The organism is Thalassotalea crassostreae, from assembly GCF_001831495.1.
In the GTDB taxonomy this organism is placed as follows: Bacteria; Pseudomonadota; Gammaproteobacteria; order Enterobacterales; family Alteromonadaceae; genus Thalassotalea_A; species Thalassotalea_A crassostreae.
In genome coordinates this window covers 2,191,518-2,249,188 of record NZ_CP017689.1, presented here as the reverse complement: position 1 = coordinate 2,249,188, position 57,671 = coordinate 2,191,518, and the positions used below count along the sequence as shown (strand labels likewise).

44 protein-coding genes and 8 tRNA genes (2 of these 52 cut by a window edge) are annotated in these 57,671 nt (G+C 38.6%); 34 read left to right on the top strand and 18 right to left on the bottom strand.

Features of this window, described 5'->3' with window-relative positions:
• On the top strand, positions 1-1,713 hold the 3' portion of the coding sequence (locus LT090_RS09750) for a molybdopterin-dependent oxidoreductase (RefSeq protein ID WP_082897083.1). Its footprint begins 657 nt before the window's first position; 1,713 of the gene's 2,370 nt are visible here — the last part of the coding sequence; its start codon lies off the left edge, out of view; it ends in the stop codon at positions 1,711-1,713.
• Between the two features lie 107 nt (positions 1,714-1,820).
• Here LT090_RS09750 and LT090_RS09745 read toward each other — a convergent pair whose 3' ends face one another.
• Complete coding sequence (locus tag LT090_RS09745) at positions 1,821-2,978, bottom strand: MBL fold metallo-hydrolase (protein WP_068545449.1); 1,158 nt, start codon at positions 2,976-2,978, stop codon at positions 1,821-1,823.
• Between the two features lie 269 nt (positions 2,979-3,247).
• Between LT090_RS09745 and LT090_RS09740 the strand changes: the two genes are divergently transcribed.
• From LT090_RS09740 to LT090_RS09725, 4 genes are all read left to right on the top strand, one after another.
• A complete protein-coding gene (locus LT090_RS09740) occupies positions 3,248-4,405 on the top strand; it encodes an alpha-hydroxy acid oxidase (RefSeq protein WP_068545450.1) in 1,158 nt (385 codons plus the stop codon).
• Between the two features lie 302 nt (positions 4,406-4,707).
• Positions 4,708-5,214 (top strand): RidA family protein, encoded by a 507-nt coding sequence (locus tag LT090_RS09735; protein ID WP_068545451.1) that lies wholly within the window; start codon positions 4,708-4,710, stop codon positions 5,212-5,214.
• 18 nt (positions 5,215-5,232) lie between these two features.
• Positions 5,233-8,718 carry an indolepyruvate ferredoxin oxidoreductase family protein gene (locus LT090_RS09730; RefSeq protein ID WP_068545452.1) on the top strand — a complete coding sequence of 1,162 codons (3,486 nt, stop codon included), beginning with the start codon at positions 5,233-5,235 and terminating at the stop codon, positions 8,716-8,718.
• Between the two features lie 84 nt (positions 8,719-8,802).
• Positions 8,803-9,975, top strand: a complete 1,173-nt coding sequence (locus tag LT090_RS09725; protein ID WP_068545453.1) for a CaiB/BaiF CoA transferase family protein — start codon at positions 8,803-8,805, stop codon at positions 9,973-9,975.
• Positions 9,976-10,156: 181 nt separating this feature from the next.
• Here LT090_RS09725 and LT090_RS09720 read toward each other — a convergent pair whose 3' ends face one another.
• Positions 10,157-10,873: a TetR/AcrR family transcriptional regulator gene (locus LT090_RS09720; protein ID WP_068545454.1), complete on the bottom strand. Its 717-nt coding sequence runs from the start codon at positions 10,871-10,873 to the stop codon at positions 10,157-10,159.
• Positions 10,874-11,464: 591 nt separating this feature from the next.
• On the opposite strand from LT090_RS09720, the gene LT090_RS09715 reads away from it, so the two are divergent.
• The 3 genes from LT090_RS09715 (at position 11,465) to LT090_RS09705 (ending at position 16,317) form a co-directional block, all read left to right on the top strand.
• Positions 11,465-13,789: a TonB-dependent receptor gene (locus LT090_RS09715; RefSeq protein ID WP_068545455.1), complete on the top strand. Its 2,325-nt coding sequence runs from the start codon at positions 11,465-11,467 to the stop codon at positions 13,787-13,789.
• Between the two features lie 114 nt (positions 13,790-13,903).
• A complete protein-coding gene (locus LT090_RS09710) occupies positions 13,904-15,778 on the top strand; it encodes a CocE/NonD family hydrolase (RefSeq protein WP_068545456.1) in 1,875 nt (624 codons plus the stop codon).
• A 56-nt stretch (positions 15,779-15,834) separates the two neighbouring features.
• Positions 15,835-16,317: a GNAT family N-acetyltransferase gene (locus LT090_RS09705; protein ID WP_068545457.1), complete on the top strand. Its 483-nt coding sequence runs from the start codon at positions 15,835-15,837 to the stop codon at positions 16,315-16,317.
• Positions 16,318-16,339: 22 nt separating this feature from the next.
• On the opposite strand, the gene LT090_RS09700 is transcribed toward LT090_RS09705, so the two are convergent.
• The 3 genes from LT090_RS09700 to LT090_RS09690 all read right to left on the bottom strand — a co-directional run bounded on the left by LT090_RS09700 (position 16,340) and on the right by LT090_RS09690 (position 18,183).
• Complete coding sequence (locus tag LT090_RS09700) at positions 16,340-16,849, bottom strand: RNA-binding S4 domain-containing protein (protein ID WP_068545458.1); 510 nt, start codon at positions 16,847-16,849, stop codon at positions 16,340-16,342.
• A gap of 91 nt (positions 16,850-16,940) precedes the next feature.
• Complete coding sequence (locus LT090_RS09695; protein ID WP_068545459.1) at positions 16,941-17,438, bottom strand: PepSY-associated TM helix domain-containing protein; 498 nt, start codon at positions 17,436-17,438, stop codon at positions 16,941-16,943.
• 388 nt (positions 17,439-17,826) lie between these two features.
• Positions 17,827-18,183: a DUF3718 domain-containing protein gene (locus tag LT090_RS09690; protein WP_068545460.1), complete on the bottom strand. Its 357-nt coding sequence runs from the start codon at positions 18,181-18,183 to the stop codon at positions 17,827-17,829.
• A 466-nt stretch (positions 18,184-18,649) separates the two neighbouring features.
• Here LT090_RS09690 and LT090_RS09685 point away from each other — a divergent pair.
• The 4 genes from LT090_RS09685 to LT090_RS09670 all read left to right on the top strand — a co-directional run bounded on the left by LT090_RS09685 (position 18,650) and on the right by LT090_RS09670 (position 19,358).
• A tRNA-Val gene (locus LT090_RS09685) sits at positions 18,650-18,725 on the top strand.
• Between the two features lie 132 nt (positions 18,726-18,857).
• Positions 18,858-18,933, top strand: a tRNA-Val gene (locus tag LT090_RS09680).
• Positions 18,934-19,069: 136 nt separating this feature from the next.
• A tRNA-Val gene (locus LT090_RS09675) sits at positions 19,070-19,145 on the top strand.
• 137 nt (positions 19,146-19,282) lie between these two features.
• Positions 19,283-19,358: transfer RNA gene (locus LT090_RS09670), tRNA-Val, on the top strand.
• A gap of 918 nt (positions 19,359-20,276) precedes the next feature.
• Here the strand turns inward: LT090_RS09670 and LT090_RS09665 are convergent.
• The gene (locus LT090_RS09665; RefSeq protein WP_068545462.1) at positions 20,277-20,591 is read right to left on the bottom strand and encodes a 2Fe-2S iron-sulfur cluster-binding protein; all 315 of its coding nucleotides are present in this window, start codon (positions 20,589-20,591) and stop codon (positions 20,277-20,279) included.
• 196 nt (positions 20,592-20,787) lie between these two features.
• Here LT090_RS09665 and LT090_RS09660 point away from each other — a divergent pair, with 196 nt between their 5' ends.
• Together LT090_RS09660 and gltX are read left to right on the top strand one after the other, a co-directional pair.
• A complete protein-coding gene (locus tag LT090_RS09660) occupies positions 20,788-21,543 on the top strand; it encodes a TSUP family transporter (protein WP_068545463.1) in 756 nt (251 codons plus the stop codon).
• Between the two features lie 128 nt (positions 21,544-21,671).
• Entirely contained in the window at positions 21,672-23,084 is a 1,413-nt protein-coding gene (gene gltX / locus LT090_RS09655) for a glutamate--tRNA ligase (RefSeq protein WP_068545464.1), read from the top strand.
• 89 nt (positions 23,085-23,173) lie between these two features.
• Here gltX and LT090_RS09650 read toward each other — a convergent pair whose 3' ends face one another.
• Both LT090_RS09650 and LT090_RS09645 read right to left on the bottom strand, forming a co-directional pair.
• On the bottom strand, positions 23,174-24,163 hold the full coding sequence (locus LT090_RS09650; protein WP_082897085.1) for a metallophosphoesterase family protein: 990 nt from the start codon (positions 24,161-24,163) through the stop codon (positions 23,174-23,176).
• A gap of 210 nt (positions 24,164-24,373) precedes the next feature.
• Entirely contained in the window at positions 24,374-25,831 is a 1,458-nt protein-coding gene (locus LT090_RS09645; protein ID WP_082897086.1) for a metal-dependent hydrolase family protein, read from the bottom strand.
• Positions 25,832-26,290: 459 nt separating this feature from the next.
• Here LT090_RS09645 and LT090_RS09640 point away from each other — a divergent pair, with 459 nt between their 5' ends.
• Positions 26,291-27,619, top strand: a complete 1,329-nt coding sequence (locus LT090_RS09640) for a DEAD/DEAH box helicase (RefSeq protein WP_198360658.1) — start codon at positions 26,291-26,293, stop codon at positions 27,617-27,619.
• Between the two features lie 114 nt (positions 27,620-27,733).
• Here the strand turns inward: LT090_RS09640 and hpf are convergent, their stop codons facing one another.
• From hpf to LT090_RS09615, 5 genes are all read right to left on the bottom strand, one after another.
• On the bottom strand, positions 27,734-28,066 hold the full coding sequence (gene hpf / locus LT090_RS09635) for a ribosome hibernation-promoting factor, HPF/YfiA family (protein WP_068545465.1): 333 nt from the start codon (positions 28,064-28,066) through the stop codon (positions 27,734-27,736).
• A 153-nt stretch (positions 28,067-28,219) separates the two neighbouring features.
• Positions 28,220-28,636 (bottom strand): DUF1801 domain-containing protein, encoded by a 417-nt coding sequence (locus tag LT090_RS09630; protein ID WP_068545466.1) that lies wholly within the window; start codon positions 28,634-28,636, stop codon positions 28,220-28,222.
• 19 nt (positions 28,637-28,655) lie between these two features.
• Positions 28,656-28,853, bottom strand: a complete 198-nt coding sequence (locus LT090_RS09625) for a DUF4250 domain-containing protein (RefSeq protein WP_068545467.1) — start codon at positions 28,851-28,853, stop codon at positions 28,656-28,658.
• Positions 28,854-28,985: 132 nt separating this feature from the next.
• A complete protein-coding gene (locus LT090_RS09620) occupies positions 28,986-30,572 on the bottom strand; it encodes an ABC-F family ATPase (protein ID WP_068545468.1) in 1,587 nt (528 codons plus the stop codon).
• Positions 30,573-30,690: 118 nt separating this feature from the next.
• Positions 30,691-32,973 (bottom strand): YgiQ family radical SAM protein, encoded by a 2,283-nt coding sequence (locus tag LT090_RS09615; RefSeq protein WP_068545469.1) that lies wholly within the window; start codon positions 32,971-32,973, stop codon positions 30,691-30,693.
• Between the two features lie 197 nt (positions 32,974-33,170).
• Between LT090_RS09615 and LT090_RS09610 the strand changes: the two genes are divergently transcribed.
• Both LT090_RS09610 and LT090_RS09605 read left to right on the top strand, forming a co-directional pair.
• Entirely contained in the window at positions 33,171-35,651 is a 2,481-nt protein-coding gene (locus LT090_RS09610) for a S9 family peptidase (RefSeq protein ID WP_068545470.1), read from the top strand.
• Positions 35,652-35,896: 245 nt separating this feature from the next.
• On the top strand, positions 35,897-36,667 hold the full coding sequence (locus tag LT090_RS09605; RefSeq protein WP_068545471.1) for a hypothetical protein: 771 nt from the start codon (positions 35,897-35,899) through the stop codon (positions 36,665-36,667).
• A gap of 103 nt (positions 36,668-36,770) precedes the next feature.
• On the opposite strand, the gene rrtA is transcribed toward LT090_RS09605, so the two are convergent.
• Complete coding sequence (rrtA, locus tag LT090_RS09600) at positions 36,771-37,370, bottom strand: rhombosortase (protein ID WP_068545472.1); 600 nt, start codon at positions 37,368-37,370, stop codon at positions 36,771-36,773.
• Between the two features lie 29 nt (positions 37,371-37,399).
• Between rrtA and LT090_RS09595 the strand changes: the two genes are divergently transcribed.
• From LT090_RS09595 to LT090_RS09570, 6 genes are all read left to right on the top strand, one after another.
• Positions 37,400-37,999 (top strand): tRNA-uridine aminocarboxypropyltransferase, encoded by a 600-nt coding sequence (locus tag LT090_RS09595; protein WP_068545473.1) that lies wholly within the window; start codon positions 37,400-37,402, stop codon positions 37,997-37,999.
• 58 nt (positions 38,000-38,057) lie between these two features.
• Positions 38,058-39,776: a gamma-glutamyltransferase gene (ggt, locus tag LT090_RS09590; protein ID WP_068545474.1), complete on the top strand. Its 1,719-nt coding sequence runs from the start codon at positions 38,058-38,060 to the stop codon at positions 39,774-39,776.
• Positions 39,777-39,884: 108 nt separating this feature from the next.
• Entirely contained in the window at positions 39,885-40,730 is an 846-nt protein-coding gene (locus LT090_RS09585) for an AAA family ATPase (protein WP_068545475.1), read from the top strand.
• 3 nt (positions 40,731-40,733) lie between these two features.
• On the top strand, positions 40,734-41,906 hold the full coding sequence (locus LT090_RS09580) for a vWA domain-containing protein (RefSeq protein ID WP_068545476.1): 1,173 nt from the start codon (positions 40,734-40,736) through the stop codon (positions 41,904-41,906).
• A 95-nt stretch (positions 41,907-42,001) separates the two neighbouring features.
• Positions 42,002-43,288: an RDD family protein gene (locus LT090_RS09575; protein ID WP_068545477.1), complete on the top strand. Its 1,287-nt coding sequence runs from the start codon at positions 42,002-42,004 to the stop codon at positions 43,286-43,288.
• Positions 43,289-43,376: 88 nt separating this feature from the next.
• Complete coding sequence (locus LT090_RS09570; protein WP_157726598.1) at positions 43,377-43,544, top strand: hypothetical protein; 168 nt, start codon at positions 43,377-43,379, stop codon at positions 43,542-43,544.
• A 91-nt stretch (positions 43,545-43,635) separates the two neighbouring features.
• Here LT090_RS09570 and LT090_RS09565 read toward each other — a convergent pair whose 3' ends face one another.
• Entirely contained in the window at positions 43,636-45,894 is a 2,259-nt protein-coding gene (locus tag LT090_RS09565) for a carbohydrate binding family 9 domain-containing protein (protein ID WP_068545479.1), read from the bottom strand.
• Between the two features lie 251 nt (positions 45,895-46,145).
• Between LT090_RS09565 and LT090_RS09560 the strand changes: the two genes are divergently transcribed.
• The 3 genes from LT090_RS09560 to LT090_RS09550 are packed head-to-tail and all read left to right on the top strand — an operon-like array spanning position 46,146 to position 47,841.
• On the top strand, positions 46,146-46,880 hold the full coding sequence (locus tag LT090_RS09560) for a DUF599 domain-containing protein (protein ID WP_068545480.1): 735 nt from the start codon (positions 46,146-46,148) through the stop codon (positions 46,878-46,880).
• 1 nt (position 46,881) lies between these two features.
• Positions 46,882-47,268: a GFA family protein gene (locus LT090_RS09555; RefSeq protein ID WP_226996460.1), complete on the top strand. Its 387-nt coding sequence runs from the start codon at positions 46,882-46,884 to the stop codon at positions 47,266-47,268.
• A 42-nt stretch (positions 47,269-47,310) separates the two neighbouring features.
• Positions 47,311-47,841: a DUF2919 family protein gene (locus tag LT090_RS09550; protein WP_068545482.1), complete on the top strand. Its 531-nt coding sequence runs from the start codon at positions 47,311-47,313 to the stop codon at positions 47,839-47,841.
• A 60-nt stretch (positions 47,842-47,901) separates the two neighbouring features.
• On the opposite strand, the gene LT090_RS09545 is transcribed toward LT090_RS09550, so the two are convergent.
• Complete coding sequence (locus LT090_RS09545; protein WP_068545483.1) at positions 47,902-48,774, bottom strand: MBL fold metallo-hydrolase; 873 nt, start codon at positions 48,772-48,774, stop codon at positions 47,902-47,904.
• 105 nt (positions 48,775-48,879) lie between these two features.
• Positions 48,880-49,344: a ribonuclease HI gene (rnhA, locus tag LT090_RS09540; RefSeq protein ID WP_068545484.1), complete on the bottom strand. Its 465-nt coding sequence runs from the start codon at positions 49,342-49,344 to the stop codon at positions 48,880-48,882.
• Between the two features lie 211 nt (positions 49,345-49,555).
• Here rnhA and dnaQ point away from each other — a divergent pair, with 211 nt between their 5' ends.
• The 8 genes from dnaQ (at position 49,556) to LT090_RS09505 (ending at position 55,853) form a co-directional block, all read left to right on the top strand.
• Entirely contained in the window at positions 49,556-50,290 is a 735-nt protein-coding gene (gene dnaQ, locus LT090_RS09535; RefSeq protein WP_068545485.1) for a DNA polymerase III subunit epsilon, read from the top strand.
• Between the two features lie 204 nt (positions 50,291-50,494).
• Positions 50,495-50,571, top strand: a tRNA-Asp gene (locus LT090_RS09530).
• Between the two features lie 28 nt (positions 50,572-50,599).
• A tRNA-Asp gene (locus LT090_RS09525) sits at positions 50,600-50,676 on the top strand.
• Between the two features lie 26 nt (positions 50,677-50,702).
• A tRNA-Asp gene (locus LT090_RS09520) sits at positions 50,703-50,779 on the top strand.
• 45 nt (positions 50,780-50,824) lie between these two features.
• A tRNA-Asp gene (locus LT090_RS09515) sits at positions 50,825-50,901 on the top strand.
• Positions 50,902-52,137: 1,236 nt separating this feature from the next.
• Positions 52,138-52,284, top strand: a complete 147-nt coding sequence (locus LT090_RS17020; RefSeq protein WP_157726599.1) for a hypothetical protein — start codon at positions 52,138-52,140, stop codon at positions 52,282-52,284.
• Positions 52,271-54,907, top strand: coding sequence for a M16 family metallopeptidase (locus LT090_RS09510; RefSeq protein ID WP_068545486.1), 2,637 nt, complete (start codon positions 52,271-52,273; stop codon positions 54,905-54,907). The genes LT090_RS17020 and LT090_RS09510 overlap by 14 nt, the downstream gene beginning before the upstream one ends.
• Before the next feature lie 382 nt (positions 54,908-55,289).
• On the top strand, positions 55,290-55,853 hold the full coding sequence (locus LT090_RS09505) for a DUF4136 domain-containing protein (protein WP_068545487.1): 564 nt from the start codon (positions 55,290-55,292) through the stop codon (positions 55,851-55,853).
• 72 nt (positions 55,854-55,925) lie between these two features.
• On the opposite strand, the gene fadE is transcribed toward LT090_RS09505, so the two are convergent.
• Positions 55,926-57,671: the 3' portion of an acyl-CoA dehydrogenase FadE gene (gene fadE / locus LT090_RS09500; RefSeq protein ID WP_068545488.1), read on the bottom strand. 753 nt of this gene lie beyond the right edge of the window; 1,746 of the gene's 2,499 nt are visible here — the last part of the coding sequence; its start codon lies off the right edge, out of view — the gene reads right to left on this strand; the stop codon is at positions 55,926-55,928.

Here is a 57,671-nt window from a genome sequence, read left to right as displayed (position 1 = left end):
CTTAAAGATGCCGGGGTGAATGTTGTTAATATTAGCCCAATTCGTGACGATGTTATCAGTGAACTAGACGCTAAGTGGATGGGTATAATACCAAATACTGATGTTGCGTTAATGCTAGGTTTAGCGCACACGATAGCGATTAATGACCTTGTCGATAACGATTTTATTAATAAATATACGGTAGGTTTTGAAAAGTTCTTACCTTATCTACTCGGTGAGACTGATGGCATTGCAAAAGACGCGACATGGGCAGCAAATATTTGTGGAATTAGCGCGCAAGAAATAATTGAACTTGCCCTTGAATTAGGTCAAGCACCAAGTGTGTTAAGCATTAGTTGGTCGTTACAACGCCAAGAGTTTGGCGAACAAACCTATTGGATGTTTACTACGCTTGCAGCCATGTTAGGTCACATCGGTAAAGTCGGAGCCGGTGTGGGTTACGGTTACGGCTGTATCCATAATATGGGTTTTGGCGGACGCAAAGTACCAACTTATAAAATGGGTGCTTTTGGTATGGGAATTGGTGAGCGGGCGGCACTAGGTGATAAAAAGTTTATTCCTGTAGCACGTCATACTGATATGTTGAATAACCCTGGAGCGAAATATCAGTACAATGGCATGGACTTAACTTATCCCGATATTAAATTGATTTACTGGGCTGGTGGTAACCCTTTTCATCATCATCAAGATTTAGATGAACTCGCCAAAGCATGGTCGAAACCCGACACAATCATTGTTAATGAAGCTTTTTGGACGGCAACGGCACGACATGCTGATATTGTATTCCCCTGTACAACTATGATGGAACGCAACGACATTGGTGGCAGTAGTTATGATGCGTATATTTCGCCGATGCGACAAGCAGTTAAACCGTTTGCAGAGTCTCGCTCTGATTTTGATATTTTTGCTGGATTGGCCGAAAAATTAGGGTTTTTCGAAGAACTTACCGGTGGCAAGTCTGAAATGCAATGGGTTGAACAACTTTATAATACAACCCGTGATAACGCAGCAAAAATTGATGTTAACTTGCCTGAATTTAAGGAGTTTTGGCAAGGAGAGCAGTTTTATGTGGGCGACCAACTTGATGATATTGAGTTTACGTTAGAGCGCTTTCGTCGTGATCCCAACAAGTTTCCATTGCGCACACCGTCTGGAAAAATAGAAATATTTTCTGACACCATTGCCAGCTTTAATTATGACGATTGTGTCGGACATGCAAAGTGGTATGAGCATACCGAGTGGCTTGGTAGTGACATGGCAATTAAATACCCATTGCATTTAGTATCAAATCAACCTAAAACTCGACTGCATAGCCAGTTTGATCATGCTCGAACGAGTCGGGAGTATAAGATAAAGCACCGTGAGAGAGCTCGTATCAATTGTGTTGAAGCTAAGAAGAGAAACATAGAAGATGGCGACATTATTCGCTTGTTTAACGATCGCGGTGCTTGTTTAGCCGGGGTTGAAATATCAAATGAAATTCGAGATGGTGTTATCGAACTGCCAACAGGTGCTTGGTACGATCCGAAAACAGTTGATGGCAAGAAAATAGAAGCTCACGGCAACCCTAATGTACTTACTAAAGATAGGGGCACTTCTAGGTTAGCACAAGGCTGTAGTGCCCATAGTTGCTTAGTAGAAATCGAAAAATATCACGGTAAATTACCAGACGTGACGGTATTTGAGCAGCCTGAAGTTACAGATTTGTATTAGTAAATAGTGTTTGCTCGCGGGTAGAGCGTTGTTTCTCGCGAGCGACAGAGGTTTATTTCAAATTATGTTTTTAACTGCAATTTAGCAATTGTTTTTTAGGTAGAGCTTTAACTCTTTGTGTTTACAGATAAAAATTTATTTATTTCTTTGCACAGATCCACTGACTTTATTGTACTAAATAGGTCAACAGTTTCTGTCTCCTCTCGCTTAACTAATGTCAATTGCTCTAAAAACTGAATATGAGCGAGCAACTCACTAATAAACATTACATAGATATTGTCTTTGACCTTACGCTTATATATAGGCATCAACGTTTGACTCACAGTTCGTGGCTGAGTCAAGGCGGCAAGTAATTTATTCAGTAATTTACAATGGTTTTCGATAATTTCATCGACGCGCTTATGCAGTCCAATAAACGGTTTTGAGTGAGCGGGAAGTACTAAGGTATCGCTTGGTAGCTGTTTTAAACCATTAAGCGCGTTAAGCCAACGGCCTAACGGGTTTTGTTTTCGATGATCTTTAAACTTTGGGTTCTTCGGATACAAGGTAACCATTGACGGGATCTCAGGGATCACTTGATCGCCAGAAAATAATAAACCCAGCTCTTTACAGTATAAACTTGCGTGAGCGGGTGAATGGCCGCTACCAATAATGATTTCAAAACGGTGATCACCAAGCTCAATTACATCTTCGTGTCTAATAAATTGGCATCGTCGTGGCAAGCCATCAACCGCTTTATCAAAGCCATCGTCTCGTTCTTCTTTTACTTTATCGGTAAACTCAGGTGACATTCCAGCTCTTAATAAGTAATCAAGATAGTATTTAGGAGGACTACTGCCACTGATACTGAATAAATACGCCATCATATCGTATTCACGTTGACTGATAAGTATTGGGCAATCATGTTTCTTTTGTAACCAACTGGCAAGGCCGACATGATCTGGATGGGTATGGGTGATAACGATTTTATTGATCGGCTTATTATCAAGAATATTATGCTCAACGTCTTGCCAATACTGCTTTGAATAATTTGTACCCATGCCGGTATCGATTAAACACCAACCATCACCATCTTCAATTAAGTAGAGGTTTATATGATCGAGCTTAAAAGGCAAAGGCACACGAAACCAATATATACCATCGCCAATTAGCTGTTTCTGATACTTTTCAGGAATAGAAAAAGGGTAATTTAGCTTAGATTCATGGTCATTAATTTGGCAGGAATTACTATGCTCATCATCCTGTTTATAATCTTCAATGGCCAATGCTGTTCTCCGTATATGTCGGTCAATTAAATAATGATAATGGTTAATATTAGCACCAAAGCATTGTTGTTAAAGCTAAATATGCCTAGGTAAAACGATGATGCTTAAATTGACTTGTTATTTACATGGACTGTAGCTATTGACAATAATAGCGATGAATTAATCGGATTGCCAAAATTGTCAATTCCAATACCTAAACTGATAAGTGAACATCAAAACATCCGTGTAAAGTAAGGTTAAGACAAAATTTTAGTTATTAGGTAATAAAAATGAGCCAACAGTCAGGGCATACCCCTAAGGCCTTAAAGCATTGTTTAAATACAAGTGATGTACGAAAGGCCGCTCACAAGGCGTTGCCATTAGCAATACGAGAATATATTGATGGCGGCGGCGATGACGAAAAAACGCTGGCTGAAAATACTCGTACGTTTGATGATGTCTGCTTAATGCCTAATTTTGGTACTGGAATAGAGTCTGCTGATTTAACCACGACGATTCTTGGGCAAAAATCGGCATCGCCCATTTTATTGTCGCCATGGGGCGCACACAAAGTTATGCACTCTGACGGCGAAAAAGGAACAGCAAAAGCGGCGGCTAATACCGGGTGTATCTACAGCATGTCTAATTTTGCCACAACGTCTATGGAAGACGTTGCTCAAGTTTCCGATTCAGCAAAATTTTTTCAATTACAACCAGCGCGTGACAAAGGCATTATGAAACACATGCTTGAACGTGCTAAAACCTCTGGCTATAAGGCGTTAATCGTAACGATTGACAATCCTATACATGGTAATCGAGAGCGTGATGTACGAACCGGTTTTGGTATTCCTCCGACGTTCCCTTTACGTAGCATCCTTTCATTAATGGCTCACCCTAAATGGGTGAAGGGTTATATGAAAAGCAAACCGGACTTTGCCAATTTTCAGCATTACTTTGACCAAGGTAAAGATCAACAGTGGCTATTTCACAACTTGGTTTGCCCGGTTACGTGGGAAACGCTTACTTGGATTAGAGAGAACTGGCAAGGCCCTATGGCTATTAAAGGAATATTGTCTGCTGATAATGCCAAACAAGCTGTTGCGATAGGCGCCGAAGGCGTCATTGTTTCTAATCAAGGTGGGCGAAATTTTGATGCAATACCATCTACTTTTTCGGTTCTCCCTGATGTTGTTGATGCGATTTCAGGACAAGCTGAAATAATTCTTGATGGGGGACTACGTCGAGGAACCGATGTAGTAAAAGCTCTTGCTATGGGAGCAACAGCTGTATCAACAGCTCGACCTTTTGTTTATGGTTTATCTGCTGCCGGCAGTGCTGGTATTGAATTTGTAATCAATATGTTTAAGGCTGAAATAGAGCGTGCAATGATTGTTTGTGGCGCAACTAATATCAATGACATCAATGCAAGTATGTTGCGTCATAAATAGTACTCAAATTTCTAACATGCTGCTGTATATGAGAATAACCGCATTTCCTTTAATAGGGCTGCGGTTTTTATTTATCCAACTTTTGTATAAACATTTATAAAAATCAATAAAGAAACATTTGTGCTTAATAAGAGCAGTTTTATCTAAGGTAAAAAGCAGACGGCAAGGTCTTTGCCGTTTCTGACAATTTTTTTACAAGAGTGCGTGCTACTTTTAAATCATCCACTAAATCCAATAATTACAATTAAAATAAATTTAGCCCATAACAACGCCTGTGTTGTTAATGCAAGAGAGAGAATATTATGTCAAATAACCTAACACCCGAGCTAACACCCGAACAACGCATGCAAAAGCTTGGCTATGAAATTACTGGTGAGTTGCAGCTTCCTCCAGGGTTTGAAGTACTACTTTCGATGGTCAAAGTAATTGACAAGCGCGTTATCGTCTCTGGTCACGGGGCATTAAACCCCGATGGCACTATTGCTACGCATTTAATGGGACAGGTTGGTGATACTCTTACTTTGGAACAAGCTCAAGAAGCGGCTAAATTAACGGCTCTAGCAATGGTTGGTACGCTAAAACGCGAATTAGGAGAATTATCTAAAATTAAGTCTTGGGTAAAAGTGTTAGGCATGGTTAACACAGCTCCAGGTTTTACTGGTCAAACACCGGTAATTGATGGCTTTTCAAGAACTATTATTGAAATATTTGGTAAAGAAAGTGGCATGGCTTGTCGCAGTGCTGTTGGTATGGCAATGCTACCAATGAACTTAAGTGTTGAAGTTGAAGCTGAATTAGAACTTCACTAATTACTAGGTTGCATTAACATGTCAAATTCTGAAATTAAATTGCACGATAAATATGAGCGTAATAACGACAACGCTTATATGACGGGCTCACAAGCGCTTGTTCGAGCGCTATTGGAGCAACGATGGTTAGATGAAAAAAACGGCTTAAATACCGCTGGTTTTATTTCTGGTTATCGTGGCTCTCCAATGACCGCGATGGATGTACAACTATGGCGCGAAGAAAAACGTTTAACTGATAATCACATTAAATTTGTCCCTGGTATCAACGAAAATTTAGCGATGACTTCAGTTTGGGGTACCCAACAAATCGATTATTTTGGTGATAGTAAATACGATGGCGTATTTTCTATGTGGTACGGAAAAGGCCCTGGTCTTGATCAAACAATGGACGGTCTTCGTCAAGGTAACTGGCATGGTAGCGCCAAAAATGGCGGCGCCTTAATTTTAGCTGGTGACGATCCTAATATGTCATCAACCATCAATAACTATCATTCGGAAGTGTTGTTCGAAGATTTGTTAATGCCAGTGTTATTTCCAGCAGATATCCAAGAAGTATTAGATTTATCATTGATGGGAATTGCATTATCACGTTTTAGTGGCGCTTGGGTTGGCTACAAACTACTGCCTGAAACCATTGAAACATCGGCACGAGTTAATATTGCCGAAAACCGTTTTGAAATACAATATCCGGAATTTAATTTTCCTGAAGGTGGCTTAAACTCTCGTAAAATAGACTCTCCTTATGTGCAAGAACAACGTATCAAAGAGCATAAGTTAAATGCAGCAATAGCGTTTGCTCGCGCAAACAACCTGAATAAAATTACCTTTAATAGTACTAAAGCCAAGATTGGTATTGTCGCTATGGGTAAGATTTGGCGCGACACCATGCAGGCGCTTAAGGATTTAGGTTTAGGCGAAAACGATTTAGAAAGCTTAGGCATTAGAATATTAAAAGTATCGATGCCTTATCCAGTAGATTTACAGACTTATCGAGAATTCGCTCAAGGTCTTGAACATGTTATTGTTATTGAAGATAAACGTGAAATACTCGAGAAAGCGGTAATTCAAGCCTGTTATGATTTACCTGAATCGCAGCGGCCGAAAGTGCTAGGTCGTCATGATGAAAATGGCAATATCTTATTAAGAAACTCAGGTGCGCTTACCACTGATGATATTACTAAAGCGCTAGCAAAGCGTTTACTTGATATTACACCGAATGATAATGTCGCGACGAATTTAGAAATATTACAAAACTCTGGTTGTAAGCTTGGTAATTTGCCATCGTTAGATATGGCTCGTTTGCCTTACTTTTGTTCCGGTTGTCCGCACAATACCTCAACAGTGACACCAGATGGTAGTCGCAGTTTTGGTGGGGTAGGTTGTCATTATATGGCCAATTGGATGGATAGGGATGTTGATCTCTATACTCATATGGGCGGTGAAGGTGGCACATGGATTGGCTTATCTAATTTTGTAAACACCAAGCATATGTTCCAAAACTTAGGTGATGGAACGTACTACCATTCCGGCTCTGTTGCGGTTCGTGCTGCAATTGCTGCCAAGGTTAATATTACTTATAAAATCTTATACAACGATGCGGTTGCAATGACTGGTGGTCAACCGGTTGATGGACCTATATCCGTTAATAGTATTGCCGACCAAATGCGAGCAGAAGGCGTTGAACGTATTGCTGTAGTTACAGACGAACCTGAAAAATACAAAACCTATAGAGCATTCCCGAAGGGGACAACGATTAATCATCGTGACGATTTAGATTTGATTCAGCGTGAACTTAGAGAGATACCAGGAGTGACCATATTAATTTATGATCAAACCTGTGCCTCTGAAAAGCGTCGTCGCCGTAAGCGTGGTAAATTCCCTGATCCTGCTAAACGCATGTTCATTAATGATCGAGTGTGTGAAGGTTGTGGTGATTGTGGAGAAAAATCTAACTGTCTATCAGTAGAGCCAAAATCAACAGAATTTGGCCGTAAGCGTATGGTAAATCAGTCTACTTGTAATAAGGATTATCGTTGTAACGACGGTTTCTGCCCGAGCTTTGTAACTGTATTAGGTGGCAAGGTTCGCAAAGGTAAGGGCGCCGCAGAAGGCTTAAACGATTTACCACATGTACCCGATGTAACGCCTTATCAATTACAAGGTGATACCACTTATAACATCATTATTACTGGCGTTGGTGGAACTGGTGTTGTTACCGTTGGCCAAATCTTAGGGATGGCTGCTCATGTCGATAACAAAGGTGTCTCTGTTGTCGAGCAGCTCGGTTTCGCGCAAAAAGGCGGTCCGGTTAAATCGCATGTCAAAATAGGTAACGACGCAGAGGCCATCAAAGGTGTTCGTATCACCGCTGGTCAAGCTGACTTATTGCTCGGTTGTGACATGTTGGCTGGCGCCGATAATGAAACCTTGTCGATGGTTAAAGATGGTAAAACCTTTGCCGTAGTGAATAATCATCAAGCGATCACTGGAGAATTTACTCGTGATGGTGATTTGCAATACCCGCTCGAACAAGTGAAGACTCGATTAGAAGGATCGTTAGGAAATAACTTAGAATTTATCGAAGCCAATAAAGTCGCAACCGCGCTTATGGGCGATTCAATAGCGGCCAACTTCTTTGTTGTTGGTTACGCATGGCAAAACGGAAAAATACCGTTAACCGAGCACAGTATCTTAAAAGCAATAGAGCTTAATGGCGTTGCCGTTGATTTCAATAAGCAAGCGTTTATGTGGGGACGTATCTTTGCCAACGATCAGCAAGCTGTATTGCGTTTAATATCGGCTGATTATGTAAATCAAGAAGAGATCAAACCTCTTGCTGAACGTGTTCAGCTGCGTGTTCACGAGTTAACCGATTATCAAGATTCAAAATATGCTGAACGATATAGAGCGTTTGTAAATAAAGTATCGGACGCTGAAAAAGTATTAGATATCACCGATAATTCATTAACCCAAGCAGTTGCCTTATATGCCTATAAACTAATGGCTTATAAAGATGAGTATGAAGTGGCTCGATTGTATGCAAGCGGTGAATTTGTCGAAAAGCTAAATGCGCAGTTTGAAGGAAACTTCAAACTTGAATTCAACCTTGCTCCTCCAGGTATTGCTAAAAAAGATAAAGTAACAGGTAAGCCGAAGAAGATTCGATTAGGTGGCTGGATGTTAAAGGCATTCGGTATATTAGCGAAATTTAAAGGCTTGCGCGGCACTGCGTTTGATATATTTGGTAAAACAGAAGAACGTCAAATGGAACGTCAATTAATTGAAGATTATTTTGCAATGATTGATGACGTGTTAGCAAATTTAACCGCTAGCAATTATGCGTTTGCAGTGGAGATTGCCGAGCTCCCTGATTTAATCCGTGGTTATGGTCATGTGAAAGAGGCGAATGTTGAAAAATTTGAAGCGCAAAAGCAAAAACTTATCAATATTTTTAAACATGGCGATTTAGCATCGGAAGCAGAAATTAAGGTTGTAAATTTATAGCAACTCGATAAGCTTAGGTATCAATATTATGACATTAAAAGCCCCGTTCAACTCAGGGCTTTTGTATATATAGGATTGTCAAAGATGAAAAACAATAATCAAAAAACAGGGCCATTGTCAGGCTTAACTGTTATTGAGATTGAAGGTATCGGTCCGGGACCATTTGCTGGAATGATGTTGGCCGATATGGGCGCTGATGTCATCGTTGTTGAACGTGCTAGTGGTAAAGCCGATGCGTCAACAGACTTTGGCAGCACCGATATATTAAAACGCGGTAAGCGTTCAATTGCTGTTGATTTAAAATCTGATCAGGGTCGCAATATTGTTTTAGAGCTTGTTGAAAAAGCTGACGGCTTAATTGAAGGCATGCGCCCAGGCGTTATGGAACGTTTAGGTCTAGGTCCTGATGAATGTTTTACTCAAAATCCGAAATTAATCTATGGACGTATGACCGGTTGGGGTCAAACAGGGCCGATGGCTCAACGTGCAGGGCATGATTTAAATTATATAGGCTTGTCTGGTGCTCTTTGGTACTCAGGAAAGCCAGGTGATGCGCCATTTGCGCCGCCAACTCTTGCTGGAGATATTGGTGGTGGGGCGACTTATTTAGTGATTGGCATGCTTGCCGCATTGCTTAATGCTAAATCGACAGGACAAGGGCAGGTGATTGATGCCAATATTGTTGATGGCAGTGCCAATATGATGAACCTTATTTTAACCATGGTGGCAACGAAAACGGCGAGCTTTGAGCGCGGTAAAAGTTTACTTGATGGCCCGCATTGGTTCGATAGTTATAAAACCAGTGATGATAAGGCCATTACGTTAGGGCCATTAGAAGTTAAGTTCTATAAAATCATGCTCGAAGCGCTTAATTTACAAAACGATAAAGACTTCCAAGTCCAATACAATCCAAAGCTTTGGCCTACTCAGAAAGAAAAGCTACAAGCAATATTTATCACTAAGCCACAAGTACATTGGAATGAAGTGTTTAAAGGTTTAGATGCTTGTTATGCACCTGTGTTAAACCCTGCAGAAGCAGCGGAACACGAGCATAACCAAGCGCGTGGTTATTACTTCGAGAAAGATGGTATTTTACAAGCGGCAGCAGCGCCTAGGTTTAGTGAAACACCAACTAACGATAAGGGCGATATTGTTGCTCGTGGTGCTAACACAAATGAAATATTAAAAGAGCTAGGCATGGGCGAAGCAGCGATAGCGCGATTCAATGCTGACGGCAGTGTTGTTCAATCAAGCTAAACTTTGCAATTTTTGCAGGTTTTGAATTGAAAAATGCCAATATTGACATCCCCTTATAAGTATATTTAGGATACTTTAATACTTAACTGGTGGGAACCAGGCTTTCACTTCAAAATCTAATTTTTGATTTGTTATTAAATGATATCTTAACTGTTAAATAACTCTATGTAATTTTTAATTCTTACTTAGAGTTACTTAGTTTGTCTATTTTTTCTTCGAGTACGTTCAGTTTTGCAAGCAGCAAATTATTATCACTCTTTGCTACATTGTTCTCGTCAATGCCCGGTATTAGCAATGCTTTATAAACAAAATGAGAAATTTGATCGGCGATCTTTTCAACATCTAAGCGTTTACTTCTGCCGGTAACATAACGCCATGAATGGTATTCAATACCACCATAAACCATGTCTCGAATAAGCGCGATAGGCGAGTCTTTAACGAATATGTTTTGTTCGATACCTTCTTCAATGATTTCATCTACATGGCGAGCATAAGCACGGTTTAATTCAAATATTTTGGTATTTTCATAATCGTCAGTAGCTCTAACGTGTTGAACAATAAGATCACACAATTCAGGATCTGCTTGTAGAACTTTTAAATGGTGCCAAATCATAAAGTGCATTCGATTTTTGACACCGGTTATGCCATCCAAATTTTGTTCATAATCAGCTAGGGCGTGATCATACCATTGCTCTAAAACTACTAATAAAACATCTTTCTTTGTTTTAAAATAACGATAAATAGTGCCTTCAACGATACCTATTTCGCTAGCAACATCAGCCATTGACGTGGCTTCGTAGCCTTTTTCAACGAACATTTTCTGAGATATTTTTAGTATCTCAGCTGAACGTTCTTCTGGGGATTGTCTTATTCTTTTTCGTTTAGCTGAATTTGGCATTTAGCTCTCATTTTTTGGCAATTAATCGATTACTAGCTTATTTAAAATAGCTAAACCATGCAAGTAAAATAGGGCGATAGATAATGAGTTTGGTCACAGTGACTTGTTTAGCGTTTTTTCGAGCTAGCCAATTAGCTCATTATTCGAAGTGTTCTAACTCTAAATGTTCCTTACTTGTAAGATTTCTACTTAATAAATTTGTGTGAGTTGAGCTCATTAGTGTACTTATTATAATGGTTTTTTAATTGGCTTTTGCAGGATTGTGTCAAAATTCGTTTGAGATTCTATAACGAATTTATTCTTAAGTGGTTAATGTTTGTTATTGTTTTTAATGACTTTTATTCATTCTGGTAAAGATTTGCCTTGTTAGTTAATGAATTGGACTCATTAAAGTGTTGACATTTGCTCGGCGGTTGCATATTTTAAATACAACACTAGAAGTTTTCTTATCCAGTTAACTTCTAAATGCTTCTTTGTCTAAGGAGCATAAACCGGTTTCTCCATCCAAGAAACCAAACACTGTTATTTACAGTGCAATAACAATTATAAAAACTATAAAAACTAACATAAGTATTCCAAAGAGATAAAATTATGAAACCATCGTTAAATAAAGTTACAAAAGGTTTATTGCTTGCATATGGTATGGGAGTTGCGGCTATGCCTGCAGCATTCGCTGAAGAAGCACTTGACGAATCAAAACTTGAAGTAATTGAAGTCACTGCAACAAAGCGTTCTACAAGTGTTCAAGAAACACCAATGTCAATTACTGCAATTAGCGGTGATTTCCTAAAAGAAAACAATATCACTAATTTGCAAGATATGTCTGAAGGCGTTCCGAATTTTAGTGTCGGTGAAGGTATTTCTGGTACTAAAGTTACAATGCGCGGTATGGGTTCTGGTGAAAACAGAAGTTTTGAACAATCTGTAGGTATGTTTATTGATGGCGTTTATATGCCTCGTTCGCGTCAATATGTGTCGCCATTTTTAGATCCTCAACGTGTAGAAATTCTGCGTGGACCTCAAGCGGTTATGTTTGGTCTGAACTCAACAGCGGGTTCCGTAAGTGTCGTAACTGCAAAAACAAATCCGGGTGATGATTTTCACGCTGAAGTAACTGCAGATTACGAAGTAGAGTATGGAGAGATTGGTACTACCGCTGTAGTTGGCGGTTCACCAACTGATTCTTTAGGCTTACGATTTGCTTATAAGCATCAAGGGGAAGGTGACGGTTACTTTACAAACCGCAGAAATGGCGAAACACTTGGTGCTGTAGATAGTGACTTAATGCGTTTTAGTGCTGTTTTTCAAGCTACTGATAATTTAATTCTTACAGGTAAAGTTGAGGTTGCCGATTATGAGAAATCTGGTTCGCTTGGTGAAACATATGGTCCAAACGGCCTTGATGGCGATGATAATAAATTAAACTATGAGTTTTGGTCAGATCCCGCGCTGTTAGATAAAGTTTTTGATGAAGAAGCTGGGATGTACATTGATAATACTAATGTTGTATTAACAGCTGATTACTTTCTTGGTGACCATACGATCACTGCAACGCTTGGATATTCAGATTTTGAATTTCAATTTGGCACCGACTTGTTAAATTCTGAAGGTGTTTTCCTTCTTGATGGCCTAGATACGTCATTATTTGAAACTTACGAGCAAACAAGTGCTGAATTGCGTTGGGCATCACCAACAGGTGAAACGTTTGAATGGATTGTTGGTGCATATTATCAAATGTCTGAAAGTTGGCAAGAAAATCCAGGTTTAGTGCCGTTAACTGCAATCGGACAAGGTGCATTTGGCGTGCCTGGTTTAATTGATTCAAATGCATTCGTATCTGAAGACGATTTAATATCAGTATTTGTCTCTGGTACTTACAACATGAGTGATGACCTACGTATTATTGCAGGCCTTCGTTATATCGACCAAAGTAAAGATGTTGCTGGTTGTGAATACGGTGGATACTACTTAGCGGATATCCCAGAATACTTACCTTCAGAGCAATCAGCAGGTTCACTATGTACAGGAGCTGTTGAAACCTATTTGGACGGAGGCGCTGTGGTAGTTGCTACACCTGAATTCGGTGGTACACACGATGTGAGCGAAGTGATGCCAGAATTGGTTGTGCAATGGGATTTAAATACTGATGCAATGCTTTATGGTAAAGTCGCACAAAGTGTTAAGTCTGGAGGTTTTTCTACTGGTGGCGATGAATATGACGATGAATCTGTAACAGGTTTTGAAATTGGTTACCGTTCTGTTTTGGCTGACGGCGCTGCAGAACTTAATGCAACAGTTTTCTATAATGATTTTGAAGATCTACAAGTAGGCGCTTTTATTCCTAATGAAGATGGCACTGGTGTTGATGGTATTACGAATAACGCGGGTACTGCAGTCACTCAAGGCCTAGAAATTGATGGCCGTTGGTTAGCAACTGATTGGTTAATGTTAAACGCCTCTGTGGCCTTCCTTGACGCAACATATGATAAGTTTACTACCGCAGGGTGTGCGGCTGGTGATGATAATAAAGAAGGGTCAATTCCTGGAACATGTGATTTGTCTGGTGAAAATCTAGCAAATGCGCCTGAAATTACGGCTAATTTAGGTGCAACGGGCACATTTAACATTACTGAATCAATGAACTTAGTAACTTCCGCATCTGTTATTTATTCGGATGAATACTACACCGATGGTTTAAACAGCGATATTGGAACACAAGATGCTTATACTAAAATTAATGCACAAATTGGTTTAGAAAGTGTTAACAATACATGGGCTGTTCGAGTAATTGGCAGAAACTTAACCGATGAAGCTGTACTTACGACATCTCAAAGCTTAATGGGCTTTGGTGCCGGTCATGCTGGTTACCTAGCTGCACCTCGCACGGTTACTGTTCAAGGTACTTATAAATTTTAATCTTATAAAAATTTAAAACTCAATAGGCCGTAATATTTTGAATTACGGCCTTTTTTATGTGTTTAATTTTAGCAAAGTTAGTTATTTTCAAAACTTATTTGATTTGGAGGTGTGATGAGCGAGCATTTTAATCTTAAGAAGTGTCAATTTTGGGTATTACTAGTTTCTACATTTCTTAGTTTTTACACATATTCAAAAACACAAAACTTTGATGGTTGGGAACGTAAATCTGTTTATATTGAGGCTAGGGACGGAGTAAAACTTGCGGTTGATTATTATCGTCCGACATTAAATGGCAAACTTCATAAAAAACCTTTACCTGTTGCATGGCGCTTTACTCCCTATGGCAGATTTAAGCTCGATAATAATGGTAAATTGAATACAAATATTTTGCCAAATCACGGCGGAGACATTAATGGACCGCAAGCTGTTGAGCGGCTTTTAAAACAAGGTTATATAGTCGCGATTGCTGACATACGTGGCTTTGGTGCTTCGCATGGTTATGCTAGTACGTGGTTAGGCATGAAACAAGCGGAAGATTCATTCGATATAACTAATTGGTTGGTAGAACAGCCTTTTACAACTGAAGAAGTTGCGATGTTTGGTAAATCTTACTTGGGTAGTGTCCAATATATCGCCGCTATAAAACCGTCACCTTATTTAAAAGCGATTTTTCCAGCTATGGCCCAGTTTGACCAGTATGAGACAGCCTATTTAAATGGTATTTATCGGCAAGACTTAGGTTGGCTTTGGCAGAATTATATTCGTTCTAAATTGGATTTTCCGACCAAAATACCATCGCCTAATAGTGTTGCACCGGTTGATTTAGACTTGGATAGAAGTTTACTCGCCCAAGCTTCCTTTGGACATCAATGGAATCGTAATTTTTCTGATGAAATGAGGGCGGCTAAATATCGAGATAGTGTGGATGCTATCACTGGAAAGCGTATTCACATTGAAAACAGCCCTTTATTTAATCTAGACGCAATAAATAAGTCTGGTGTAGCTATATATCATTGGACTGGTTGGTTTGATGCATATGGAAAAGGGCAAACACAAATGTATGCTAATTTAGACTTACCACAAAAACTGCATATAGGCCCATATTTTCATGGAGAGCATTTCGGTATCGATATGATTGGAGAAATGATCAAGTGGTTCGATTATCATGTTAAGGGCATTAATAATGGGGTAATGAATGAAGATCCCATTCGATATTTTATTATAGGTGATTCAATAGACGATGGCTGGAAAACTACTAAAAATTGGCCTTTATCAAATGAGTCTAGAATAAAATATTATTTTTCTGAAGGAAAGTCAGGCACTGTTAAATCGATTAATGACTCAAAATTGAGTACAAGCAATGCCAATAAATATAGTCGCGATAATTATCAAGTAGATTACTCGATAAGCTTAGGTGGTTATGTTGAACGTAATAACGGTAGTCATAGAGATTGTTCTGGGAAGCAGGTTGTTGAAGATTTTTGTTATAAACATTCTGGTTATGCCGATTTGTCCGAACGTTATGATTCTAAAGCGTTAACGTATACGTCAAACCAAATAGAACAGGATATGTTAATAATCGGATATCCAGTAGTTGACTTTTGGTTATCAGTGTCAACCGATGATGGCGACCTTTATGTGACTTTAGAGCACGTTGAGAGCGATGGTACGTCACGTTTTATTAGCGACAATGCTTTGAAAATATCTCATAGAGCGTTAAGCCGTGCTCCTTTTGATAATTTTGGATTACCTTGGTTAGGAAATTATGAAAAAGATATAAGTAAAGTAAAGGGCAATCCAGTTAGAATTCAATTGGATTTAAAACCCATTGCTATCAGGTTAAAAGAAGGTAGTCGAATTAGAGTAACAATAGCCGGAGCCGACTCTAAAAGTGGTACTGCTCCGTGGGATCGAATAGAAAAAACACTCACCATTCACAAAGGCGGTAAGTTTAGATCATTTATCGAATTACCTGTTATTAAATAGTCTGCTACTGTTAAGCTATGATGATATTTAATTTAACATACAAAAGATTGTGAATAATGAGTTGTAAAATCTTAATCGCTGACTATAACAATAGTAATCATGGTAATGATATTTTGTTTTTACTTAATGCGTATGCCGAAGACCCTATGGGAGGCAATACGCCATTATCTGCGTACACCAAAGAAAACTTGATCCCTCAATTAAAATCTCAAACCAATGTTTTTAGTTTACTTTGTTATGTCGATAATAAGCCTGCAGCTATTTGTAATTGTGTATATGGTTTTTCTACTTTTAAAGCCAAACCTTTGTTAAACATCCACGATATGGGGGTGTTACCTAAATATAGAGGGCTAGGGTTAAGTCAGAAATTGATGGCCGAAGTTGAGAACATCGCGCTTGCTCAAGGGTGCTGTAAGATCACTCTGGAAGTTTTAGAAGGCAATGATATTGCTAAAAACAGTTATATTAAATTTGGTTTTAATGGTTATGAACTTGACCCAAAACATGGCTCGGCGATGTTTTGGGAAAAGACATTATAAAAAGTTTACTAAAAATTGCTGATTAAAACGAAATAGAGCGGCGACCAGAGCGAGGTTTTTCTTTGTCTGAATCCGCTTTAGTTTTCTTCGGTTTATTCTTCTTGTCGTTCTTTTTGTTGTTCTTTTTTGACTTGGCAGATGAGTTCGACTTTTTTTGAGTATTAGATTGATGTTTTTGCGCTGTGAAATGAGATGCAGTTTCAAATTGAGGCGCTAATTCTGTTTCATCAGCTATTTCTTCTGCAGCGTCAAAGTCAGACTTGTCATCACTTGTTTGCTGTTCAATTGCATCACCTTCGATATCGTCATAGCTTAATACCGGCATAATTGCTTCACCGTTAAATTGAACAATATCCTCAACATAAACCTTTTTACGTTTCTGGGTTTCAACTTCGCCATTTAAAAACACATAGCCTTCACTGATAACAACTTTGGCTTCACCGCCACCGCCGACAAGGTTGGCTATTTTCAATAGCTTATACAGCTCGATAGGCTCTTCGTTGATTTCAATGGCTAATACTTCAATTTCCATGCTACTTTCCTGTGCTGCTTAGAGAGCTAAACTAAAGGTTCGTTTTTTAACAAGTTATTGAAGTTTATCATGGATACGTCTTTAAATAAGTTTATTTACGTTTTCTAAAGTAAGGATAGATAAACAAATAAAGGCCAGTTAACCAGAGAAATAGTAAAATAATAGCAGCAGGGAGCATTAACCAAAGATTGGCTTTATCTTGAAAAAATGTTCCGTCGTGCAAAGTTTCAATAAAATCGGAACGTCGATAAGCGACTTGCAATATCTCTGCTGTTTTTGCATCCAATTGAATTTCCCATTGATTTTCACTTCGTACCTTGATGATCCCTTTACTTGGACGTACATCAAGTCGGTTAACGTCTTGCCAAGTAGAAATATTCGCTTGTTCAATGCTTGATGCTTGTTTGAGAATTTCATCAAAGCTAATAGTCGGGGTTTGCGCTATGCCTTTCATACTTTGTGGCTGAATGTATGTAATTTCTTTTTTTAATAATAATAGCGCGCCAGTAATTATGGTTAATAGCAATGGCAGGGCAATAACAATACTTGCCCATTTGTGTATCGTTCGATTAGTTTTAGAAAAGCTCATGGCGAAAACTTAATTAGCACTTTTAATAAGTTTACTTTATACAATTACTTGCGTTATTCATACTTAAAATTTAACAAATTAAAATCGCTATTTTGAAGAAAAGGATATATTTCGCCCTTGTGCACAGGAGATTTATCATCGGCGCATTCTATACTTTTGCGTCCATAAATACGGTTTAAAGCATGGATGCCGTGGATGATAAATAGGCTGAGGAGTTCAAAGTAGCTTAAGCTAATTTTGATAAGTCCATTAATTGAGATTACGAAAAGAAAATTGCTAGGTTCTAACTGACTTTAATAAATCACTAGCATATAAGAAAAAGCCCAACGCATGTTGGGCTAGTGTCAAAACTGATTAACTTAAGTAAAGGGGAGTTAACTTTAAGTTATTATTCAGCTGTCATTTCGAAAGATACTGAATATTTAGGTGCTGCTGCGATATCAGAAATACTTGTACCGCCAATGCTATTGCTCATATGCTGTGCAGTATTGTATGCACCATTGTTTTGCGCAAAAGCAATAATATCTTCACCATTACAAACAACACCTAAGGCAACGGTATCTGTATCAAGACGGTTTGCTTTAATCGTTTTTTTCAAACGTAGCGTACTGTCGCTTGCTGCTGCTTTACAAGTTTCAATAAGAACTTGTTCCATGTGTGAGTTCATAGGAGCTGCATTTGCTGTAGTTGTTAAACTTGCGCCAGCGATTAATAAAGTAGTAGTGATTGTAGTTAAAGTTTTCATAGTGATAGTCCTGTTTTAGTATGGTTTTGTTTAATTTAAATTCTTATTTAGCTTGATACCGCAAACTTAAAATTTATTGTGTTCATGTACTAGACGCTTTAACTATGACATTTAGTTGCAAGAAATCTGTTGCTGAATGTAACAGTTTATGTCAGCGAAAATAATTGAAATAGCGGCATGAAATTCGCTAACCCCATAGTTTTTAAGAGGTATTACATAAAAAACACGGATAATAGTATTTATAAGACGAATAATGTTTTACATTTGGCGGTAAATTTTTTGAATAAAAATGCAAAAAAGTTGAAAATTAGGGTTTTAAAACGCCAATTTGTATTAAAAAACATCGGTTGAACAATTAATCACAAAATAATTGAAAGTTAGTGTTGACAGTTTTTTAGTGAGCCCTATAATACGCATCACTTTCTTAAGCAAGAATTGATTTTTGCTTAAGAGAAAAACAAAGACTGGACGATTAGCTCAGTTGGGAGAGCATCGCCCTTACAAGGCGAGGGTCACTGGTTCGAGCCCAGTATCGTCCACCATTCTTTGATATGAATGGTGGTATTTGGATAAAAAATTGTATTATCGAGCATCGCCCGCTAATACAAGAGCGCAAGGGTCATAGACTCGAGTCAATATTATCCATCATTCTTTGTTATGATTTGAAATTGTTTGGACGATTAGCTCAGTTGGGAGAGCATCGCCCTTACAAGGCGAGGGTCACTGGTTCGAGCCCAGTATCGTCCACCATTCATTTATGTGAGTGGTTATGTTTGGATAAATAGTTGTAAAAGCGAGCATCGCCCGCTAATACAAGAGCGCGAGGGTCTTAGATTCAAGCCAATATTGTCCACCATTCAATTCCAAATCAAAAGCTTTACTTGTTGGACGATTAGCTCAGTTGGGAGAGCATCGCCCTTACAAGGCGAGGGTCACTGGTTCGAGCCCAGTATCGTCCACCATTCATTTATGTGAGTGGTTATGTTTGGATAAATAGTTGTAAAAGCGAGCATCGCCCGCTAATACAAGAGCGCGAGGGTCTTAGATTCAAGCCAATATTGTCCACCATCAAGTTAAGTTTTAAAAATTCATGATCCCCGGACGATTAGCTCAGTTGGGAGAGCATCGCCCTTACAAGGCGAGGGTCACTGGTTCGAGCCCAGTATCGTCCACCATTTCTCTTTATTAAATCCAAACTTAATTGATATAACTGAAATTGTTTCAGGTATTTTGCTATCTTATGTTTCTGTTGGGATAGCATCGCCCGCTAATACAAGAGCGCGAGGGCAGCTAGTTCGAGCCCAGTATCGTCCACCATTTCTCTTTATTAAATCCAAACTTAATTGATATAACTGAAATTGTTTCAGGTATTTTGCTATCTTATGTTTCTGTTGGGAGAGCATCGACCGCTAATACAAGAGCGCGAGGGCAGCTAGTTCGAGCCCAGTATCGTCCACCATTTCTCTTTATTAAATCCAAACTTAATTTTATTAAACTGAACTTGATTCAGAGTTTCGTGTGTCTATTGTTCACGCTTTTCTGGAGAGCATCGCCCGCTAATACAAGAGCGCGAGGGTAGCTTGTTCGAGGCCAGTATCGTCCACCATTTCTCTTTATTAAATCCAAACTTAATTTTATTAAACTGAACTTGATTCAGAGTTTCGTGTGTCTATTGTTCACGCTTTTCTGGAGAGCATCGCCCGCTAATACAAGAGCGCGAGGGCAGCTGGTTCGAGCCCAGTATCGTCCACCATTTCTCTTTATTAAATCCAAACTTAATTGATATAACTGAAATTGTTTCAGGTATTTTGCTATCTTATGTTTCTGTTGGGATAGCATCGCCCGCTAATGGAAGTGTGAGAAGAAAGTTAAAACAATTAACTGCGTCATCCTGTGCGAGCCTAAGCGACTAATACAGGGATGTATGTAGGTAGAAAAACGCAGGAGCAGTTTTCGAGACACGGGACCTCCATCAGTATTCTGTGGCTAAATAATATTTTATTATCTAATTTTTAATCGGCATTTTCGGTTGTCTGGAATTTAGCAATAAAAAAGGCACTAAAAAGTGCCTGCTCTATCTAGCTGCAATATGTTTAATTATCTTGAACTAAAATTATTAAACCATCTAAATCTGCTTTCATTCTAATTTGACAGGCTAGGCGAGAATTTTCTTTAGTATCATCGAGCGATTGCAAAATAAAATATTCATCGTCACCGACAGGTTGTACTTTGTTAATCCAATCTTCTTCTACTACGCAATGACATGTTGCGCAAACAGCGTCACCACCACAAGCTCCTGGCATACTAAAAATATCGTTGGCTAACGCACCTTCTAAAATAGATTGTCCATTTGGAATATCAATCTCGTGAGTTGTACCACAAGTTTCAATTAAAGTTACATGGCCCATTTAACACCCATAGGTATAAGAAAATTTATATTTCCTATTATAGTAATCTGTGTCTATTTTAATTGTTAAATTCAGCATTTTAATTACCTGAGTTCTTATGTGTTTACAGATTTCCATTGGTATTTTCAGTTATTACTTACATTAATCTTGGCTTTACCCTAATATTTAAAAAGATATTTAGACATTCGAGCGTTTTATGGATTTGAGCTCAATAGCTATTGATTTAGTAGCTTTATTATTTTTTGTTGCCGTTTTAGCTGGGTTTATTGATACAGTAGCCGGTGGCGGCGGATTAATGACTATTCCTGCATTAATATTAACTGGTATGCCACCAATAGCTGCACTTGCAACAAATAAATTGCAGGGCAGTATGGGGACAGCTACAGCGACATTTTTAATGTTTCGTCGTAGGAGGGTTAGCTTTATTGAAATGAAGCCTTTTATGTTTACAGCATTTGCAGGCTCTGTGATTGGCACTATTGCCGTGCAATTTATCAATACTGATGTTTTGCAATTTATTATTCCATTGATTTTAGTTGTTATTGCGGTGTACTTTTTAGTATCGCCATTTATAAAAGTGAAGGCGAATAAGCTGTTGTTGTCCGATAGTAAATATAAAAATATTGTGGTGCCAGTGGTTGGTATCTATGACGGAATGTTTGGTCCTGCAACGGGGTCATTTTTTTCAATGTCGGGTGTCGCTTGTAAAGGATACGATTTAATTGAAGCAACTGCGAGGGCCAAACCTCTTAACTTTTCTACTAATATTGCTTCGCTTATAGTGTTTATTATTTCTGGCCACGTAGTCTGGGTTTATGGCTTTGTTATGATGATTGGACAGGCCATCGGTGCCTGGGTTGGTGCTCATATGTTATTTAAAGTAAATCCAGTATACCTTCGCGCTTTGGTCGTATTGATGTGTCTCGCTATGTTAATTAAATATACTAACTAGTTGTTGTTTGATATATCGTTTTCGATATAAATTTCTGGTGAATTTGCTTTGTTATCCTGTTAAAATACGCGACAATTTTTTATCTATCCAATTCCTTGTGTTTACAAGGGTTTATTAGCGAGATTTTTATGACTTTAACAACCCGTTTTGCACCAAGTCCAACCGGCTATCTTCACGTTGGTGGCGCGCGTACTGCTTTATACAGCTGGTTATATGCCAAGAAAAATGGCGGCGACTTTGTGCTGCGCATTGAAGACACTGATTTAGAGCGTTCGACGCAAGAATCTGTTGATGCAATTATGGACGGTATGAATTGGTTAAACTTAGATTGGAATATCGGTCCGTTTTACCAAACACATCGCTTTGATCGTTATAAAGAAGTCATTGCTCAATTAATTGAAACAGGTCACGCATACCGCTGTTATTGTACTGCCGAAGAAGTAGAAGCAATGCGTGAAGAAGCAACAGCCAAAGGTGAGAATCCTCGCTATAACGGCATGTGGCGCGATCGTACTGATTACCCTGAAGATAGGCCTTATGTTATTCGTTTTAAAAATCCACTTGACGGTTCCGTTATCATAAACGACATCGTTAAAGGCGATATTGAAATTGGTAATTCAGAACTTGATGATTTAATTCTAGCGCGCTCAGATGGTTCACCAACATACAATTTATCAGTAGTTGTTGATGATTGGGATATGAACATTACTCACGTAATTCGTGGTGATGACCATGTAAATAACACGCCACGTCAAATTAATATCTTAAAAGCATTAGGTGCGCCAATTCCACAATACGCGCACATTCCAATGATTCTTGGTGATGATGGTAAGCGTTTATCTAAACGTCATGGCGCTGTGGGGGTTATGCAATACCGTGATGACGGTTACTTACCAGAAGCACTATTAAACTACTTAGTACGCTTAGGTTGGTCACATGGTGATCAGGAAATATTCTCTCGCGATGAGATGATCGAGTTATTTGACTTAACTGGTTGTAACCGCGCGCCAAGTGCATTTAATACAGACAAACTAATTTGGGTAAACCAACATTACATGAAGTCGTTAGACCCTGAGTACGTAGCAGAGCACCTTGCATGGCACATGGATGACCAAGGTATCAATACTGAAAATGGCCCAGCATTAAGTGAAATTGTTAAAGTTCAAGCTGACCGAGTGAAAACATTAAAAGAAATGGCGCAGATATCTCGTTATTTCTATGAAGAGTATTCAGAATTCGATGCCAAAGCTGCGAAAAAGCATTTACGTGGTGTAGCTCGTGCTCCTCTTGAATTAGTGCAAAGCAAACTTGCAGCGCTTACCGAGTGGAATGCTGAAAATATCCATGATGCAATTAATTCAACGGCAGAAGAGTTAGAAGTAGGCATGGGCAAAGTAGGGATGCCACTTCGCGTTGCCGCAACGGGCGCTGGTAATTCGCCTTCGCTTGATGCGACACTTGCATTGTTAGAGCAAGATCAAATTATTGTTCGTATTGATAAAGCATTAGCTTACATTACTGAGCGTGAAGCAAACGCTTAACCATTGCTTTACTCCTAAAAAGACAAATAAAAATGGCGCTGATATTTAGCGCCATTTTTGTCTCTATCGGTTTAGTTTCTATAACGAGATTAATTGCACCCTTCAGCATTTAAGCAAAGTTTGTCACCATCTGCAGGAATATTACCTTTCTTATCAATCATGCCGTCGAGTTTGATGTTTAAATAACTTGGCGTATCACCTTTTAAAGCGACCCAAGTGACATGATCCATGTTCTTGCCATCTTTTGCGTTCATTTCACCGCCCGTTGTACCAATTTGAATGTAATCCATACCTAAACGCTCTGTGTGTTTGTATGAATGCACGTGGCCGTTAAATACCGTGTAGTTGCTACCGCTAAGTGCTTGCTCAAGCTTTTTAAAATTTGCCTCTTGCTCGTTTTGCCAAATTGGTTTGTGCATAAACAAAAACGTCCAACGTACATCTTTGTTGTCATTTATTGCCTTGGTAAAGTATTCGGTCTGTTCATTACTCATCTCACCATAATAACGTTGGCTCATTTTTGCGTATTCGGTATTGCCAAAATCCTGCGGGTTTTTCTTATAAACTTCGACCGCTTCATTACGCTTTACTTTTAACTCGCTAAAAAAATTATCGGTAAAGTCTTCACTGTCTAATACTAAGAATAGGGCATCTTTATAAACAAAGTGGTAATAACGTGGGCCAACCATTTCTTCGTACCATTTGCGCATAATAGTATTTGAAATATCGTGATTACCAACAGTAGGGTAGAAATCGATGTCGCGGTTATTCAAATTATTAGTAAACGTTAACCATTCTTTATCCATTTGCGCGATATCTTCAGTGCCACCTTCAATTAAATCGCCGATACTCATGATGAAATCAGGCTTCATAGCGTAAATGCCTTCGGCACCAACATTAAATACACCTGGGCGTTCACCTCCGGTTAAATCGCCTATTATGGCAAAACGAACTAAATCGTTAGAGTCTGCTGGTGCAGAAAAACCATCGTTTTGTTCAGTCTCTGTTTTAGTTGCTGTAGTACAAGCTGATATAGCTGCAGTCATTAATAATATAGAGAGGAATTTGCTTAAATTCATATTTATTCCTTATGAAATATTATAGAAAAGGTTTATTAATTATAATGTTAGAGTATTTAATTGGGATAATAAAACAGTATTTACAAAATATTTCAAAAAGTATCACTTATCCATAGAAAAAATGGTACTAATCGTAACTGCTTTAACAGCTTAATCCGTTTATTCAATAAAAAAGGGCAACATAAAGTTGCCCTTTTACTATTTTTCTTTTTAAAGGTCGTTACGGTAAACAACACCTTCTTTCATTACCATATCGATAGTTTCGATAGGTGTTTCTGTAGGATTAGGTTGTGAATACCATTCTGTATAGCCGCCGTTTAGCACGCTGATATCTTCAAGCGGGTTTCCGTCGATAAGTAAAATATCTGCAGTAGCGCCAACTTCAATAACGCCTAATTTGCCAGGCGCTGGATTACGCGGACCTGACATACCAAGAATTTCACCGGCGATTGATGTTAATGTCTTTAATGTTTCAAAGTTACCATCATACTTATCACTTTGTCCTAGCATTTGTGAGCTTGCGTATATTTCGTAACGACGTGCACGTCCACCATCATCGGCTGTGCCTAGATAATCAGATTGGAAGGCAATTTTAACACCAGCGTCTAGCATTGTTGTACCTACACTAGAGTATGTTTTAAGAAGACCTTTAACTAATGGGATTTTGTCTGCTGGCAAATTCGGGTTCTCTAATAATGCTGGAGATAAAGCCCAAAACTGTGGTACCACATAAGCCCCTTCTTTCGCTACGCGCTGATATGTTTCAAATGATGCAAAGAAACCATGCTCAAAAGTTCTAACACCACAATCTAAAGCGCGGTTAATGGCACGATCGGTAAAGATATGTGCACCTACGTATGTGTTCCAATCTTTAGTCGCTTCAACAATGGCACAAGTTTCTTCCACTGAGAACTGAGTTGTGTCTAATGGATCGTATTTTGATGAACCGCCGCCACCAGCCATAATTTTAATTTGCGTCGCACCGTTACGCAAGTTCGTCCGAGTTGCTCGTAATGCTTCAGGAACCCCATCAACGACTGCGCCAAAACCTAAGTTTTCAAAGTTTGAATTGTCGTTCGCATTTTTTGGTGTGAAGGCAACATCAGAGCGGTCGCGGAAATCACCGTGACCAGAAGTTTGTGAAATAAACGCACCTGAAGGGTAAATTCGAGGACCAACAATCGTCCCATTTTTAACAGCACGAGCCATACCAAATACTGGGCCACCCATGTCACGTACAGAAGTAAATCCGTCCTCAAGAGCATGTTCTAATATAGAAATACTGCGGAACGCAATGTCGTAATGATCTGAATTTTGCTCTAAGTCAGTAAATAAGCTGTTGATTGCTAAATGAACATGAGCATCTATCATACCTGGCATTAATGTTCTTCCACCACCATCAACAACGACAGTACCTTCAGCAACTTCAGGTTTGGCCTCACTAATATTTTTAATTAACTTACCTTCAACGTAAACATTAAGGTTTTCATATAATTTGTTTTCAGTACCATTAAATACATTAACATTTGTGAAAAGTGTATTACCTGCAACTGGTGCTTTTGATACTGGAGCTGGGCCAGAGGCTCCTGCTGCGTTAGCTGTTCCCATACCAACAAAAGAGGCGAGTAAGGCAACTGTTAACTTACTTTTAAATGATTTTTTGTCCATAGGTTCTAATTCCCGTTTGAAATTTTTAGTTATGCAGGTTTAATACAAACCAACTTAATATAAATTTAACTGTTTGTTAAATCTAGGTTAATTGTAGTAACTATTTGTAATAATGCACGAGATATTTTGTGTTTTTTTGTGGGAATTCGTAAAATTTTGTAATCAAGGTTTGTTTGGTATGTTTTGAATTATAGAGCCTTTAATTTGGGAAATGAAAATATACATAAAGACTTCGCTAAAATACAATAAGACATAATAACGCCTAATTATAGCTAGACTTACTATAATAAACGTTGTTATTTAGCCTAAAAATAGTCGAAAAAGTAGTTACTCGTAAAATACAAAAAACGAATTAAGCGCAAACTAATGTGCTCTTCATTTAAACTTTGAAAAATTATAAAAACTCTTTAGTTAATTTAGGGGTATAATAAAGCTAAATTTGTATTTGGAGTTAGCTTTTTGACATTTTCAGCATTTAATTTAGATAGTCGCTTATTAAAAGCGGTAGAACATATGGGCTTTGACGAGCCTACAGACATTCAATTGCAAGCGATACCTGCTGGCATGTCTGGACATGATTTAATTGCTTCGTCAAAAACTGGCTCGGGTAAAACGTTGGCGTTTTTATTGCCGGCATTGCAGCGCCTAATTCGCAATCGAGCATTATCTAAAAAAGATCCTCGCGTATTAATTTTAACGCCGACCCGTGAACTTGCTAAACAAGTCTTTGCGCAACTCAAAGCGGTATCAGCGAGTACGCAATTTAAATCGGCTTTAATACTTGGCGGTGAGAACTTTAACGATCAAGTTAAAGTATTAGATAAGAACCCTGACTTTATTGTAGCGACTCCTGGTCGTTTAGCTGATCACTTAGCTAAAGGTTTGTTTTATCTAAATGGTTTAGAATTGCTGATTTTAGACGAAGCCGATCGCATGTTAGATTTAGGCTTTGCTGAGCAATTAAAGCAAATTAATGCCGCCGCCGATCATCGCAAGCGTCAAACCTTAATGTTCTCAGCAACATTGGAGCACGGACAAGTAGAAGAATTTGCAAAAGATTTGTTGAAAAAACCAAAACGTGTCGCCATTGGCGCAATAACCTCTGAGCATAAAGACATCACTCAACGCTTTTACTTGTGCGACCATTTAGACCATAAACAAGCGTTATTAGAAAGTTTTATCAATGCAGAAGATTATCAGCAGATGATTATCTTTACCGCCACTAGAAGCGATACAGACCGTTTAGCGAGAGAATTAAACGATAAACAGCTTAATGCTGTTGCATTGAGTGGTGATCTAACTCAAAGTGAACGAAATCGAGTAATGGAGTCGTTTTCTAAGGGCCTTAACAAGATACTAGTTACCACAGATTTAGCCTCACGTGGATTAGATCTAGTCAATGTATCGCACGTCATCAACTTTGATTTGCCAAAACACTCAGAAGAATACATTCACCGAGTAGGGCGCACCGGTAGAGCAGGCTCTAAAGGTGATGCAATGTCATTTGTTGGACCTAAAGACTGGCAGAGTTATTTAAATATTAAAGCGTTTTTACAACAAGACGTTGAGTTTTCTACTGTTGCTGGCTTAGAAGCAAAATTTAAAGGGTTAAAACCTAAAACAGATAACAAAGCAAAATCACAAGCTAATAAAGCGAAATCGGTAAAAGCAAAACAAAAACGTTCACAGCCAAAAGTGAAAAAGAAAGTAGTCTTTACTGATGAAGCATTTGCCGACATGCCAATGAAGAAGAAAAAAACAGGTAAATTTGTTGATAGTGAAGAGTAACGCGAAAGTCGATTATCACGATTAATATTTTTGCTATCTGTTAATACTAAAAAAGCTCGCATTGGCGAGCTTTTTTAGTTGTTTAGCGCTTTTTAAATAGCGATAAATTGGTGATTAGTTAGCAACAAGTTCAGATTGTGGCACTTGATACTTGTTATGCAGGTTTGCTTTCAGGACACCTTTTCGATGTTGCAGTGCAGCTTCCATTTTCTTAACAGATTTGCCAATGGCAACATATAGGTCGTCATCATTTGCTGAAACAGCAATTTTTTGATTTTCGTAATTGGTTACAGCTTCAATTTTTTGGGTATTTTTGTCAACTTTCATAATTACTTCAAGTGACATTAAACTCGGAAAGTGGTTGGCGATTTTTTCAAAACGGTTGTTGGTTGCTTCGATGATAGCTTCGGTAACTTCAACTTGGTGACCAGAAATACTAATCTTCATAGACGTCTCCTATTTAATTTGAAAAGAAGGGCTTTACCTGCGCCCTTAATATAAGAATGGGACTAAGTTGGCTTACTTACAAGTATAAAAAGCGAAAATATTGTAATTTATTGTATTTACTTTGATTTTACTTTATTTTTCAATGGTTTATGGTTAATTATATTTTTCTTTCATCTGTTCAAAACTTAACCGTATGATTTCTTTGAGTATTTTTTCATCAATGTCAGCAAGTTTATTAATGTATAGACAAGACTTGCCCAATTTGTGTTTACCAAGTTTTGATAATAGGTCATCAAATTTAGAGAATCCCATCATGATATAAAGTGAAATATTTTGTTTTCTCGGTGAAAAACCCGTCATTAAGAAATCGCCTTCACGGCCACTATCGTATTTATAATGATATTCACCATAGCCGATAATCGCTGCTCCCCACATTTTTGCTCTATGGCCGGTGATTTCAGAAAAGATAACATTAAGATCTTTTGCATCGGATTGCTTCTGCGAGTGTTCAACTGACGCGATAAAATCATCTACATCAACATTCGTTATTTGGGTTTTATTTTCTGCCACTGAAATACCCCTTTATATATTAGTCAGAACTTTTAAATTGATTAGTGATTGGATCGTAGCGGTAACCAAGTAATGCCATCTTGTGGTTTAAAGAGCCTTCTTCAATATTGTAACGAGAAAGCAATTGTTGATAACTGTCACACTCAATGCGTAAACGTTCGTTAATAATGCCAAGCACAATGGCACTATCCATAGTAAGAAGATTGTCCACTTCCATAATATACCCTCAACAATGATTAACTTAGTTTGAGTATAGTACAGCCTGATTTTAGTGATTTAAAAACAAAAAAAGCCAAAAACATTTCGCTTTTGGCTGTTTATATTTTGACTATTTAAATTAGATAAGGGGTTAAGCTTGACTCGCTAAGTACTCATCGTATGTGCCGGCAAAATCAACGTAGCCATCTTCGGTTAGTTCAATAACACGGGTTGCTAAAGACGATACAAACTCACGGTCATGGGAAACAAATACCAAAGTACCTTCATATTTGCTTAACGCCATATTTAGCGATTCAATTGATTCCATATCCATGTGGTTAGTTGGCTCATCAAGTACCAATATGTTTGGTAATTGCATCATCATCTTACCAAATAACATACGACCTTGTTCACCACCGGATAATACTTTAACGGATTTCTTAATGTCATCTGAAGAAAACAATAATCGGCCTAAGTAACCACGGATCACTTGCTCATCGTCACCTTCACGGCGCCATTGACTCATCCAATCGAATAAGTTCATGTCTTCTTCAAAGTCACTTGCGTGGTCTTGCGCGTAATAAGCGATTTTGGCGTTTTCAGACCATTTTGCAAAACCTGTATCGGCTTCATACTCTCCCATTAGAGTGCGTAAGAACGTAGTTTTACCAATACCGTTTTCACCGATGATTGCAATTTTTTCACCAACTTCTGCCATTAAGTTAATGTTCTTAAGTACGTGATTATCATCGAAGCTTTTGTTTAAGTTTTCGATTTCTAAAGAGTTACGGAATAACTTCTTCTCTTGTTCAAAACGAATAAACGGGTTAACACGACTTGAAGCTTTCACTTCGTCCAATTGGATCTTGTCAATTTGTTTAGCACGAGATGTTGCTTGTTTTGCTTTTGAAGCGTTAGCCGAGAAACGACGGACAAACTCTTGAAGCTCGCCAATTTGTGCTTTTTTCTTCGCGTTATCTGCCATTAAGCGCGCTCTTGCTTGAGTAGCGGCAAGCATATACTCATCATAGTTACCGGCAAACAGACGTAATTCACCGTAATCCAAATCGGCCATATGCGTACAAACACTGTTTAAAAAGTGACGGTCATGGGAAATAATGATCATGGTAGAATTACGTTCATTCAGAATGTCTTCTAACCATTGGATGGTATGAATGTCCAAGTTGTTGGTAGGCTCATCCAATAATAAAATATCTGGATCAGAAAATAGGGCTTGTGCAAGTAATACTCGCAATTTCCAACCGGGCGCTATTTCGCTCATAGGACCAAAGTGTTGGCTAACAGGTATACCTAAACCCATAAGTAATTCACCAGCACGACTTTCTGCGGTGTAACCATCCATCTCGGCAAATTCAGTTTCTAGATCGGCAACGCGCATGCCTTCTTCTTCACTCATTTCAGGTAAAGAGTATATGCGGTCGCGCTCTTCTTTTACTGCCCAAAGTTCGGTGTGACCCATAATTACCGTATCAACAACAGAATATTCTTCGTAGGCGAACTGATCTTGACGTAGTTTACCAACACGCTCATTTACATCGACAGAAACATTACCTGCAGAAGGTTCAAGGTCACCGCCTAAGATCTTCATGAATGTGGATTTACCACAGCCATTAGCACCAATTAAACCGTAGCGATTACCACCGCCAAACTTAACAGAGATGTTTTCAAATAATGGTTTAGCACCAAATTGCATGGTGATATTAGCGGTTGTGATCAATGTCTTTTCCTTTGGGACTTAAAGTGAATCTATTAACAGGCCATATAATGGCCGCCAAAAATATGGCGCGCATTATAAAGCAACTAGCTTTGCCGTGCTAGTTTTAGCAATTGATAATCTATTTGTTTTTACGCTTATTAAACTGGTCGTTACTAAACCTTGTTAAGCCTGGGGTGCTCTTGCCATTGCCTTTGCCTGAGCCATTTGAATGTCCTGGTTTCTTACCATAACGTTTTTGACCAGGTGAGGTTTTATTACCTCTAGCATTATTTTTTCCACGACGAGTGCTCAAGTTTTGTTCACCACGAGTTTCGTTTGGAACCAAACATTCTGGTCCTGAACCGATTAATTTTCGAGCTAAGCCCATTTTAGTTAACGCTTCGCGAATAATCGGCCAGTTAACAGGATCGTGATATCGCAATATAGCCTTATGTAAACGGCGTTGGATCGTACCTTTAGGAACCGGGATTTTATCACCGTCTTTTCTGATCTTGTTCAACGAGTCCACTTCGGTATGGTAAATGGTCGTCGCATTCGCTAGCGGCGATGGATAAAAGTTTTGCACTTGATCAAGCTTAAAATTATTTTCCTTTAACCATAACGCTAAATTAACCATGTCTTTATCTGTTGTTCCCGGGTGAGCGGAAATAAAATACGGGATCAAAAATTGTTTCTTGCCAGCAAGTTTAGAGTAGTGATCAAACATTTCCTTAAACTTGTGGTAGGAACCCATGCCAGGCTTCATCATTTTTGCTAATGGCGCTTCTTCAGTATGCTCAGGCGCTATTTTTAAATAACCGCCAACGTGATGACTGGCAAGTTCTTTAACGTATTCTGGATCTTGAATGGCCAAATCATAACGAACACCGGATGCAATAAGAATTTTCTTAATGCCTTTAACTTTGCGTGCACGGCGGTAAAGGTTAATTGTTGGCGTGTGATCAGTATCCATATGGCCACAAATATCCGGCCATACACACGATGGACGACGACAGGTTGCTTCCGCTTTAGGGCTCTTACAACGCAATTGATACATGTTTGCCGTAGGTCCTCCTAAATCAGAGATAACACCGGTAAAACCTGGAACTTTTTGTTGAATATCTTCGATTTCTGCGATGATTGAATCTTCAGATCGAGATTGAATAATACGACCTTCATGCTCTGTAATCGAACAGAATGAACAACCACCAAAACAGCCTCGCATAATATTGATTGACGTTTTGATCATGTCATAAGCGGGGATTTTTGCATCACCATAACTTGGGTGTGGCACACGAGCGTATGGTAAACCAAACACGCCATCCATCTCACTTTCTGAAAGTGGCAGAGCAGGTGGGTTCAACCAAATAAGACGATCGCCATGGGTTTGCACCAATGCTCGCGCACTCGCAGGGTTTACTTCTTGATGAAATATGCGCGAAGCATGAGCATAGAGCACTTTGTTTGCACTGACTTGCTCATAGGAAGGCAGCTTAACGTAGGTTTTTTCCCATGGTTTAAATTTTTTATCCCAGCTTTTATTCTGATAATCAGAAATTTGAATTGGTACTGACTCTTTAGATACATCAACGACGTTCACGCCGCTATCTTTTGAAGCATTGGCTGTTGAATCATCAGCCTTATCACAATTACTCGGTGACATATCTTGATAAGGGCTGGCAATAGGATCTATTTTGCCTGGCCTATCAATGCTACGAGAATCGACACCGCGCCAACCAACCAATGGCGTTTTGCTTAAAAACGCAGTACCACGCACGTCGGTTATATTCTTAACATCTTCGCCACGGCCAATTCGATGGGCAACTTCCACTAATGGTCGCTCCGCATTACCGTATATTAAGATATCCGCTTTAGCATCAAATAAAACACTTCGACGTACTTTATCCGACCAATAATCATAATGAGCGATACGGCGTAAGCTTGCTTCGATACCACCAATCACGACAGGTACATCTTTGTAAGCTTCTTTACAGCGCTGAGAATAAACTAATACCGCGCGATCAGGGCGTTTACCACCTTCGTTATTTGGTGTGTAAGCATCATCGTGGCGCATCCGTCTTTCGGCAGTGTATCGATTGATCATCGAATCCATATTACCGGCGGTGACACCAAAGAATAAATTAGGTTTACCAAGTGTCATAAAAGCATCTTTTGAATGCCAGTCAGGCTGCGAAATCATGCCAACACGAAAGCCTTGTGATTCAAGCATACGGCCAATTATCGCCATACCAAAAGAAGGGTGGTCAACATAAGCGTCACCACTAACCAAAATAATATCGCAACTGTCCCAACCAAGCTCGTCCATTTCTTTGCGAGACATAGGGAAAAACGGCGCTGTGCCATAGCATTCAGCCCAATATTTCGGGTAATCGAATAGCTCTATTTTTGGTAATGGGATCATAAAACAATGTACCTTGATAAATATGGCGCGGATTATATCAGAAGTTGCCACTAAGGTGTGGTTAAAAAATGTACTAAACTAAGGTTTAATTTCAATTTAGTTACAATTTATTGTCAGTTTTGTTGCTAAAGGTGTTTGCTTTGTTATTAAGGTTTTTGTTTAAATAGGCCATCGAAAAAATAAGGTATTATAAATATATGAAATATCCATTAATCGCGGCGTCAATTAGTGTTTTCTTAACAGCGTGTGCAGCAAACGACATGACTAGTGAGTCGGCGTCACAAGCTTCAAGCGAAGTTACAGCAAAACAAGCTGTTATCGTCGAAACACCACAACCGGAAAATGCCGACGCGAGTAAAGTTATTACCCTTGAAAAGATAATGTCCGATCCAGATTGGATTGCTCGATCACCAACAAATTGGTACTGGGGCGATGACAGCCAAACCGTTTTCTATAAGCAAAAACGTGTTGGCAACCCAATAAAAGACCTTTACAAAAAATCAATCGACGCAGAAGGCAATGGCGCAAAAGTCGCATATAAAGATATGCATATTGCAGATGATGTTAATGCACTGCTTTCTAAAGATGGCAGCCAAGAGTTATACACCTTTAAAGGCAACGTCTTTGTAAAAACGTTAGCAAGTGGTGAAGTTAAGCAATTAACCTATACCTCAGCGGTTGAAACGCAAGCAATGTTCTTAACTGATGGCCGCGTTGCTTACCGTATTGGTGATGTGTTTTACGCTCACGACGTAGCAAATAATCAAATACGTGAATTAGTGAACTTGAAAATGACTGATACTCCGGGCGGAAAAAGCTCAGAGCCAACATACATTGCTAGTGAACAAGAAAAGTTAATAAAGTTTGTTGCCCTACAAAAACGTAATGCCGCACTTAAATCGACTGAAGATAAAAACTTACGTGATCAAAATGATTCAATTGCAACAGCAACATTCTATTTTGGCGCCAACAAGCGTGTGACAAACGCAGTTTTATCTCCTGATGCAACTAAATTAATTGTCGCTGTAGCTAAGAGTGAAAAGTGGAGTAATGCCGGTGATATCATGCCAAATTACATCACTGATAGCGCGATGATCGATCCGCAACAAGTACGTCGTCGTGTATCGGATAATCGCAAATATTCAGAGCAAGTGTATTACATCGATTTAGTTAATGAAGCGCAATACCTTCTTACCTATGATTCGTTACCGGGTTTTGATGAAGATGTGTTAGCCGATGTTCGTAAAGAAAATTACGCCCGTGAAGGCAAAGAATATACTTCTAAAAAGTCACCACGAAACATTCATTTAATGTACAACGGCATCAAATGGCATAACAATTCAAACCAAGTGGCTATTGAAATGGAAGCTTGGGATAACAAAGATCGCTGGATCGCTAGCGTTGACTTTGAGAAAGCGCAATTTGTAAGCCAGCACAGGTATCACGATGAAGCTTGGGTAAACTGGAACTTTAATGATTTTGGTTGGTTCGATAACAGCGAAACGCTTTATTACTTATCGGAAGAGTCTGGATATGGCCAACTTTACGCAAAAGAACTTAACGGCAATGCTAAAGCATTAACTGCTGGTAAGTTTGAGGTTCGTCAGTTAACTAAGACTAAAGATGACAGTAGTTTTTATTTCCAAGCCAATATCAAACACCCTGGTATTTACGAGATATACAAGGTTGATGTGGCAACCGCTACTGTAAACCCTGTAACAGATTTAGGCGGCATGAATTCATACGCTTTATCGCCCGATGAAAGCAAGCTGTTGATAGAACATTCAACGACAACTATGCCACCAGAGCTATTTGTTAAAGATGTCGCTATTGAAGCAACACCAGTGCAGTTAACTCGTACCGTAAGTGAAGAGTTTTTATCAATGCCGTGGACTGCACCGTCAATTGTTGAAGTGCCTTCGTCTCACACTGAAGACGGCATTTACTCACGAGTATATCAAGCTGCACCGGTAGATGGCCCATCAGCGGCAGTGCAAGGTAAAGCGGTAATGTTTGTTCACGGTGCTGGTTACCTACAAAACTCACACATGGGTTGGTCAGGCTACTTCCGTGAATTCATGTTCCACTCTATGTTAGTGCAAAAAGGTTATACCGTAATCGATATGGATTACCGTGCATCTAAAGGTTATGGTCGTGATTGGCGTACAGCGATTTATCGTCATATGGGTAAACCAGAAGTTGAAGATATGGTCGATGGTGTTAACTGGTTAACAGAAAATGCTAATATTGATAAAAATAGAATCGGTGTTTACGGCGGCTCTTACGGTGGTTTCTTAACATTGATGTCGATGTTTACTGAACCTGACGTGTTCGAAGCGGGCTCTGCTTTGCGTCTGGTTTCAGATTGGACGTCATATAACCACGGTTATACTTCGAATATTTTAAATACGCCGGAAGATGATCCGATTGCTTTTGAGCGTAGTTCACCAATTTACTTCGCTGAAGGCCTACAAAAACCACTATTAATCAATGCACCTATGGTTGATGATAATGTATTTTTCCAAGACAGTGTTCGTTTAGTTCAACGCCTAATTGAATTGGAAAAGGAAGACTTTGAGACCGCTATCTACCCAGTAGAGCCACATGGTTTTGTACAGCCAAGCAGTTGGTTAGATGAATATCGTCGCATATTCAAACTGTTCGAAACACATTTGTAAATATAGAATTGCACGTAAAAAGGTAGCTTAATAGCTACCTTTTTTGTTTTAAAACTGGGGGTCAGAGTCAGATTAATTATTTAATCTGACTCTGACCCCAGTTATTTATTTTAATTTAGTGTGCGCTGAAAAATTAACATTGTTGCTGTTAGTTGTTAATAAATAACTATTTTTTGTATCAACCAATGTGATTTATCAAGTTTTGTTCTATAGTAAAACCATAGAATTTTATTACTGGGAAAATCATGAAAAAATTTATCTATTTATTTAGCATGTTATTTGCGATTGCATTTACTTTGAACGCTAAAGCAGAAGAGGGCGTGGCAGCCGATCCATTAACTGATGTTTGGGTGATAAAAATAGACGCTGTTGATAAGGGAAAGTTTGAGCAAGCGTTAAAAGCCCACATGCAATATCGCGTTGATAATGGCGATCCTAGAATTTGGAACGTATATACGCAAGTTGTCGGCAATAATATGGAAACCTATGTCTTGCGTGCCTGTTGCACCAACTGGGACAAGATTGCAGAGTATCGTGATTGGTCGCGCAGTAAAAAAATGTCAAGTCATTGGCGCAAAACGGTTGGCCTTTATTCTAAAAATGCCGATCATTATTTCTCTAGACTAGATGATAAAAATAGTCACTGGGACAATACCAAAGAATTTCGTTATTTCGGTGTAACCAGTTTATATCCAGAACCAGGGGCAGGTTTTGAGGTTCGAGAATCTATCAAAGCAATAAGTGATGCCGCTAAAAAGATGGGCTGGGAAGAAAGCTGGGCTTGGTATAATCAAATTGGCGGTGAACCACAGATACAATTAGTGGTTGGTTTTGAAAGTTATGCTGATATGATGCCTGCGGAAAAATCATATTATGAGCGTTTAGTCGATCTATTAGGGGATAAAGAAAAAGCGCAAGATATGATCTCTGACTATTCTGAGCAATTTGATAAAACAAATTATGCGATTTATGTACATCGTGAATCTTTATCTTCGCCAAGTAGCAAATCGAAATAAAATAATTTATTTGCTCAATAGTGCACCTATTGATGATAGCGAAAGCGCTAGAAAGTCATAACTTTCTAGCGTTTTTTTATAACTTATTGGTGACTAAAAGCGTTTATTTTGTCGGCTTCTTTAAAATAGAAATGATAATTCCAATTGATGCAACTAAGCCACCAACTGTGCCCCACAAATGCGCATCTATAGCAACACTAGCATTGATGATTGATTCAACTTCAGCACTGGCACCAAACACTTGTTCATAAGCAACTTTTGCAATTACACCAATAACCAACAAGTAACCTGATTTCCAGCCTCGTCTAATATCTAAAAATGCGCCCCATATAAAAATACCATGCAAAACACCTGATAAACCGACATAACGTTGCATATCAGTATCGAAAAAATAGATACCGGCAGAGCATACTATCATTGAAATTATGAATGCTAGGCCGTAGTTCTTATTGTCATAATGATCGCCGTGTAGCGCCCACAACATTGTTAAACCGGCAAGATTTAGTAATAAGTGATTGAAGTTGGTATGAACAAAATGACTACTTAACAGCCGCCACAATTCACCTTGAGCGAGTAAGTCTCGATCATAAATGAGATAACTTGATAGGTTGTCTGGCAATAAATAGATAAGTACGGATAACACCAATACTGAAACAGGTAAGCTTAATGATTTTCGACTAATTGGTAATGATAACTTCAACATAGCGGTGATTCATATTATTATTGTAGGTTATGAGCCGACAGTATTGCACAAGCTGCGAAAGACCGCTAGTCACCTGTATTTGTGATTTAGTTAGTCCAATCGATAACCAAGTTGAAATCTGGTTTTTACAGCACCCAAGTGAAGAGAAACAAACCAAAGGAACAGCTAGATTAGCTTTTCTGTCTTTAAATCGTTGCCGAATTATTGTTGGTGAAGACTTTACCAATAATGAGACTTTAAACAAGGTTATTGCCGACAGCAATGTTAACGTTTGCTTGTTGTATCCCGGGAATGATGCAGTAGTGGCAGATAAAAGCTCGTTTGACAGCGCAAGTGACACCATCGTTTTAGTGCTTGATGGTACATGGAAAAAAGCATTTAAAATGTATCAGCTGTCTAAAAATTTGCATGGCTTGCCTAAATTGACGTTGCCTAGCTCTATTACCAGTAATTATGTCATTCGAAAGCATCACAAAAGTACCGATTTATCTAGCCTAGAAGCGTGTACTCACTTGTTAATTGCTTTAGAAGGCGATAGTGTTAAATTCCAACCTTTATTGGATTCCTTTGATTTGTTTAATCAGTTCCAGCAAAGGCTAGTAAAATTGCACAGTAAAACCAAATCTTAAACCTATTTTAAAAGGACGTTACCAAGTGTTGCTTTCCAAATTAATTCCAAGCGTGTTGATGCTTTCCTTATTGAATGCTTGTGTTGTCGAAGAAAAAGTTATTCGTGAAGATAGAGAGCCGGAAGCTACGGTAGCCATTGATGATAAGTCAGTCGTCAGCGCTCAAAAATTTATGGTTGCAGCCGCGAATCCCTATGCGTCGCAAGCAGGTTTTAATATTTTACAAAAAGGCGGCAGTGCCGTTGATGCTGCTATTGCTGTGCAGTTAGTTTTAACATTAGTTGAACCTCAATCTTCAGGTATTGGCGGTGGTGCATTTATTTTGCATTATGACAACGAAACAAAGCACCTAACTAGCTTTGATGGAAGAGAGACAGCACCGAGAAAAGCGACACAAGATTTATTTCTTAATGAACAAGGTCAGCCAGTAAGATGGATTGATGCCATCGTTGGTGGTCGCAGTGTAGGGGTTCCCGGAGTATTGAAAGCGCTGGAGTTAGCTCATCAAAAGCATGGCAAGCTGCCATGGTCAGAATTATTTATCGATGCGATTAACCTTGCAGAGCAGGGCTTTATCGTGTCTGAACGATTATCAAAATTGCTTAGCCTGAAGCTAAATCCAGGGTTATTACAACTGCAGCCCGCTAAGCAATATTTTTACCCTAACAATAGAGCGTTAGTTGCCGGTACTCGATTGTTCAATCCTCAACTTGCTCATGTCTATAAAGAGATCGCTAAAAATGGCGCGGATGTATTTTACCAAGGCTGGTTAGCAAAGAATATTGTTAAAGCGGTTCAGAATTCGGCTCGCGCACCCGGGCGATTAACGACTGGTGATCTTAGTGCGTATCATGCTAAAGAAGTTGATGCTGTGTGCGGCGGTTATAGACAATATAAAGTGTGCGGCATGGCACCACCGAGCTCTGGTGGTATTTCAGTATTACAAATATTAAAGCAACTCGAACAGTTTGACATAAAAGATATGCCTGTTAATGGTGTCGATGCTATCCATTTATTCACCCAAAGTTCACGTCTAGCATTTGCCGATAGAGCTAAGTATATTGCAGATCCTGCTTACGCTAAGGTGCCGGTCAATGATTTAATCAGCGATTCTTATATCAAACAAAGATCAGCATTGATTAATCCATCATCGGATATGGGCAAAGCTCAACCCGGAGAGGTTAAACTTTTAACCGCACAAGCGCTTGATAATGCCATAGAAATGCCGTCTACATCACATATCTCTATAGTTGATGGTGATGGTAATGCTATTTCAATGACCACCAGTATCGAGATGGCGTTTGGCTCGGCTGTATTTGTTGATGGCTTCTTATTGAATAATCAGTTAACGGATTTTTCATTGGCACCGGTTGTTAATGGTAAACAAGTGGCTAATCGTTTACAGCCCAATAAACGCCCTAGAAGCTCTATGTCACCTACAATGGTATTTAATAGTGATGGTAGTTTGCGTTTAGTTGTTGGCTCACCTGGCGGCAGTCGAATAATCAATTATGTTAGCCAAACTTTGATCGCAGTACTCGATTGGGAACTGGATATTCAAAATGCAATTAATCTACCAAAAGTAACCAACAGGAATGATATTACTAGTATAGAAAAAGCAACTAATCTCGTTGAGTTAAAGCCAATGTTAGAAGCAAAGGGGCACCAAGTTTCAGTACGAGATCTAAATAGTGGAATACACGGAATTGAGGTGTTTACCGAGTTTCTTCGAGGTGGCGCTGATCCGCGTCGTGAAGGTAAAGTATTAGGTCAGTAATAGCAGCAACTTGTAAAAATATTAACCCAATACAATCCAGCATTTAGAAGAAAATGTTCGCGCAATAATCTAGCTATAATTGCGCTAGTTAAAAATTTAGGAATAACTATGACAAGTTTTAAAGGCACCGAATCGTATATCGCCAGTGATGACTTACAATTAGCGGTCAATGCCGCGATCGCTCTAGAGAAACCATTACTCATCAAGGGCGAGCCTGGCACAGGTAAAACCATGTTAGCCGAGGAGCTTGCAAGTGCTTTAGGAACAGAATTAATTCAATGGCATATCAAATCAACGACCAGAGCGCAGCAAGGCTTATACGAATACGATGCCGTGTCTCGACTTCGAGATAGCCAACTAGGTAATGAAAAAGTAAAAGACATTAGTAACTATATTATCAAGGGTAAGCTATGGCAGGGATTTATAGCGGATAAACGTCCAGTCTTACTGATTGATGAAATAGATAAAGCCGATATCGAGTTCCCTAATGATTTGTTATTAGAACTAGATAAAATGGAGTTTTATGTATATGAAACTCAAGAAAAAATAGTTGCTAAACAAAGGCCTATTGTAATCATTACCTCCAATAATGAAAAAGAATTACCGGATGCATTTCTACGCCGTTGTTTTTTCCACTATATAAAGTTCCCTGATAAAGCCGAAATGCAATCAATTGTTGATGTTCATTTTGATGGTATAAAACAAGAGCTTTTAGAAGAAGCGTTAGCGGTGTTTTTCAATTTACGAGAAATACCAGGGTTAAAGAAAAAGCCATCTACCTCAGAACTTATTGATTGGCTAAAATTATTAGTTGCTGAAGACATTGATACTGCTGTATTACATGAAACGAATCAGAATAAACTCATCCCGCCATTACACGGTGCGCTACTAAAAAATGAGCAAGATGTTCACCTTTTTGAGAAGCTAGCTTTTCTAAATCGCAGTGGCCGCTAATTAATGTTAATCGAATTTTTCTTTAAATTAAGGGAATACCGTGTACCTTGCACTGTACGCGAATTACTTGATCTGATTTCAGCGATGAAAGCGCGGGTAATTTTTTGCTCGGTTGATGATTTTTATACCCTAAGCCGAGTGATCTTGGTCAAAGATGAGAGTCATTTTGATAAGTTTGATCGCGCCTTTGCTGAATATTTTAAAGGTGTTGCGAGTATTGATTTAGATTTATCAAATATTCCTAAAGATTGGCTCGAAAAACGATTTCAAAAACAATTAACCGAAGAAGAAAGAAAACAAATAAAATCTCTTGGTGGTCTTGATGAGTTAATGAAAACCCTGCAAGAACGGTTAAAAGAACAAAAAAAACGACATCAAGGTGGCAACAAATGGATCGGCACCGGAGGGACATCACCATTTGGTGCTTATGGTGAACACCCTGGTGGTATGCGCATTGGGCAAGATGGTAATCGAAATTTCTCGGCCGCAAAAGTATGGGACAAGCGAGAATTTAAAAACCTCGATGCAAGTGTCGAGTTAGGTACTCGAAATATTAAAGTGGCGCTACGTAAGTTGCGACAATTCGCCCGAACTGGAACAACTGAAGAGTTAGATCTAGATAATACAATATCAGCAACCGCTAAAAATGCTGGTTACCTAGATGTTAAGATGCGTCCAGAGCGCCACAATAATATCAAAGTGCTCATGTTTTTCGATGTTGGTGGTTCAATGGATGAATACATCAAAGTGTGCGAAGAATTGTTTTCAGCGGTTCACACTGAATTTAAATACCTAGAATATTTTTATTTTCATAACTGCATGTATGAACATGTATGGCACGATAACGCCAGACGTTACCAAGAAACAATTGATGTATGGGATATTATCCATCGCTTTTCGAAAGACTATAAAATAATCTTTGTTGGTGATGCGACCATGGGGCCCTATGAAATTTCGTTTCCAGGTGGCAGTGTGGAGCACTGGAATGAAGAGCCTGGCAGTGTTTGGATGGAACGTCTAACCAATCATTTTGAACATTGCATTTGGTTAAACCCGCAACCAGTTAAATATTGGCATTACTATCAATCAATCGATTTAATCAAACAGCTTATGGCGCAAAGGATGTACCCGATGACTATTGAAGGCCTAACAGCTGGTATAAAAGAGTTACTTTAAATCTTGTATAACTAGCGATAGTAAGTAATTGAACTATAATAATTTTTATTCGTTACTTTACCTTTGATTATCATTAGCTTACGAAAATAATAATAATGAAAAAACTATTCTCACGACCTAAGAAAAAACTAACATTTGATGAAACCCAAGAGGTGATCACGCCGTTCGCCTTTAAAATGGATGATTCATTATTTGGTACAGCTATTGCCAGTCCGTGGAAAAGGGGCTTGGCGATTGCCATCGATTTCTTCTTGATTTTATTGTTAAGTAGTGCAGGAGGAGAGTTTCTAGCCATCGCTGTAGCGATTATGTTTTTCCGCAGTAGTAAACGTAAAGCGTTAGAAATTGAAAAAGAACAAGTAAGTAAAGAAGGCAAGGTGAGGGGACGTAAAAGACGTTTTCTAAAACGTTTAATTGCTGCCTTTATTTTGTTCGTCGTGCTTATCGAAACCTTACCATCAATTTTTAGTGAAGCGATGTATGAAAACTCTGAACATAACCCATACTCTGCCAAAGACTATAGTAAAAATAAAGAGACTAACAATAGCTCAAAAGACAATACAGTTGAAGCTAAAGACGTAGACTTCGTGACAGCAATTGAGATCACTGCTTTTGCCTTGAAAGTATTGAGCTTGGCAGAAGAAAATAAGTGTCAAGATGTGAGTTGTTGGAAAAAAGTGTTTGAAGATGTGCCTAGTAAGGCCACGAAACTAAAAATCGGAGCCAAGAAAAGTAAAGGCTTTTTTGCAGAAATAGCGGAGTCAACCGAATTAGAAAAAGCTCAGCAACGAGAGCTTAGCAATCATTTATGGAACGAGTATTTAATCTTAAATAAAGATGTCGTTGTAGATAAGTACAATAATCTTTCAACAGTCCCTAATGAAGTAATTACACCGGTGACTACGGATGTAACTACGGATAAATCAAATCCTATTAATAAAGTTGACGAAGCGCTTGCTATAGTTGAAGAAAAACAACCTACAAAAGAATCCAAGCCACCAAAACCAATCTACTCAATCATGGAGTTGATCAAAGGTATTATTGAAGACTTAGGTTTAGGACTTGGTTGGGCGGCATTGTACTTTTCAGTATTTACTTCATGGTGGAACGGTAAAACGCCAGGAAAACGTTTGTTTAATATTCGAGTGCTGCAACTTGATGGTACACCGCTGTCTATGTGGGATAGTTTTGGCCGATTTGGCGGTTATGCTGCGGGCACTGCAACGGGGTTATTAGGTTTCTTACAAATTTTCTGGGATCCAAACAGACAAGCGATACACGATAAAATATCAGCAACGGTTGTGATTGATGAAAAGAAAGTCGTCAATCCTGAAATTATCGCCATCGTAAAAGAAAAAATTGCAGCTTATAACCAACGTTAAGATTTGTTTAGCATTAATAGCTGTTTAACGATTTTAACTAAAAGCTTCTATACTTGAATTAATGACCGAAGAAAAAGGAGAATTACCAATGAAAAACTTATTTATTGCAACTGTTATGGTTGTCGCTCTAACTGCCTGTTCGTCAACAGATGAAGGCTCGACCACCGCAAAAGCGGATACTAATGCATCTAAAGATGATTGTGCAGGTAAAGAGTATCTTGCACGACAAGAGTGTTTATCGGCAAAGCTTAAGTAGCTCTTTCGAGAACGCAAAAAACTGGGGTCAGAGTCAGGTTGATTAAAATCCTGACTCTGACCCCAGTTTTTGTTTGTTTAGAGTTCAGAGCTTAATGGAATGCGTAACTTAGCTTTAAGAACGCTGTTCTTTCATCACTTTTAAGTTCATTTAACAAGTCATTTTCAATCGCGTTCTCTGAATAGCCGAGAAAAAATACCGTTTGTGGGTTGAGCTTATATGAATAGAGTATTTCACCGCCAAGGCTATTGTTCTCTTCTGAGAATAGGATTAATTCAGGATTATTTTCAGCATTACGTTCAGTTTGATAATACACCGCAGTAAAACGAATAAAGCTGTTTACATTAAACGCATAGGTTAGACGTAAATCGCTTATCTTCTGACGATAAACATAATCATTATCAACATCTAATTGTGCAAAGCTATAGTTGAAGTTTAATTCAAGATGGCGATTCATATTCCAAATTAATCGTGGTGAAATTTGTACGCTATCTCCAAGTCTATCGTTGGCGTAATCAATATTGTCACCAACAAGAGCGTAAAGGTTAAAGTAAATATTTTTCAGTGGTTTGGCTTGAGTATAAAATTCAACGCTATTTAGTTCAAAAGAGGTGGTATTTCCATCTATTGCATTATCGTTATCATCGTAACGCAAACCGACCTTTTCTTGGCTTATAAAATTCAAATTGGTATTTGATTGCCATGGTCCTTCAATACCACTTTTTATGATCATTTTCTTACTAATTTGTTCGCCAGCATCATTTTCTCTTTGTGCTACATGGACCCCTAAATCTGCTTTGGTCCACAAACTATTTTCACTATAAAACTTACGCTTAATTGTTGATGATATTTCATTGTAGTCAACCCGTGGCATATAACCTAAGTCTGCACGGAAGTCTCTACCGATATCTTGATATTCAACGTCCATAAACCAATTTTCACTATCGTGTTCAATTTCGATGTTGAGGGCGGTGTCTGATATGTCTTGTGTGTCGGTTACACCAGTTAATTCAGGATATTCGCTTTCTGAAGATAGCACTTGCACGACAATAGAGTTGCTCGCTGAAAATTTATATTTAGAGTCTAGACCTGTTACAAGATTTTGATAATCATCAGCACTTCTCAAGGTACTAACAAACCCAAAAGAAAGGTCATTATTAACATCATAGCGATAACGTAACGCGCCGGAATAACTCTCATCGTCAAGGTTAAAACGTCGAGAATAAAGGCTATCAGGAGCAATAATATTAGTCTCACTGTCTTTGGTCATGAAAAAGCCAAAGGAATGTTTATCAACTTTACCGGTAAGTTTACTACCATAATCGGGATCAGCGATATTTCGAGTATAAATTAGATTAAATGGCGTAGAAAAATATTCAGCGTTGTCGAGAAAGAACGGGCGTTTCTCATCAAAAAATATTGCGTCAGTAGTATTGACGGTAAGCACACCTGCATCGGCTTCAACTGTTGAAAAGTCAGGATTGATGGTGGCGTTTAATAATATATCAGGCGTTATGCCCCAGCGAAGGCTAACGCCAAGGTCAACATCGTTTTCACTGTCCCAGTCGTCATCATTATTGTTATAAACGTCTCTAGTTTGTTGATTACTTGCAACAACCGATGGAGTAATCAATATGTTTTCTTTTGCCTTGGCATTTTGAAAACCTTGTATTTCTAGCATCTGACAAGTCCAACACGAATTGTCTCGATCTATTGGTATATTCGAAATTCGCAACAAATTGTCACGTGGATATATACGAATAAACTCAATGCTCCAGGTTTTAATGTCTTGGCTTTTCTCATAGTTTAACTGTGAAAAAGGAATGGCAAATTCGACTTGATAACCTTTATCCGTAATTATTGCGCTAGACTGCCAAAGAGCATCCCAAGCATTATTATCCTGCCTGGTCATTTCATTGCCAATACTATCGTTTTGAACGCCAGATGGATTAACGAAAAATTGATAGGCGAGGCGATGGTCATTAAATGTATCGAGTTTTATACCAACAATATCATCAGAAAAAGTAGTGTCTCGGTCTTTAAGGAAACTTTGCAATTTATCGACGTCAGGATCTTGTGCATTAAATGCAACATAAAGATATTCGCCATCTTCGTAGATATAGGCGTCGGTTTTTACTGGGCTTGGGGTGTTTTCATAGGGGACATTTACAATGTTAACGTCAAAGTGTTGGGCTTGCTGCCAAACGGGATCACTTAAATCACCATCGATTTTAATCTGGCTATTTATATGCGGAATATTTATTGCTGCTGTTGCGATAAACGGAAAATATAAACCACAAAACAAAATTGATTTGAATAACTGTTTTGCGCTTTTCCTTAGCAAACCCATGACTACTTCCTAATGTCTTTATTATTTTTCTTATTTATTTTTATTATTTGTCTTATTTATCAAGCAAGTAATTTTATTTACCTGAATAGAATTTATATCGCACATAAGGAGTCAGTGTCAATTGTTAACTCATTGTTAACGAGTGTTTTGTGAAAGTTTGATGAACATTACAGAAAGTTGTAAAAATACTCTTTGATCCACCTTTTAATGTGCTAAATTATTGCAATCGCATATGAACTAAGAGAATTACAGTGCAATTGTTAGTTGTTGATTACATTAGCTTAATAATATTTTTCAGTTGTTGGATAGGTTATACCCAATTTTCTAGAGTAAAAGCAAAGAACACCGCTTGTTTATCAAGATGTTTACACCAGCACCGAATCCACTGGATGCGTCAAATTTTCGACACTGATATTAAAGTAGCCCATGCGTCTCTATTAGCCAACTTAGAACGAAACGTTGCCTTTTTTGCCTCGACCACATTACTTGTTCTTGCCGGTGTTTTAACCTTGTTTACGCAAGTAGATAATGTAAAAGAGGTGTTGTCTTCGATTCCTATTAGCAATGATAATAACTCCTTGTCGATTCAAGTTAAGTTAAGTTTATTAGCGTTGATTTTTGTTATGGCATTTTTCCAGTTTACTTGGTCTATGCGTCAGTATGGCTTTCTAAATATAATGATTGGCGCTGCCCCATTTGAGCCGAATACAACCAAAACTCATTTGCTTGATTACGCAAAACAAATGGGCGTTGTTCAAGACCAAGCGGGTCACGCATATAATTACGGGCTTCGTTCCTATTATTTTTCTCTCGCTGCCATTGGTTGGTTCATTCACCCATTACTATTCATTTTTGCCAGCCTAAGCGTCGTTTATGTGCTTTACTATCGAGAATTCAAATCTAGAGCATTACGCGCAATTGTTGATGGTATTGAAAGTCTTGATCTTGAAGGTTTCAATAAATATGGGAAAAAGCAGGGGGAGTAAGTTGGCTATTTATAGTGGTGGTTGCCATTGTGGTAATGTAAAATTTGAAATAGACGTTGATGAATCTACAACGTTACATTCTTGCAATTGTTCTATTTGTTCGATGACTGGCTATATTCATCTGATCGTGCCAAAAACATCGTTTAAGTTATTAACCGAAAACAACAACTTAACTTGTTATCAGTTCAATTCAAAAGTAGCGCAGCATTATTTTTGTAGCAATTGCGGTATTAAGTCATTCTATGTTCCGCGTTCTAATCCAGATGGCTATAGTGTTAACGCAAGGTGCCTCGATACGACTGACTGGCAACAATGGTCATTGGAAGCGTTTAATGGTCAAGATTGGGAATCACATGCCCATAAATTATCGCACCTTAGTGCTGAATAGGTGCTGAATAAGCGAATTTTCGCAATAAGTAATTAGAATTAAATGTCAGAATTTTCACGTTACACCTATAACGACTTTGATAAATATAACTGCTTAAAATTATCAGTGCTGTATTACTTTATCGCACTTTTTTTGCTGCGAGCTGTGGTGATTTCAATTTTATCTTTTGTGAACTTAAGAGATAAATTAGCGCTAGCTCAATGGTTTTACCCCGATCCTAAGATGTTATATCTGAATATCGCGACAGGTATCCCTGGATTATTTTTAATATATGTTTTAATTAATCGCAAACCCGGGGCTAGTGACTTTGTAAAGTCGATGTGGTCTAAGTTTTATCGTTTAAGTTTGGTATTGATTGCGCTTGATTTAATCTTGTACTGGTCGTTTTATTTTGTGGCGGAGTTGGGGCAGTTGCAGTGGCTGATCGGGCAAAGCTTATTAGCAATATTATTATTATCCTTAACTAAGTTTCACCATAGAGCAAAATTAAATTTAACTGAATTTCCTGAAGAATTAGAAGCAAAGAAAGGTCGAAGACTCACCGACATTGAAAATCAAAAATTGAATGAATAATAATAGAAGATAAAAGCGGGCGAAAGCCCCTTTTTATCTTCTATTGCTCGAAACCAGCTGTTATCTTAAATGTTCAACACCAGAAATAGGGTATTTAAAGTAATGTAAACCTTGAGCATCAGCGCTTGGAAGATCGCCAGCTTGGATATTACATTGCAATGATGGGAATATTAGCTTTGGATTGGCTAATGTTGCATCGCGAGCTTCCCTCGTTGCAACGTAGTCTTTTTCGTTTACATTGCCTTTAAGGTGTATGTTTTGGTTTTTCTGCTCTTTAACGGACGTTAAAAATTTAATCTCTCGGCCACCCGGTTGATAGTCATGACACATATATAAGTTGGTATCATCACCCAATGCGAAAATCTTTTGAATCGATTGATATAACAGCGCTGCATCGCCACCTGGAAAATCACAACGTGCTGAGCCAGAATCTGGCATGAATAAGGTATCACCAATAAATGCGTTACCCTCAATAATATAAGTTAAACTGTCAGGTGTATGTCCAGGCGTTTCCATCACTGAAAATTCAAAATTACCTATCGGCAGTACATCACCATCTTTAAGTAATTGATCAAACTGTACGCCTTGGGTATTAAAATCTTTAGCTAAGTTAAATACCGTCTTAAAGGTTTTTTGAATGCCTTTAATGCCGCTTCCGATACATATTTGACCGCCAAGCTGTTGCTTAAGATAAAAGGCAGATGAAATATGATCTGCGTGAGCATGAGTTTCTAAGATGTATTTTAGCGTTAATTGATTGTCATTAATGTAGTTAATTAACTGCTTTGCAAACGCGCTATCTACGCTACTAGCAAGTTGATCGTAGTCTAATGCAGGGTCGATTATCGCACATTCTTTCGATACACGGTCGACAACAATATACGTCAGCGTAAATGAAGCTTTATGGAAAAATTCTTGAATATGTAAAGCCATAGTCTTTCCTAAAATATTTAATCTAATTGGTATTCTTTGCTAATCATCTATAAATATTGACTTATCAATGATTAAGTTTCTGGTCATTTTTCCTTAAAACTAGGTTTAGGCTTGGTAACCGGTGTCGTCGAATAATTCACTACCTTCAGCTGCTGTGCGAGCTAAATCGTCACAACGTTCGTTTTCAGGATGGCCTGAATGACCTTTAACCCACTTCCACTCAATATCGTGACGTTTGGTTTCTTCAAACAATGCTTTCCATAAATCAACATTTTTAACTGGTTGTTTGCTTGCAGTGCGCCAGTTGTTTTTTACCCAATTGTGGATCCACTGAGTAATGCCTTGACGAACATATTGACTGTCGGTTGTTATCGTAACCTTACAAGGTTCGGTTAATGTTTGCAGAGCAACGATAGTAGCAAGCATTTCCATACGGTTGTTGGTGGTAAGTTTATAGCCTTTGGCTAATTCTTTGTCGTGGCCGTTGTATTTTAATACTGCGCCATAACCACCTGGACCTGGATTTCCTAGGCATGAACCGTCGGTGTATATTTCTACATGTTTTTGCATAGTGTTTTTTATTTAAATTTAAGTTCGCTAAGTTTATCAGTTATTGCATTGTACTAGTCAAATTTTTTAACGAACTATTTTTAACAAATTAATTTAACAACTAATTTAACAACTAATTTAACAACTAATTTAAAAACTAGGACGATTATTGTTTACTAACTACGGTAAAATTTGCTTGAATAGTACAAATTATAAATTTTTTGGATAAATCGTGCTCGCTGAAGAATCAAAACCACAACGTTTGGTCGTTCTTGATACAGAAACAACCGGCATAGACCCTAAACAGGGTCATCGTATTGTCGAAATCGGTTGTGTCGAACTGATCGACCGTAAGTTTACCGGTCGAACTTATCACGCCTATATTAATCCCCAGTACCATATGGAACAGGAAGTTATTAATATTCATGGCTTAAGTAATGAGTTCTTGGCAGATAAACCACTGTTTAATCAAGTGGCGGATGAATTTATCGAATTTATAAAAGGTGCTGAATTGGTTATTCACAATGCTAAATTTGACGTCGGCTTTATGGATCATGAATTTGCGATGACTCGCCGTGGTTTGCCAATGACAAATGATATTTGCAGCGTAACCGATACTCTTAAAACTTCGAGGGATGTATTAGGCGGTCCAAAAACCTTAGATTTCTTGGCAAAGCATTACGGTGTCGAGAAGCTGGTTGACCGTACCTACCATGGCGCATTAATTGATGCTCAGTTACTTGCCTATGTTTATGTTGAGATGACGCGTTTTCAAAACACGTTAAACTTATCTCAAGGAAAAGAAGATACAGGCGATTCTGCAGCCATTCGACGTTTAGATACCAATCGTCCACCGTTAAAAGTCGTAAAAGCAACTCAAGAAGAAGAGCAAGCTCATATTGAACGCTTGGCGATTGTCGAAGAAAAGACCGGACACAGCCTCTGGCATGGTAAGCAGGGCGAATAACTTACTTTTGAATAATGACTAAGAAAGCCCTCTGAATATTAAAATAGTCGAGAAATTTGCAATTTTTTGTCTCTATTTTGTGCTGATTGTTCGACATTTGCACAGTCAGTGATTTTTATTCAAAAAAGTAGTTGACTCGAATTGTTCATATCCGTATTATTCGCTCCGCATTCAACGACAAGTTGTTGCAGATGACTTAGATGCGGAGTGGTAGTTCAGTTGGTTAGAATACCGGCCTGTCACGCCGGGGGTCGCGGGTTCGAGTCCCGTCCACTCCGCCAATCTCTTTCATCAGTTTTATATCTCTGCGGAGTGGTAGTTCAGTTGGTTAGAATACCGGCCTGTCACGCCGGGGGTCGCGGGTTCGAGTCCCGTCCACTCCGCCAGTTTATAAAACAAATCAAATTATCGCGGAGTGGTAGTTCAGTTGGTTAGAATACCGGCCTGTCACGCCGGGGGTCGCGGGTTCGAGTCCCGTCCACTCCGCCAACTTTGATTAAATTATTTGTCGTTACACAATGCAAGCATACGCGCGGAGTGGTAGTTCAGTTGGTTAGAATACCGGCCTGTCACGCCGGGGGTCGCGGGTTCGAGTCCCGTCCACTCCGCCAATTATGTTTTCCAAATCTAAACATTAAATTCCCAAACCATATTAGAAACAAAATTACCGAGTGGTAGTTCAGTTGGTTAGGCTCTTATAAGGTCTTAGCGGCCTGTCACGTGTCTGTTTGTCGCGGGTTCGAGTCCCGTCCACTCCGCCAATTATGTTTTCCTTATTAAACTCTGACTTTAGCTCCCATATTTGCAGTTTAAAAAAGCTTGTCCTCGATTACGAGTCCGGACAACATGTCCGCCAATTATGTTTTCCTTATTAAACTCTGACTTTAGCTCCCATATTTGCAGTTTAAAAAAGCTTGTCCTCGAATACGAGTCCGGACAACATGTCCGCCAATTATGTTTTCCAAGAAAAAATCCGATTTAAACTCAAAACAATATTAAAACATAATTACCAAGTGGTAGTTCAGTTGGTTAGGCTCTTTATAAGGTCTTAGCGGCCTGTCAGGTGTCTGTTTGTCGCGGGTTCGAGTCCCGACAACATGTCCGCCAATTATGTTTTCGAAATCTAAACATTAAATTCCCAAACCATATTAGAAACAAAATTGCCGAGTGGTAGTTCAGTTGGTTAGACTCTTTATAAGGTCTATCTGAAACACACATATGTTGAAAAATAGCGCCGTCACAAATAGAAAACGTTCATCCGTGAACCTATTTGCATTCGTACATCCATATACATCATTCCATCATGTTTTTGGATGGAACCTCTCACAGGTTATAACATGCCTATGAATAAAATATTTTTAATTACCACAAGTTGTATCTAATGAGTCACTGCAACCTCTAAAAGGTTATAACGAGCCTATAAAATTGAAAAAGCGAGGTCAACATAACTACTAAGCTACAGCTCTTTTGATTAGGCAGGATTCAACGAATAGTTGTGTCACATTATTATTGTAAAAAAGCGCATTGACGCGACTAGTTATTGGTTAAAATAAAGTCAATGAAATGAATGGTTACAATTTGTTTAAAATTCACTGTTTTGACAAATATCCTTTTAAAACAAAGACTTAATGAAAATTTGATAAATATAAACATAAAATTATATGTTTATTATGTGCTTTTAAATTGCATATACAGTGAGTTTAGGTAGGGTACACACATAAAAAATTAACTACGCATAGTGTGGTAGGCATTAAGCAAACAAGATCTATATTTTCGCTTATATAGAAAATAGAATTCAGATTAAGTGAAGAGTGTTAGATCAGTGACAATTAACATAAGGTTATTTCATGAAATTTTTAAAACCGAGTTTAATCGGATTATCAGTTACTTTAGCATTAGGTCTTTCAGGCTGTAAAAATGATAATTTAGCAACCACTGAAGTTGTACAGGCTCAGCAACAAGCTGGAACATTAACATTTCGTGCGAAATGTTGAAGGTATTGATGAGTATATGCTTCAAAATGGTATGAAGGTTTTATTTTACCCTGATCCATCACAACCAAAAACTTTAGTTAATGTTACTTACCGCGTAGGTTCAAGACACGAGTATTATGGTGAAACCGGCATGGCGCACTTACTTGAGCATATGTTGTTTAAAGGTTCGACAAATTATAAGTCTATTGATAAGGAATTCAAAAAACGTGGCATGGGTAAAAATGCATCTACATGGCTAGATCGAACAAATTACTTTGAAACGTTTGACGCAAATGAAGATAGCCTTGAATGGGCGATTGGCATGGAAGCTGACCGTATGGTTAATGCGACATTTACCGAAGAAGATTTGAAGAGTGAAATGACAGTTGTTCGCAACGAAATGGAGCGTAACGAAACGAATTCATTCCGTATGTTAATGGCTCGTATGTCTTCAACCGCGTTTATTTGGCATAACTATGGTAACAGCACGATTGGTGCCCGTAGTGATGTAGAAAACTTCCCTTTCCAACGATTACGAGAGTTCTATAAAAAGCATTATCGTCCAGATAATGCAGTTGTGACAATTGCTGGTCGATTCGATAAGGAAAAAACCAAGGCGTTAGTTGAAAAACACTTTGGTGCTATTGCAAAACCTGAAAAGCCGATTGAGCCACTTTATACTGTGGAGCCAACGCAAGATGGCGAACGCACCATAAATATTCGTCGCGTAGGGAATTTGCCTATTGTTGGCTTGTCTTACCATACACCATCAGCGTTACACGCTGAAGCAGGTGCTTTGCAGATATTGACTGAAATTTTAGGTGACGCTACTCGTGGCCGCTTACAAAAATCATTGGTTGAAAAGGGGATCGCTACAAGTGCATCTAATTTCACCTTTGATTTAAAAGATAGTTCACAGTTTTTGCTTTTTGTTGAAGGCAATAAAGATTCAGATATTGCAGTAATGGAAGATGAATTAATTAATATTGTAGAAAACCTCAAAGATAACCCAATTACACAACAAGAAGTTGATTTGGCAAAAGCAAAAATGGCTCGCCAAATAGAACAAGCATTACGCAGTGTTACTGGCGTTGGAATGGCGCTTTCTGAATACATTTCACTAGGCGATTATCGTCAAGCTTTTTATTCAAGAGATGTTGTTGCACGCACCACTTTAGAGCAAGTGCAAGCAGCAGAAAAGTACCTTATTCGAAGTAACCGCACTGTAGGACGCTTTATTCCAACTGAAAAACCAGTTCGCGCTGAAATTCCAGCTGCTCCTGATTTAACTGAATTGCTGAAAGATTTTAAAGGTAATGCAGTTGCTACTGCGGGCGAAGTGTACGACAACACGGTGGCTAACATTAAAAATCGTTTAATAAAGTCGCAATGGGCAGAAGGGACAAAGATAAACGTTTACCCGAAAGTGCTTCGCGGCGAACAAATCATAATAAAAATGCACTTTCCAAGTGGTACTGCTGAAAACTTAGCATATAAAGGCAGTGCAATTGGTTATGTTGGAGCATTGTTGAAAAAGGGCAATGCAAAGTATTCAAAAGAAGAAATTGTTAGCAAGCTAGACCAATTAAAAAGCTCTATTAATATCGCAACATCGGCAGGTTCAACTGACGTAGCGATAAGTACAGACAAATCTAACTTAGATGCAACTATTGCGTTATTTGGTGAAATCATGGCGGCGCCAACATTCCCAGGAAATGAGTTAGAAGTAATGAAGCGTAGTTCGATTGCTAGAATTGAGTCAGAGCGCAATGATCCATCAAAGGTTGCTGGTAATAGCTTTAAAGAAGCGCTTGCTAACTACCCGAAAGGGCATCCAAAAGCATATATGACTTTAGATGAAAGAATTGCTGCTACAAAAGCGATTACGTCATCAGAATTAGAAAGTTTGTACCGCAGTCATACTAATATTGTTAATGGTCATATTGCCATTGTTGGTGATGTTGATTCAGACAAAATATCTGCACAACTGCATAAGCAATTATCTGGCTTTGTTAATGATACAGAGTACGAGTACATGACAAGTAGCATGAAACAAACTACCGGTTTAACGATAAGTACTGAGACGCCAGACAAAGCAAATGCGCAGTTATATATAATTAACCCAATCACTATGAATGTTAATCATGAAGATTACTTAGCACTAAAAATGGCTACTACGATCTTTGGAGGCGATTCATTCTCTTCACGTATCGGTGCACGCATTCGTGTTAAAGAAGGTTATAGTTATACGGTTGGCGCTGGCATGCAAGTTAATAGCTTAGATACTCAAGGTATGTATTATGCTGCAGCTATTTCTGCACCAGAAAACATGGATAACGTTGTCGCAGCGTACAAAGAAGAGGCTGCAAAAGTGGTAGCCGATGGTTTTACCGCTGAAGAATTGGACCAAGCGGTAAAAGGGTTTATTAGCAGTAGAAACCATGCTTGGGCTAGTGATGAATACATTGCTGGTGTGTTACAGCGCGCAAGTAAATTAGATGAAGATTTAGGTCGTTATGACCAACAAATCGAAGACGTACAGAAGTTGACCCTTGAAGATGTCAATGCAGCCTTTAATAAATATATCGGCTCTTTAGACATTAATGCCTTTAAAGCTGGTGACTTTGCAAAACTTAAAAAGTAATTAATTGCTTTTAATATAAAACCCAAAAACGCCTGATATTTCAGGCGTTTTTTGTATCTAAGCCGTGATAATATGAATTACTTAAATACTTACTAAATCAGTAATTGATAACATTTTGATAGCTTAACTAAAGTAAACAGGTTTCATCAAAAATCGCAGCTTCTATTACCATTTTTTCACATTATGCATGTAGAGATTAGCGCAGAAAATCGCTGCTCTGTTGTTAGTACAGGACTAAATTCATGTCAATGGTCACTGATCTAGTATCGACTATATGTTCAGTTTATATCGTGAAAAGCGAATTATGTGTCAAACATTTAGTAGGAAAATCGATGATTAACCACTATCATAATATTAACTTTAGTTTGATGAAAAAATATTTATGAAAACAATGAAATTGGCTATTTTACCGGTTCTTATGCTGTTATCCGCATGCACTACTACCTTAAACGCTGAAACTGATTACAGTGTAGATTACGATTTTACTTCTGTAAAAACCTATAATATTGTCGGTGATGTATCAGTGGAAAATCCAATGTTAAGTGATATCAACCGAGATCGCATAAATAACGCGATTGCAGCAAACCTTAATAGTAAAGGTTTCGCGACTTCCGTTGAAAAAGATGCTGATGTAAAGATTCAATATTTCGTCTTTACTAAAGATAGAACTCAAGTAACTACGATCCCGATGAGCGTGGTAGCAAATTGTTATAGGTGTCGTTATCGAACGATAGGCACTGCTTCTACAGTAGACGTTAGGCAGTATACTGAAGGCACACTTATCGTTGATGTCATTGATAATAAGACCGCTAAGACGGTTTGGCGTAGCAGTCTTTCGCAAAGAATTAAGAATTATGACAATGCTAAAGAACGAGATGAAGCTGTAAGGCTTATAATTGAAGCGATATTTAAAGAATTTCCACCGCAAGTGACTGCAGTAGAATGAAGCTAAAACTATTTGATAAAAAAAGAGCTCGCCAATGGCGAGCTCTTTAACATTCAATATACTTTATATCGCTTAAGCTGCTTTATGGTCAGCTTTACTATTTTTTAGGTTGCTACTTTTTAACCTAGCTTTTTCATTAGCAATATGTGCTTCTTTGTCTATAACAAGATCCATAGGGTCAAAGTCATCAACATTAATCACAGATTTTCTCAATGCTTCAGTAGCAATTAAGTGTTCCGCTTCATCTTTATTAATTAACTGATTTTCAAGCGCTTGTTCAGCTACTTGATCTAAATTAATCATACGATAATGTTTACCGCTAGCTTTGCTTAAATCAGCAATAATTTTTTCACTCACTATCATATGCTTCAACGTCAACTCGAGTAATCCAAACGGGTTTTCTTTATCTTCACCTAAATATTGCCCTGCACCTAATCGTGTGCGCGCTGCAGAAGGGGCCTGCAATAATTGCGCAACTTGGTGATCGAGTATGTCTGAAGGTTTCTTCAAACTTGCGCCAAATGGGATGACAAGCAATTTAAATGCTTTTCCTAACATTGCATTTGGAAAGTTATCACAAACATCAATCATCGCTTGCTGACACTTAAACAAACTGTCTCTCATCGCCCAATGCAATAGTGGCAGGTCTTCTTGTTGTCGACCTTCATCTTGAAAACGTTTTAATGTCGCTGCGGCAAGATAAAGATAACTTAACATGTCTCCTAAACGCGCAGATACTCTTTCTTTTCGTTTTAAATCGCCGCCTAGAGACGCCATAGATAGATCCGAAAGAAGCGCCAAGTTTGAGCTAAAGCGAGTTATGTGTTTGTAGTATTTCATCGTACTGTCTTTAAATGGTGTGCCAATTAAGCGCCAACCACCAAACGAAAATGAAATCGAACGAACTAAATTTGAAATGGTAAATCCGATATGACCAAATAATGCTTCATCAAAGTCATGCAATGCTTCAGTAAAGTCATCGTTGTTTGCTGCTTCTAATTCTGCATAAACGTATGGATGACAGCGAATCGCGCCTTGACCGTATATGATCATGTTTCGGGTAAGAATATTCGCTCCTTCAACTGTGATCGCAATTGGAGCACCTTGATATCCTCGACCTAAATAATTGTTTGGACCTAAACAGATACCTTTGCCACCATGAATGTCCATAGCATCACTAATACAAGAACGCATTTTCTCTGTTAAATGATACTTACAAATCGCAGATACGACGGAAGGTTTCTCACCTAAGTCGATTGAACCTGTAGACATGGTAGTAACGGCGTCCATTAAATAAGCATTACCTCCAATACGGGCTAACGCTTCTTCAACACCTTCAAGTTTACCAATCGGTAGCTTGAACTGACGGCGTATACGACTGTATGCACCGGTTGCTAAAGCCATAGATTTCACGCCGCCTGCAGCGTTTGAAGGTAAGGTAATTGCTCTACCTACAGACAAACATTCAACCAGCATGCGCCATCCCTGACCAGCCATTTCTTTGCCACCGATAATAAAATCTAGTGGCACAAATATATCTTCGCCTTGGGTCGGACCGTTTTGGAACGGTACATTAAGAGGGAAGTGACGACGGCCAATTTTTATGCCATCAATATCTGTTGGAATTAATGCACAAGTAATGCCTAAATCTGTCTCTTTACCGATGAGATTTTCCGGATCGTATAATTTGAAAGCGAGACCAAGAATTGTTGCAACAGGGGCTAAGGTAATATAACGCTTATCCCAGGTTAAACGCATACCGATCACTTCTTCACCGTCGTATTCGCCTTTACAAACAACGCCAAAATCAGGGATCGC

Bases quoted from the DNA above. Each gene is read 5' to 3' on its own strand.
- ggt (WP_068545474.1), top strand. From the start codon at position 38,058: ATGCTTTCCTTATTGAATGCTTGTGTTGTCGAAGAAAAAGTTATTCGT.
- LT090_RS09580 (WP_068545476.1), top strand. From the start codon at position 40,734: ATGTTAATCGAATTTTTCTTTAAATTAAGGGAATACCGTGTACCTTGC.
- LT090_RS09575 (WP_068545477.1), top strand. From the start codon at position 42,002: ATGAAAAAACTATTCTCACGACCTAAGAAAAAACTAACATTTGATGAA.
- LT090_RS17020 (WP_157726599.1), top strand. From the start codon at position 52,138: ATGAAATTTTTAAAACCGAGTTTAATCGGATTATCAGTTACTTTAGCA.
- LT090_RS09585 (WP_068545475.1), top strand. From the start codon at position 39,885: ATGACAAGTTTTAAAGGCACCGAATCGTATATCGCCAGTGATGACTTA.
- LT090_RS09740 (WP_068545450.1), top strand. From the start codon at position 3,248: ATGAGCCAACAGTCAGGGCATACCCCTAAGGCCTTAAAGCATTGTTTA.
- LT090_RS09615 (WP_068545469.1), bottom strand. From the start codon at position 32,973: ATGATCCCATTACCAAAAATAGAGCTATTCGATTACCCGAAATATTGG.
- LT090_RS09605 (WP_068545471.1), top strand. From the start codon at position 35,897: ATGAAAAAATTTATCTATTTATTTAGCATGTTATTTGCGATTGCATTT.
- LT090_RS09715 (WP_068545455.1), top strand. From the start codon at position 11,465: ATGAAACCATCGTTAAATAAAGTTACAAAAGGTTTATTGCTTGCATAT.
- LT090_RS09705 (WP_068545457.1), top strand. From the start codon at position 15,835: ATGAGTTGTAAAATCTTAATCGCTGACTATAACAATAGTAATCATGGT.
- LT090_RS09690 (WP_068545460.1), bottom strand. From the start codon at position 18,183: ATGAAAACTTTAACTACAATCACTACTACTTTATTAATCGCTGGCGCA.
- LT090_RS09550 (WP_068545482.1), top strand. From the start codon at position 47,311: ATGTCAGAATTTTCACGTTACACCTATAACGACTTTGATAAATATAAC.
- LT090_RS09610 (WP_068545470.1), top strand. From the start codon at position 33,171: ATGAAATATCCATTAATCGCGGCGTCAATTAGTGTTTTCTTAACAGCG.
- LT090_RS09595 (WP_068545473.1), top strand. From the start codon at position 37,400: ATGAGCCGACAGTATTGCACAAGCTGCGAAAGACCGCTAGTCACCTGT.
- rnhA (WP_068545484.1), bottom strand. From the start codon at position 49,344: ATGCAAAAACATGTAGAAATATACACCGACGGTTCATGCCTAGGAAAT.
- hpf (WP_068545465.1), bottom strand. From the start codon at position 28,066: ATGAAGATTAGTATTTCTGGTCACCAAGTTGAAGTTACCGAAGCTATC.
- LT090_RS09700 (WP_068545458.1), bottom strand. From the start codon at position 16,849: ATGGAAATTGAAGTATTAGCCATTGAAATCAACGAAGAGCCTATCGAG.
- LT090_RS09570 (WP_157726598.1), top strand. From the start codon at position 43,377: ATGAAAAACTTATTTATTGCAACTGTTATGGTTGTCGCTCTAACTGCC.
- LT090_RS09735 (WP_068545451.1), top strand. From the start codon at position 4,708: ATGTCAAATAACCTAACACCCGAGCTAACACCCGAACAACGCATGCAA.
- LT090_RS09565 (WP_068545479.1), bottom strand. From the start codon at position 45,894: ATGGGTTTGCTAAGGAAAAGCGCAAAACAGTTATTCAAATCAATTTTG.
- LT090_RS09645 (WP_082897086.1), bottom strand. From the start codon at position 25,831: ATGGACAAAAAATCATTTAAAAGTAAGTTAACAGTTGCCTTACTCGCC.
- LT090_RS09545 (WP_068545483.1), bottom strand. From the start codon at position 48,774: ATGGCTTTACATATTCAAGAATTTTTCCATAAAGCTTCATTTACGCTG.
- rrtA (WP_068545472.1), bottom strand. From the start codon at position 37,370: ATGTTGAAGTTATCATTACCAATTAGTCGAAAATCATTAAGCTTACCT.
- LT090_RS09710 (WP_068545456.1), top strand. From the start codon at position 13,904: ATGAGCGAGCATTTTAATCTTAAGAAGTGTCAATTTTGGGTATTACTA.
- LT090_RS09730 (WP_068545452.1), top strand. From the start codon at position 5,233: ATGTCAAATTCTGAAATTAAATTGCACGATAAATATGAGCGTAATAAC.
- gltX (WP_068545464.1), top strand. From the start codon at position 21,672: ATGACTTTAACAACCCGTTTTGCACCAAGTCCAACCGGCTATCTTCAC.
- LT090_RS09665 (WP_068545462.1), bottom strand. From the start codon at position 20,591: ATGGGCCATGTAACTTTAATTGAAACTTGTGGTACAACTCACGAGATT.
- LT090_RS09725 (WP_068545453.1), top strand. From the start codon at position 8,803: ATGAAAAACAATAATCAAAAAACAGGGCCATTGTCAGGCTTAACTGTT.
- LT090_RS09650 (WP_082897085.1), bottom strand. From the start codon at position 24,163: ATGAATTTAAGCAAATTCCTCTCTATATTATTAATGACTGCAGCTATA.
- LT090_RS09625 (WP_068545467.1), bottom strand. From the start codon at position 28,853: ATGGAAGTGGACAATCTTCTTACTATGGATAGTGCCATTGTGCTTGGC.
- LT090_RS09695 (WP_068545459.1), bottom strand. From the start codon at position 17,438: ATGAGCTTTTCTAAAACTAATCGAACGATACACAAATGGGCAAGTATT.
- LT090_RS09505 (WP_068545487.1), top strand. From the start codon at position 55,290: ATGAAAACAATGAAATTGGCTATTTTACCGGTTCTTATGCTGTTATCC.
- LT090_RS09720 (WP_068545454.1), bottom strand. From the start codon at position 10,873: ATGCCAAATTCAGCTAAACGAAAAAGAATAAGACAATCCCCAGAAGAA.
- LT090_RS09660 (WP_068545463.1), top strand. From the start codon at position 20,788: ATGGATTTGAGCTCAATAGCTATTGATTTAGTAGCTTTATTATTTTTT.